The organism is Photorhabdus heterorhabditis (assembly GCF_018448905.1).
Classification (GTDB): Bacteria; Pseudomonadota; Gammaproteobacteria; order Enterobacterales; family Enterobacteriaceae; genus Photorhabdus; species Photorhabdus heterorhabditis.
On the sequence record NZ_RCWA01000004.1, the window covers coordinates 113569 to 170438 of the forward strand.

Here is a 56870-nt window from a genome sequence, read left to right on the forward strand (position 1 = left end):
CTGCTCACTATTGTGTTGGTCACTTGCAGGTCAATGTCGTCGATTTCATCCAACAATGTACTAATTTGTGCTGGTTGCCAGCTATTCCCTGATAATCCAGTATCTGTACAAGTAGCTGTGACATTAACGAACCGTGTGCCGGCTTTCAGAACAGCATCTGTATTAGTAGCAAAAATAATACTGTCCGATGCATTAACACGAGTTCCAACTGGAATGAGTACATCTTGCTCTAATGCTTCATCAACACTAAATTGCAATATTGTATGCGCCGGTTGGGCGGATAGCCGATATACTCCGACCAATTCCCCTAAGTAGTCCAAAATGGGCGCACGGGCAAACTCGACCAAATTCTGCTTGGCGGCTTCCTGAACTTGCATTCTGGTTAGTGCTTCACGATATGCAAATAAATTTATCAGCAGGCGTTCTGCCTGTGCTGGGTACAAAGTCTTACCTACATCAGCTTCATATTTTGCGATCATTTCGGTTGTGATTTTTTCTACATCACGCTCGATAAAATCAGGTTCTGTCAGCGCCATAGCAACTCCGTAGATTGTGTAATGCCATCAACTGCTGTCCAATTCACACGCAGAGTTAGATGCTCTCCATTGACAGTTGGTTTCACGGAGAGCAACTGGCAACGAGGTTCCCAACGTGTAATAGCATCAACAGATTCCCTGACAACGTGGGGAATCGCGCGGTCTATTGGGTAATCCATATAAAGGTGCAAGTTACTGCCGAATTCTGGTCGATGTGGATCACTGCCACGTGGTGTACGTAGAATAATGAATATTGCTTGGGCGATATCATCCAGCCCACAGGCAATTTTGCCAGAGTGTTGGAGAGCCGGTTGCCAAAAAACAGAGTGTGAGTTCGTATTCATGGGGACAGTATCGTCCTCGGCAGGAATATCTAATATTAAAGACGTTTAAAGAAACCCATGAGAATGATGATTCGAGTTACCGCCTTCATCCATGATGCTACCTGTTGCATGGATGTTGCCATCGACGCTGACATTACCCTGAATGTTCGTAGTACCATTACCACCAGAACCCGACAGCCCATTTTGGTAAGTTAATTGGCCTTTCACTAACATATTTCCGGTTATGATTGTTTCCGGCGCATCAATAGTTGCCTGCTGTGTCTGAATAACAACATTGGCTCCCGCTGCGATCTTAATGTGCTGAATGCCACCATTAATAGTCAGGGTGTGTGAGGTACGATCATAGTAAAAAGCGGCATCATCTGCATAAGTTACACCACGGATATTTTTATTATTAGCAGGCGGTTGATCAACACTGGAATAGATAGCACCTAAAATAACACCATCTTCACCATTCGCATCCAATAGCACTTCAACCTGTTCCCCAACATCGGGCAACCAATAGTCTTTGTTATTCTGGGTATTGCGCTGCAACACATTCAGCCAGTTAGTACGCATATTATCGCATTCAGGCAATCGCACGCGGGCACGAACAGTAGCAGGATCTACGGCGCTAATCGTACCAACTTGACGAGTTACACTGCTCATTTGGATTCCTCCTCGATGATCGTGTCGGAAGAACCATCGGGCTTATATACAACCAATTTCTGAGTCTTATCTTTTTTATCTTTCTTGGATTTGCTTGATGTAACAGGGCCACGAGCAACTTCAAGTTCGGTTATATATCCGCTGTTGCGATCAAAAGAGTGGTGAGCTGAAGTAATTAACCATTGTCCAGATAACTTGCCAAATTCAATCAACTCAATTTTATTTCCGGCGGTTAACTGAGGGGCTCCCATCAATGAAAGTGAGCCGTTCTGCTGGTACTCATTATATGAATCCAATGCTGACGTGGCCTTTATTTCAGCGCTATCCTTGTTAGCAGCCCGGCTGTTTACTTTTAAGGTATCTGCACTGGTTTCTTTACCGCTACTTTTGCTTCTTGAATTAGACTGACTACTTGTACTGGTCGCACCATCAGCTTCATAGACAATCAACTTTTTATCATCAGCCTTTTGGTGCTTCACTTTGGCTTTTTTATAGACTTTATTAATCGTGTCCCGTAGTGAAAATTGGGCAACATCACGAGGGTGTAATTTTTTTATGGGTTCTTGGCTGCGCAAACTGGCTAAGTGGGAGAAAATTAGCTGTTCACTGACAACTTTAACGGCATAACCATATTCACTGGCCAGTCGTTTCAGGAACGCCACATCGGTTTCAGAATATTGCGTCACCCTGTCAATCTTGATGATTTCGATACTGCCGATCAGCTTTAACTGATGTTTCTTAGCGATGCGGTTAGCAATAGCGGACAGAGTTGTATTTTCAAATCCACGGTTAGATTTGGTCCGCAATGCCGTATTGATAGACGTTGCTATACCTCGGACAGATACAATAGAAGGAGGGATGTTGACTTCAATTTCATCAATATAGAATGAGCCACAATTCAGTAACCGTTCGCCGAAATAGCCCAACTTCAATGTCAACGTATCACCTTTGCCCGGATACCATTTATCTAGCCAGCGACCATCAGTATCATCCAACTCTACCTCTATTTCATCAGATTCGCTTTTGATGTTGTCGGTATAGCTGACACGAGTGACATAAGGAGTGATGTCATTTGTGATATCTTTTTGCAAATATCGTAACGTGAATGTCGGACTTAAAACCTCAGAGACACCCGTTATAGATGGTGTTTGCCTGGTATCAATTATCTTAGCCACGGTGGTGTATCCTCTGCAATTACTACATCGTCAGCGTCAATGATGGGGATCAACAATACGATCCCAGATGGCAATACAGGTGTAACTGCAACGTGCGGATTAGCAGCGATTATGCGAGCGTAACCTAAAGGTTCACCATAATAATGGTGAGCCAATAAATCCCACCTATCGCCATCTTTTGTAATGTATTCAAGAAACATGATCAAAGCGCCCTTGTGGTAATTTGCGCGGCCATCTTACTGAGCGCGGGTGATATTGATGTAAATGTTGAACTTGCCGATTCAAGTTGAGCTGATACAGAATCTAATGCAGCTGAGATATTACTGTTATCTGCACGGCTTAATGACGATTGAGCATTGTTAACAAATGTTACTGCTTGCCCCGTTGCTCTGGTCAATTGAATTGCATCTGGCAATGAGTCACCGAGTGATTGAAAAGCCGGATAGCTTTTCCCTAATGGCCCAACAATATTGTTAAGTCCGGTAAGAAGACCTGGTACGCGGGTTAACGCTACAGTCGGGTTGTCTTTCATCTTCTGTGTAATACGTACCGCACTGATCGTCGTTTGCAGTGCTGATTGTGCTTGTTTGGCATAATTCACTCCATCCCTGACTTTTTTAGCCATACCTGATGGTTTCGGTATTGCATTAGACAACGCTTTTGTATTCGGGACATGAGATTTAATGGCAGGCGGTTTCAGTGGTTTTTTAGGATCACCGATATATTCACGTAATGTCACCGAGGCATTGAGGGCAAATATATTACCTACTGAATCCGTTTGTTCACTGGAGGCTGTTACATCAGTAATAACAAACCAGCCCCGGTAATCACCATTTCCGAATATTAGCGCAAGTGCTTGATGTTTCCGCATTGCTTCACGCAGCCGATTCAATTCAATATCCGGCGCACAATAATGTTGATGAAAGACCAAGCTAATTTGAATTTCATCCAGTTTCTCACCTACAAACTGCAAGCCGGGCTTACCCTGAATTCGGGCATGTTCGGCATAATCAACACCAAACGTTACATCAAAACCATCCCAATATGTGATTAGCTCAAATTCAATATCACCTAATACAGCAAACATTATCCGTACCTCCGGCGTTCTCTCTGAATAACAATACGCTCCAGCAGTTTTTCTAATTCACGCATACTCAGGTTTAAGGCTTGACTAATATCGGGTATAGCCGTTTGTTGTTTATCACCAATGTATATTTGCGGGGCGAAAGAGATAGAAAAACCATTATTGCTGTTGCTGGCATCTTTATAACCTGTTCGTTTAATTGGATTGCCCGACATCATCTCAGGAGGTGAGATTTGTGGGACATCGGGGGTCATTCCCTCAGTCAGACGCTGAGTGGCACGAGCAGCCAACGGCATAGTACGATCAATACCAACAACCGTACCTTGCACAATATTATCGCCAAATCCCATAAATACCCGACTGGGAGATTGAATACCTAATGCTTCTTTAAACCAGCTAGAAACTTTACCACCAAAGTTTTTAATGGTGTCCTTAGCCGTGGTCAGCATATTAGAAATACCATTAACCAACCCATTAACGATATTTTTACCAAAATCAGTAAAATTATCGGGCATATCCATGCCAAACCATTTCATAACGTCAGCGAATGTTTTATAGAACAATCCCAATGGCGACCAGTTTAAAATTAATTTACTGACCTCAAATATTCCGCCATCAAACGCATTAGTAATGTCATTCCATCGAGCTGTAAACCAACCTTTGACGTTAGACCAAATATTTTTGATTCCCTGCCATCCCATTTGGAAAGCGAATTTTACTAAGACCCAAAGCCGTTTAAAGAAATTACTGATGGGCTTCCAATAGCGATAGATAAGATAAGCGGCCACTGCAATACCAGTGATGATCAATCCGATAGGATTCATTAATAATGCGCGTCCAATCCACAAAATAGCTCTGCCAGCTACCATTAAGCCCTTATAGAGAGCACTACCAAGGATTCTACCCAACCAGAGAGCTGCTCCGGCTATTTTTCCCAAGATGTTTGCAGCGACACCAAATCTGCCGCCACTGCCGATAGCCATTCGAAACAGTAACCACCGTGTGCGCATTAACATTGCGCCTTTCCAGATATCAGTTATAGGGGAAAGCAAAAGATTAAGACCTAATCTGACACCGATTGAAGCTGCTTTGAATGCCAAGAACCCGCCGACCAGCGTGACAACATTGCTGATAAGTTCAGGATTAGCGGCCAGCCATTTTCCGGTCTTGTCCATCAATGGAATAAAGGTTTCGGCTAACTGTATTAATGCTGGACGCAGCGACTGACCAATGCTAATAGCCGAATCATTAAACTCAATTTGAGTACGCCGCCACTGTGCTTCTAAGGTATCGTTTTGTTTATCAAAGTCGGTATCAACAGATTTTTGTGCCGAATCAGTCCCCATGCCTGTTTTGATACGCTGATAATCGCCCCAACGTTGCCGCATGGCCAAGAGATGGTTGACTGTCTGTACGTCGGTGAAAATAGAGGATAACCCGAAGGATTCCATGAGCATACGCTGTGCATCTTCATCACCTCTGGCTCCCGCTTTTTTCCACTCTTTCATGAGATCAGCGCCTTTACTCTTGATAAATCGGTCTGCGATCATGATTGAGGCTTCATATTGTGAGTACCCCGAAGAAACATATCTGCTCATTGAGGTTTGATAATCGACGTCAGCTTCAGCGTATCTTTTGGCAATATCACCACGTCCCATTGAAGCTAGCCAGTTCCTCATATTGGTAGCTGCTTCACCTTCCGTTCCTGCGCCTTCACGGCCAACTTCCAAGCTGGCAATAATCTGTGAAACTGCCTCCTGACCATATATTCCCTTACCAGCAAATTGCTGCGCCATTTCTGGAAAGTATTGGGCGAGATCTTTTAATTCAAAACGACCCGATTTAGCACCGAAAACGGCTCGGTTAAAGGCTTCCTTGAGCGCTTGATCACCTTCAATTTTCAGGGACTCAAAGGACAGAGCCATTTTGGCTAAGTCATTAATATTAGCTTTGGACGCCGTGGCGACGCGGCCCAATAATCCACTCATATCGGTCGATTTCATGGGAGATTTTCCGGCGGCAACCAATGTGCCAACACCTTCCAGCAGGGTTTCTTGTAATTGGTTTGTTTGCTTGGCGTTCTGGCGCAAGATGATTCCGATTTTTTGCTCTTCTTTCGGAGACAGATTGCCAGTGACAGCTATGTCCCTTAATCCTGATTCAAAAGAGGCATACTTTGTGACGGACTGAATAACGGGAGAGGATATCGTGTGAGTTAATGCATAGGTTTCGGCTCCCTGTGCATATAGCGCCATACGATTCGCTTTGGCTGCATCACTCATGCTAGCCGCAGACTGTAAGCGCTGTTGCTGGCGGTTCAACTGTTCCAGCGTTCGACTGATGCGTTGTAGATCCGCATTCAAACGCTGGGCACTACGGGAACCAAGTTGACCGTAACGTTCAACAGCACGGTTCAGTGCCTGCTGTCGGTTCTCCAGTTGGCGAGTCGTTTCTCCCAGTGTTCCTAGAGTACGGCGTGTACCAGACATGGCAGAACTGAACGCACTACTAATGGCCCCACCAATAATGACACCAATGGAAAATTCTGTTGACACGAATTAACCGCCTCCATTCTCGCGTTTGATTTGGGTGTTGGCCTCATTCAACCAACATTCAAATTCATCCAGCGCCAGATTATCAATCTCGCTCGGCTGGAACCGGAACCATCGTGCCAACATCGCCGATGCTTGCCACACTGTTTTTATTTCCCTGATCCAATCCGATAACTTGCTGAAATCGTTTCTGTAATGCCAGATAATCAGCGACATCCATCTGTTCGATATCTTCTGGTAACAATCCTGTCGAACGTGCTATCAAAATATCATCCCAGTCAGTAGGATTTTCGCTGGCTCGCCGGGCAGCCTTGATATCTTTAACTTTCAAACGTGATAACTGAAGCTCTTCAATGCGAACACCAGCAGCCGTGGTATAGGGAAATTGAAGATGGTAAGTCGTGGTTGACATGATGATACTCCTCTGTAAGTTTCATTCAGTATCATCCATGTATGGAAACGGAAATATTAAAGGGGATTAAAGAAGAAAGGGGCTGATGCCCCTGTCATTAGTGAGTGCGAAAGCCTCTACAGTTACGGAAAAAGTCTATCAGATATTCTTTCCCTTTCGCTGCACTGATATCGGAAAACCAACCTTCCGGAGGAGTCCACTTATCAATCAAGTCGGCAAGCTTTCTGGCTTTGGAGCGAGTGCAGTCATGATTTAGTTTAACCTCCAATATTGATGCGATAATCGGTCAGTTGATCAATGCCGCCAACACGGAAGATATTGGCCAGATAATCCAGTTCTAACAGCTCCTCACCATCCAGTACCTGCTTAATATAGGTACTGGTAAAGCTACTGGAAAAATCAGCATTTTCATGTTGCTTAAATGTGCCCAGCGGATTCTTCTTAAATAAAATGGTCAGATATGTCACCAATGGCACTTCATCAATGCGCCCCTGTGAACTGAATTTCTGGACGCTGGAACGGCACTGCAATGCCAGAGACTTATAGGGATTGGCAGCAGATAACATGGCGTCACGGTAGAAACTGTTCCACTTGATCTCGCCTTCCAGCTTATCGAAGCCTGCTGGTAGTTCCACCTTACCGACCATCCCCAGCGCCTTATGCTCCTGCATGGTCATGGAAACGTCTGGCAGTTTCACTTCTTCAGCCCGTCCCAACAGGTTATTGCCGTCAATATAAATATTGGCGTTGGTGATGCGGTTAATCTCTATTTTTCCGGCCATTAATTATTTCCCTTTAAATTCAGCAAATACTCAGAGGTAATTTCGGTCTCAAATGTCAGCCGTTCCAGTGGTGGTGGCGGTGTGTACTTATAACTGAGTAACAGATGACCTGATGCCAGCTCCGTTTCTTCGTTATGGGTCGGATCAAACCAGCATTTGAATCCCAACAAAGCGCCATCAGCAATCAATTTACGACCATAGGCATTCACAGATTCTGTCAGGGCATCTATCAGCGCTGGCGTGATCGGCATATCGATATATTGCTGACTGAAGTAACGCAGGGATTCATTAATCACGTCGCCCGTTCTGCGCACGTTCTCGAAGTTACGCATGTGTGTCACAGTTGGCCATGCGGCGGTACGGTTGCCCCATAAGCGCAAACCAGAGCCATAATTATTGAACACTGTAGTAATCCCTTGTTCATTGAGCTGGTTCACTTCACTTTGTGGATCGTCAATTATGGCGGATAGCTGGCGCTCAATACCTGTGATCCCCATAATTTCTTGATTGGAGGATGACCACCAAAAACCTTTGTCTGCATCAATCTTGGCACGCAGCCCTGCTGCACGAGATGACAAGGGTTCCAGGCGCTCGCTATTGCTTTCCGCATCATAGACTTTGACGTGTGGGTAACACAGCCGGGCACGATCAGAACTGGTATTAAAATTGATTGTGCCAGACGGGCCGCGGCCACTGATAGCCTGAACAAAAGTGGTGCCTATCGGGGCATCAATATAGGTCATGGCACCCAATTTAGTTGCAAGGGCAATCAGTTCTGTTGTCACACTTAGCTGGGTACAGTAGACAGGAGCCAGCAAAATCTTGGCAAAGAACCCATACAGGTTATAAGTATCATTCAGTAACTTCATACCTGTACGGTTACCCGCTGCACTGATGCTGCCAATAATGTCAGCAGGCGTCACTAATGTAGGATCGGCAAAGTCATAGCTGGCAATTACGGTTGCACCCGCAGCAATGTTTTTACCGATATTCTTGAGGCTGCCTGTTTGAGCATCCAAAGAATAATCTTGCCCTTCTACATAAGGGGCACTACCAGAGGTGGATTTTAGTAAGACATTACTGACCACGGGATTAGCCAGTTTCGCTGTTCCTGTGGTTTTATCAAAGCTAATGTTTTCACTGGCAACATTAGCTTTATGCACTTCAGGATCAAGAACGTTAATGACCAGCACAGTTCCCGCCCCATGATCATAAATAGCATCCAGTGCTTGTGGGATGGTAAAACCATTCATTTGAGTACCAAATTGAGCGGCATCTTTTTCTGACAGACAAAGTGTCACTGCATTTACTGGCCCTATCGGTGCAGTACCAATTAAGCCGATCACGGCGGATTTCACTGTCTTGACGGGACGTGAGCCTTTTTCGACTTCGATAGTTTCGACGCCATGCAAATAATTAGCGGCCATCAGTGGCCTCCTCAGACTTTTCTTTTTTCTTCAGGAGATTTTTTTGCTGTTCTGACAGTGGATGAAGATATCGCAGCGCGATCAATGTCTTCACATAATCATGCTGCTCCGGTAAATCAACAGTTTTTTCTGACCAGAGCAAAACTTCAGTGCCATCAGCTAAAGTGATGCCGCTTGCTGGGCCTGTATAGAGGTATTTCATTGTTCAGTTCCCTCATAATTGATTTGGGCTAACGGCGAACCATTCGGTAACTCACAGTCTTCGATAAATACACTTTCAGTCGCAAAATCCAGCGTGTATTGCCACAAACCAGCTATCTCACCGAGAAATGTATCCCGTACCAGCCAACATTTTCGTTGGCAGTTCGGTGGTTGGAATCCGCCGAGAACCCGGCGTACATCATCTAATGTGGCAACGGCACCGTGACGTCCATTAAGCTGACGAAAAACTATGGTGGCATTGAGCATGACAGTTTGTGTCTGCAATACCGCCCCAACATCTTCAGGCTTGTCGAAGCGAGAACCGGGATAGCTGATTAAAATGGCTCCCACCGGATGGTTCAGCCTGAATTCAGTTGGCCTTTCAGGGAAATACTCCACCTGTAAGCCAGGTAGTTTTTCTCTTAGCCTCATGATAATGGCATCAATGATCGGCGAAACATCCATCAGTATTTCTCCAACATTCCTTTACTCCCTCCAAAGGTGGGACGACGCGCCCGAACACGAAACTCCCCCGGTTCAGGGGCATCTTTTCCTGTGGAAAGCAGGCCCAGTGTTAGTTTGGCATCTCGGATGTCAGCCAGTTGGCGCAAAACAATTTTGTAATCATCTATCACGGCTTCAGGAATAGAACCTTCTGGACGGCGGGCATACAGCCGATAGCGTGTTAACGTAATGGCGGCATCACGTAATACCGTGGGAACTTCCGCCAGAGGCAGGATATAACGTCCACGTAAATGGGCATCGATGAGTTCATCGGCATAGCGGATGGCACTGTTAACCACAGGCTCATTGATCGTCTGAGCATTAGGTTCTTCGTTAGACAGCCATATCAATGATTGCGTTGGTATCTGCTCTTGCAAGTCTTTCAGTGAGCAATACATGTCATATGCCACGTAAGATGCGAATGATATTACCTGCCGCTGTGGCATCATCCAGCGCAAACCCGACAGATGTTCCGGCAGCATTTTCAGCCGAACTCAGTGGTACTGCACAGGCATCCTTATCCGACTGTACGACTTGCCCACGGGTTATTGGCCCACCAGCTTCAACAGCAATAATGCCCAATACATTAACAGGAACGACATCTCCAGCCTTCGCATCCACCTCTGCTATACCAAGTGCAACGGCTCCAACCTGACACGGTGCATTATCAGTACTAACTAAACGATGCTGGATGATGTTCGCACTGGCGATAATTGTTGTCGTCAATACGGATTGTTGTGTTACTGCCATGATGGTGTCTCCCTTACTTCACAATATTGGTAATCAGATAGCCGGCATCACCGCCAACAACCGCAACTTTATAAATATCGGTATAACGACAGTAATTGACCTTACCGCCCACACCTTCATATTTATCCGCTACAGGCATCCCTTTGCGGCGAAATGTATAGCCAAAGGAGGGTTCATATTCATCAGCGCTTTCTGCTCCTGCCTGCGGAGGTGATACGTAATGCAACATCAAATTATCAGCCCAGATATCAACAGGATTTTCTTTAATGCTTGGGGTAGAAACAGGTTCACCAACGACAACGTTTTGGATTTGGAAAAGGTCTTTGAGTATTTCTATTGTGATACGTTTACGTTCGTTGGCTCCAATAGCTGCCTGAATTTCAGGATGAAATTTTAACAGTGACATCACGCTAGCCCCCATTGTCATGAGGTTTGGACGTACACCAATGGCAGTACGAACAGCATCAATTCCAGCTTCAATGACTTTGATTGGATTACCTTTGCCACCAGCCCAACGTTCATTAGCTGTCAGACTCTTCACCGAGTCACTAAGATAAACTTCAGGGTCTTGTGCCAATCGAGCTGCATACAGTTCACGCTTGAGATTCACGCCATTGGTGGAACGACGGATTGCCTTTGCTTCTTCATTAAATAAAGATTCTGATTTCTCACGATAATCAACAGGTGCAGCTAGATCATGTTCGTTGAGCACGATATCTAACGAAGAGCCTTTCTCACGGATCAAAACGTTACTGTTGGCACCAACGGCACGCGTGGTGTCATATTCCACAAAAGCACTTTTGCCAAATGTCGGCACACTAGCACCTTCTTTCTCCATTTCGACAATGGGAAAAATATGTTCACCAATAAACACCGCATTTTTATAGCCACGCGCCACGCTGGTTAGCACAGGGTCAACAATACGTTTGCCTTTCAAATAATCAGACATTTATTTCTCCTCAATAGCTACGTCCGTAGTGTTACAGGCAGCGGGTAACGGCTACGTCGTAACTGATACCTTCTTTCTTCGCCAGAGAGATGGCTTTTTGATGCAACGCCAGACGTTCAGGATCTGCATCAGAAAACTCAGCAATATCTGATGATGTGTTTTGGTCAACCCGGTCTTTATGTTGCATGTTCACCAAAATCAATAATAGGTTGGGTAGAACTCAGCAGATCTTTAAACGCAGTAGCCAATGGTTTTTTCACACCACCTTCAGCAAACTCGACAGGGGAATCACCTTGGGTTACAGCGTCCAGCAAGGCGATCACGACAGATTGAGCAGTTGGCACCAATTTGCCGTCTGCGATCAGCCTTTCGGCAAATGCCATGTTTCCAGCATGTTGCTCAGTTTGTTTGCGCTTTGCGTCGGCAGCATCACGGGCAACAAGCTGTTCTTTCAGGCGAGTGTTTTCATCTTTGAGCGCCTTTTTTTCTTCATTTGTCACGATGTTTTCCTCATGTTGATGTGTGTTATTGGGTTCATGAAAGGCAGGAGCAGGCTGAGTCGTGCTATAAGCTTCTTCACGTAATGAATCCACCTGCCAAGAAGGAAGCGCTTTGTCTGCTTCGTCCATACCGAATTTACTAATCAAAAATTCTCGCAAACGCCCCCAAAGTGAAGCGGTGGTGATATCACTCCAATCAGAGAACTCGACGACACCATATTCTTGTTCACTGAATTCAACCTGTCTCAATCCTTTAATGGAGGGTGGCTTCGCCCCCAAAAAGCCGACATGACGCAAATAGAGCACGCCGGGTTTAGGGTTGTTTGGGGAATCAGGTAAATAGAAAGAAGCAGAAATTTTTTTATAGCGGCCTGCATCGACCAATTCAGCGAACTGAACATCAACCTGTTGAGGCTCCGCAATCAAGTCATCACCGGAAGATGTCAGCGATTTAACCCAACCATAGGCGGGCAAATTGTCTTTTGGATGCCCAATCACAATCGGTGCTTCATGCAATGATGAGTCATAAGCCTTTGCACAAGCTTGCAAATCTGCGGGGCTGAACGGCAATTGTTTGCCATTCATATCGGTATGTGTACCGGATTTGAAAATGTGAAGTGATTTCATTTCACTGCCTCTATTACGTTAATAGAGGCAGTTTCTCCATAATCAGAAAAAACGACTTTTAATCTGCTTTAGAAAAGACTTCGGAAGGAAATAAAAAAGTGGAGAACTGCATGCAATTAGATACCGAAAATTTGAGTCTGTAAACGCTTTATAAAGTTTTTTGCGGATGACAATGATAAATCACCCGCATAGCGAGGCAACGTTTAACGGTGTGCCGCTGATTCAAGATGTCGTTGAATGGTACTTAATACGGCTCTTTCTGCTTCTGGTGATAATTCGCCTTGTTCTGTTACGGGCAGATAAGGCCGGGCTGGTAACAATACAGATTGATCGCGGCCAGCTTTACCTCCCAATTGATGAATACGCCCGTAGACTAAGTTTGTACCGACAACTGCCGTGTGAGCATCATATCGGGTACTGACTGAACGCATCAAACGAGCAGTTTTTTGCAGTGTCTGACCACCACGTTCCTTTGCCGCCACAGAGGGTATCCATGCCGGGCGTCCTCCAGTTTCAAAGTTAAAATCGGTTTCTGCTGACAATGTTCCAGCAATTTTACGCATGGCAAGTGTCAGATCATTAGTAGCCAATTCTAATGCCCGCAGTCCACGTCTTAGGTCTCCATCATTAATGGTGATAGTGATATTACTCATTCTGTCCTCTCAGTTCGCGGCGGGCCAGTCCAGATAGCTCCCCCTGATATCTGGCCAAATCGGGACGATATGCTGCCCCCGGCGAATATGACCAACCTACATCAGTCGCCACTTTTGTTATGCCGGTGTTGAATGTAACAACGGGCTGTATCTCACCTGTTTTTTGTGAAACCAATTTCAACTCCCAGCCCATTGCTTTACCTGAATGCATAACTTTTATCCCTCTGGCACGAACATCATCATGACTGAGGGCAATCACACTGCAACGGCAACGCCAGCCATTAGGAGGATAGAAGGCTTGCCAAAATGGGTCGTCAGAGCGAAATACCAAACCATGCAATGCGAGATGGCTCTTGCGTGTATGGTTATCGTTGATCCCTGTATACATCCAGTACGGTCGGTCATCAATATTTTCCATTTGTTCGGCCCAACGGCCTGCACTGTACAGCACCGACATGTTGGTACGAAAGATAGTATCAAGGCGCCACGGACTACCTTGCTGAACAGTGACACGCTCCCCTGTAACGGGGTCATCGGTCTCTTTCGTTCCCCACCACCCCTTACGTTTTAATGTTGGCTCCAGCTCCTGACGAAACCAACGATCAGTCTTGCCTTCATCCAGTGCCTGTTGTAGCGCCTGGCGAATATCTTCCAGAATATCCAGACGCGTGACTTTCGCCACCGTGAATGCACGGGCATGAGTCTCTTGCCAAAGTTCTTCCCAATCCCACGTTATCTTGTAACCCTTAGATTGCAGATAACCAATGGCTCGCTTGGGAGGTAATGTCATGCAATACGCCAGTTCAGGCGTGGTTATGCTCATGCAAGCGCCCCCAGATGTTAGACACAAACAAAACCCGTGCTAGCCGCTCTTGCAAACCCTCTGCGTCCATGTGTGGATAAAGCTCGGCTAACTCCCCTATTAGATCGCTGGGATTAACACCGTTTTGAACACGATGGAACAAAGGAAGCAGCAGAGACTCCAATGATTCATTCAATGATCCTTCATTCATCAAAATATCCAGTGCTTCATCTAAGGTGTCTTGTGCTGCTAAATCTGCGTGAACAGCTTCAGAGAACGCCAGTGGGAGGGATGGAATAGTCGTGGTTGACAAGGTTGTTTCATCAATATCCCCATCCTGCAATTGATATTCGCGTTTCCAGTATTGCGGAGTAAATCTGACACCAGCCTGACTCAACTTAACATCACGATTAGCCTGTGTTTCATCAACCGATTGCTGCTCCCAAAGACGATAGACCGGACATTCAACGTTACCGAAGTTCAGTTCTACAACCCAGCGTATAGCCTGATTGATGGCACTGGTGATAACGTCAGCATCAGCATCACGAATATCATCCGTTACCTCTAATCCCGCTTGTGCAGAGGCTTTATTGCTGTTTGCTTCGGTTGTTTGGTTTTGTCCCAGTAACGCAATAGAGATCTCACTGCGAGCAACGGTAATTAAGTTCTGGTAAATATCACTGCTGTCTGATTTACCTGCTGCCTCTTTAATCTCGACGGAGGAATCATCAGGAATGGCGGCGACTGCATCATCAATCATCGCTTCCATCGAATCCAATAACAGATCAATTTCACTTTGTGGCGTACCTCGTGGATGCTTTCCAATCACCCACGGTGAACCATACTTCTCAGCAAAGCGCACCCAAAACTTCATGCCGCCTTTCTTAAAGGTGACGGGCCAGAAGCACATGGATAAATCTGGAAATCCATAAGGGTTGTCATAAGTAGCATCTTGACGTGGTGTTACAAATTTATAAAGAGGAACCCGTTCTCCTTCAACGCCTGCATCACGGGCACGAAAACGCAGTTGGTTATCACGGTCATAATGGAACCAGTCAGGCGGTTTGCTAACAATATCCGTCACTGACCATGATTGATTCTGGTTCCAAATCAATTCACAAGGCTGATAGCCGTACAGAACCGCGTCATGCATTTCGCCAATGATACGTGACATATCCAAGTCCGCGAGCATGTCGCGGATAAAGTTAAAGACTCGCACAGGGGCATTACTACGTTCTACACCACGCTCCAGTGCTTTCACTCCGGCCTTGCGGCGGCGAATACATCCACCAACTAAAGGATCAGTACGTAATTCACGATAGATACGAATATCCCGCCCTTGGGCTTTGAGAATAGCATCAGGGTTAGGTAGATATGTGCCCAGACTGTAGAAGTCAATGGAACGGCTACGCGATGCAATTTGTTCAGTGAACGACTGCTTTGATTCGGAAAAGTTAATAAATTCTGTTGGTGAAACCCAGATACCACGAGCCATTAGTATCCCTCCAGCATACGTGCAGACTGACGTCGTCGGCGGGAACTTGCCTTCACCGGACCTTTGTTAATTTCACGGCTGGCGAAGTACGCTAGGGCAAGGGCTATCGCTGCATCACCGTGGCGCTTGCCGCCGTCCGCTTTTGCTTTTGAGCGCTGCTCAGGTACACGGGGAACACCGTTAATGACCTGTACTGCTCTCAGGTCATCCAAAGTGTCTTCATCCTTTGGCAGTGCCTCCAGATCGCCGTCTTCCAGCGCAGCCTTCACCGGGGGCATATTGTCACGATACCAACCTTCGGTGAGCATGACTTGCTGAACACGGCTGATGCCATATTTTTGCACGGCATATTCGGCCAGATAAGCACCGTTACCACGGGCATCAAAGGCTGCACCCAGCAGATTAGGAAGTCCATCCATTAGATACCAAGTGATTTGCTCCTGTTGTTTAAATGGCACGTTGCGCAGCTCCAGAACAAACGGCACTCTGCGTACCAGATTTTTTTGTTGCAGCAATGGATAATCCACGGACAAATCACCACTGCGGCCAAAATCGCGTCCCAGAAACGAACGAGCATCAGAAGGCAATGCATCCAACAACGGTTTCAGGTTGGCTTTTAGCCACTCTTCGGTATCTGTGCGGCGTATTTCATCGGATTTAAGCTCATATCCTTTCGGACAAGTCAGTCGCAGCAGTGGCGTATCGGGAGACATCCGAGATTCAATCAGAGCGCGGGACAACCATGCTCCACCACCATTAGCAGGAATACAGTCCAATTCTTCTGATGCTCCAGCTCCGTAGAACTTGTACACCGACATCATCCACTGTTGTTCAGCCTCTTGTGACCATTCACGTCCGGTACGTAAGCAGACACGGTGAAATAGTCCTTCAGCCACAGCTTCCTTAAAGGTCATACGGTGGATAACGCCGTCCCTGCGTCCTGCCCGGATATCGTTCAGCAACTCATTAAACAAGTTGCTATCCCCGTTATGGGTGGAGATCACTCGCACTTTACCGCCCCAGATAAGCATGGCTAGTGCCGCTTTCAGTAATTCATCGAGCTGTTCGTGGAAAGCAGCTTCATCAATGACAATGATCCCCTGACGGCCACGCAAGTTAGACGGACGGCTAGAAAGCGCCACTACACGGAATCCAGAATCTGGAAATTTGATAGTGAAAGTTTTGATGTGCTTATCATCTTCGTCTTCTTCCCAGAACCCTTCTTCAATTTCACTAGCCGCATAGTTGAAAGCACGAGCCCACATTGCACAGGCTTGAATATATTCAATGGTCATATCTTGGTTATAGGCGATGTAATACACATTCATACCACCCGCCGCGGCAGAAGATGCGGCGATGAGTACATTATCTGACGCTTCAGCCCAAGTAATTCCCGTTCGACGACTCTTCTCATTGACTTTAAAAGAAGACGAGTCGGCCACCCATCGTTGCTGGTATGGCAATAAGACGACAGGTGCTGCTATTGAGGAAGTATCTGGTAGAACAGGTGCAAGCTGACTCATGTAGCAATTCCCAATATTTCCCGACGTAATGCAGCAACTGCTTCGGCAGATAATCCACCTTTGCGTGCAATTTTCTCTGCATTACTTGCAGCAGCTTCAGTCCGTGCCCGGACTTCAGATTGGAATTTTTTCAGATTCACGCTAGCACGAGAAAGTGTAGCTACGTTTTTTGCCACCGTTGAAAGCAGTGTGACGCGCTCTTTTGGCGCAATCTCTCCGTTTTCAGCTTCCTGAAGTTGAATAATACTTTCAAAAAGTTCAGTCTGAATTAAAGCAATCACAGCCTCAGAACGTGCATCTTGATCATCCACGGCACCTTCTGTGAGCATCCGTGCTGCTTCTGTTGCTGCCCGTATTGCACCGTATCGCTTTTCTATTTTTTGACCATAACGGTGAATAGCAGACTTACTGATTACATAACCTTGATCACGCAGCAAGATTTCGAGTTCCTGGTATCCACTAAATCCTGATTCAGTCAAAGCCCGCTCCAACCAGCGCCGGACATCTTCAGGGAGTTTATCGATTGTGCTTCGACGCGCCATTATTCACTCCAGTACTTTTCAGGGCGAGCAATACCAAGGCCGCATTCAACCGTATATTCAACAACATCAACACCAATACGAGTTAAGTCAGCAAACCAGCTACCCGATGGCTGTTTATTGAGGTCAATTAATTTACGGTCTGCCAGATAATCCAATTCCTTCCGTAATTCCAATGCAGTGACGTCAGGATAAATCGCGCGAGATATATCCAATAACAGTGTTTCACTGGCGGTATATGGGCGGGTTTTATTCAGTGCGACCAATAGACTCCAACGCAATGATTCACGACGAACACGAGCAACATCAATCATTTTTACCTCCGGCAATTCGGTGCTGCTGCACCATCTCTAATTTGCTGTAAAGCGCATCCAGCTTGGCTTCAATTACTGTTTGACCACGAATATAATCTTCACGGCGCACGTAATTCAGCGGCAAGTCAGCCTTAAACTGCATAAACTCACGTTCGAGCTGAGACCAATTGTCTACGGAATTTTTAAGCGCCTGCTCTAACGAGGCGTGTCTTTCCTCCTGTCGCTCTTCGGCTTTGCTGAATAACCACTTTGCGATACCAAAAACGAAACCAAGGAAAGAGAGCAGAAAACCTACGGCAGCCCAAAATTCAATCTGTAGTGTCATTGTTGTAATCCTTCGATGTAATCCAGCAGGCCATTGACCTGCGCTTTCAATGCAAGACACTGTTCTCCGTTATCGATGATATTGGCAAGGATATCTCGTTGTGTGATACCGGATGGCCGTAGTTGGGCATCAGAGCTTTCATTTCCACGGGACGCTTCATCAGCGCCGGAGGTAACGGAGGCAGAGCGAGTTTGTTCACCGGATAGGCCGAGGGCGGCGTTGTATTGCTGCATGAAGCCACGAGTAAACACACAATTAACAGGATGAAACTGTTGTTTTTCATCCATCCAACTCTGGGTAACATGGTCAATTTTCCTCTTCAGTTGTTGGTTCTGAGTGCGAAGTTGTTCAATATCGTTGAGATAATTGGCTTCTGCCTGATGCGCTGAGTTGACCTGCATTTGGTAACGTTGCTGCAAGGCATTGAGTGCTGCCAGTTCCTGTTCTGTCCGTCGCTTTTCCAGCAGAAGAAATTCGGTTTTCTGCTGTGCTAATGCGGTGTTTCCTGTCTCCGTTGCTTTCTGAAAGCCTATGGTATGGCCTCTCCAGTGAGCCAAAGCGAACATACCAATTAGCAACAAAATCAATACAACAGGTTTAGCCCATAATTTAATTGGCACAGCTGGTACCTCCCCAAGCCAAATAACGGGGCGCGAGTTCCAGTAATATGCGTTTAGAATAATGTCGATTTTCTTTCCATGCTGGCGCTCTACGTCCAGCATTCTGAGATTCAACATGGCCGAACCAGACCCACGGATTGAGACCAACTGCCTCGGTTTTCTTCTTATCCCGTAGTAACCAGCCTAAGCCCCCGTTATAGGAAGACAGCACCATCGCCATTCTTTGGCACTTATCGACAGCTTTAATGCGTTGCCATAGCCAATGATCATAGTGAACCATCGCCCGTATAGACCAGACTGGGTTGAAGGGATCTTTATTGGATAATTCAGGAATGCGTTGACTAATCCAATCCGCTGTTGCGGGCATAAACTGGGCCATACCCTGAGCACCAATAGGCGAAATAGCTCGTGATTTCCAGTCACTCTCCTGATGCAACTGAGCGGCAAAATCAGCTACAGGCGCATTCAATCCCCAGATCACACGAGAAGCACGTATTAAGTCATTGCGGTATTGCCGCGAACGGTGTGGCAGTTCGTCAGCCAATGCTAGGCTGACCATACCGCTACACCACAACAGAACAATTCCGATAATCTGCCGCCAATTCATAATCACAACCCTGTAGCTACACTCAGACAGGTAGCGGCAACAATCAATGCACGGCGTATCAGAACGGCTGCAAATACCATATGGTAGCCAGTCTGAACGGGATATTTTCCTTTTTTCATGAGTATTTCATCATATTTCAGATACTGACCGGGCCTTGCTTTCGGGAATAAACTACGATCAAGCCAGTACCCCAAGACAACAGCCAGAGCAATAAGCGACAATTTGTAGATCACAACAGGGACTTGTTGAGGGGAAACTAAACCGATAGTGATCAGCAATAGAACAGCTGTTAACAACCAGCCACCGAGGCGTAATTTTTTGATAAGTGATACAAACGATTTGAAAGTTTTCACTGAACTGTCTCCGTAGTCGTTGATGGAAACAGTTTTGCCAATTTATCGGAAAAAGGATTTTAAAGGGCGTTAAGAGCGCATCAGAAAAGTAAAAGACAGGATAAGAGCGACCTGCCTAACACTCGAATACTGGGTAGGCTATCAACTCACAGGTATGTACTGTGAGTCAACCGAGGCTCTTTCCGCTATTGATTATTGATGACCGGGAAAGCCTAACTCATTTTCAGCTAATGGAAAAGGCTTACGGATAATGAAAGAACAATCTTTACCTATCGTTCCGTGGATTGGTGGTAAACGCCGATTAGCAAAACATATTTTACCGTTATTTCCTGAACATACCTGTTATGTCGAACCGTTCTGTGGTGCTGCCGCGCTGTATTTCCTAAAAGTACCGAGCAAATGTGAAGTGATTAATGATCTTAATGGTGAGTTGGTGAATCTTTATCGCGTAATAAAACATCACTTGGAAGAGTTTGTCCGGCAATTTAAATGGGCATTGGTCAGCCGCCAAATATATAAATGGTTACAGATTACCCCCGAAGAAACGCTAACCGATATTCAGAGAGCAGCACGTTTCTACTATCTCCAAAAGCAGGCGTTTAGCGGTAAGGTTGCTGAACATACTTTCGGTACTTCCACCACCAGCCCACCGCGATTTAATTTACTCAGAATAGAAGAAGAGCTATCAATGGCTCACCTACGACTAGCAAGAACGATCATTGAAAATATGAACTGGGCACAATGCGTCCAACGGTACGACAGGCCACATACGCTGTTTTACTGTGATCCGCCGTATTGGGGTACAGAGGGATATGGCATAGATTTCGGACTTGAGAACTATGATTTATTAGCAGAACTAGCACATACCATCCGAGGGGAAATGGTAATTTCGGTGAACGATATTCCAGAAATGCGTAAGGCATTCAAAGGATTGAAAATGCAAGTAGTCAATATCGGTTACAACTTGAAAGTCACGGGGAAAGCTAAACAGAGTAAAGAGCTGATTATTTGTAATTTCTAATAACCGAGAATGGCAAGGCAATATATTTGCTTTGCCATTTTTTACCTTTAACCTAAGCCAATAGAACGGGATACAAACTGTAAGCCTATTCCGAGAGTTTGGCTCACTAAAGACCTTAACGCTTCTTTACTTTCAGTCTTCAATGTTTCCTTAATGCGATCACCTAATGGGGTTTCTAAGCTGTCAGGGATTACTTTAAGAACTTCTAAACCTTCAGCCGTTAATACGGCTCTATGACAACCTTCAGAGCTCATAGTCCCTGCCAAGTAACCATTTGTCATGAGCCAATCCACTGTATCCAGAAAAAATCTATGATCTTCTACTGTAGTACAAAGTTCGTCAGAGTATGTTCCATCAGAATATTGAAGGGATTCACCGATTACCTCTATAGATAAAAGATCTATCTTTAAAGGAAATGACTCATATAGTTTCCCAAATATAATACCTACAATTTCATTAAACTTTTCTATGTTTGTAGTAGACATAAATATCCTATTTGTTTCTAAAGTTTCAATTTCAATGTTCCACCAGGTACATTCTGTTGATCTAAACAAACAGATTGGCAAACTGATTTAGATATGGATAAAATTGTTTCGTTATCCCCTATATCAAGAAAACAATTATTCCCATTGGCTATATAATCATTGGGAAGTTTGGCATTTGTGGGAATTAATAAGTTACGCACAGTCCATACCCTTATATGAAATAAAAAATAACTATATTTTTAAGAATTTCTACGTTGTAAGATGACATCTATGGTATCAATAACATCCTGATTTTCATCTATTATCCTATTTTCTATCTTCCTGTGCTTGTCCATTTTTTTTCCGCAAAGCGCTATCAACACGACCCAAGAAATAAAGATTATCAATGTTTTATCATTAAGTACCAATACATTAGTAAATCCTTCACCGAAAAATATCATATAAGCGTTCCATAGGGCAAACGTGAATGCTATAAGCACGAGGCTAAGTAATAGCAGGCAAGGTGTATTGATGTAATAACGCCATTTAGCATCTTTATTTTCTATAAGTAATTCTCGTTTTATAGCAAGTAATTCCCGACTATTCCTTTCATGAAGCTCACGCGGGCGAGATGGCATGGGGTTAATATTGACGACTGAACCTACATGAATAGAGCCATGATTATTGCCACCAACGCTGATGGTTATTTGTCGTTCCTGCCCATCTTGGGGAAGTTGTTTAAGGCTATCAAAAACTTGTCCTGCTAATGTTTGTAATTCTTCATCTCTTCTGTCCATGCAAATCCTTTATTTTTTAATGATTAACAACCAGTTTTAATACTCTGTCAATTCTACTGTCATCGACAACCGACTCTTTAATTAAAAAGTTATATATTTTTGATGATTGCAGGACGAGTTCATCGGGCGTCCAGCGGCGATTAGCCTGTTGTGCCATCGAATCTAGTTTATGAACAATTTTTCCCAGTAATTCTGTATCTATCTCACTGTTTTTGTAAGCGGTAGAGGCTGACTGTTGAACTTGCCCTGTTATTAGGTACAACACATCAAGACCCGCTTTTGCCCAAAGGCTTATAGCATCAGCCCCTGGTGCAGATTCGTCTTTTTCCCACCTTATCTGTGATTTTCTTGATGCGCCAACCATCTCCGCGAAATCGGACTGACTAAACCCCAATCGCTCACGCTCTTTTTTTAATCTCTCACCAAGAGACATTTTTGTCACCAAAACCCTTTACAAGTCCCATTAATGGGACAATAATGTCATGTATTGTACAAACATCATTGCATTACCGGAGGCCATAGCATGACACCCGAGAAAATTAAAAGCCGCTTTCATCAACACGGCATCACTATTACCCAATGGGCACAGGAGAACGGGTATTCCCGCGAAGCTGTATACCGAGTTCTTAATGGACAATCCAAAGCTAATTACGGAAAGGCCCATGAAATAGCTGTAAAGCTAGGTCTGAAAACGCCAAGTTTAGGCATTTAAATTTAGCCTAACTATTTTATCACTTTATGTAACAGATTATCACATATTGAAAAGGGAGAATGTGACATGCGCAAAATTAACGTTTCCAGTTCTGGTACGCGCATATTACGAGTTCTTAAGGCTCTACGTGGTCATTCCTTGTCTGGGATGAGTAATGGTGAATTAGCGGAATTACTGGAGGAATCTCCTACAAATATTAATCGTGCACTAAATACATTAATAGAAGAAGGGCTGGCGCAAAAACTGGGTAGCGGCAGATATGCACCCGGTATGCAATTACTGCAAATAGCACAATCGTTCTCAAATGAAATGGCTAACACCCAAGCCAAAATTACAGAAATGAATCAGCGCGTTTTGGCTGGTAGCAGAAATTAATTAACAAGAGATTCATACAATGGCACGCTCAAAAAATACAACATCAGTAAAACTAGCCGAAGATGTTCAACTTGCTGACGATCTGCAGGTCAATCTCAACGCTATGACAACACACCGCCTGCAAATCATGGAACAGTTTGGAGATGGTCTGCCGTATGAACGTGAACGTATCGTTCACGAAACCCGTTTCTATATGGCTCAGAGTGCTGAAGCGATGTTGGAAGCTGGGAAGCGCCTCATTATTCTTAAAGAGAATGAACCTCATGGTGAATTTGTTGACATCGTTAAGGATCAACTTGGCTTGGAACCCCGAATTGCTCAAAAAATGGCACAAGCTGCACTCAAATTTCTTTCACCTGGATTAGAAACAAAAGCGAAAACGTTTTCGCTTTTGGGACGTTCCAAACTGTATGAGTTGATGCTTGAAGATGATGATGAACTGTCAGAATTGGCTGAAGGTGGCACTGTAGCAGGTTTGACATTAGATGATATTGATCGCATGTCTGTCCGCGAACTACGTAAGACCCTGCGTGATACACGCGCTGATCTGGAAATCTCACGCCAGACGGTGCAGGAAAAAAAGGAACTTGTTAGTAATTTGATTGAGGAGAAATCTCAAATCCAGCACAAACTTCAGCGCCGAATCAATCATGAAAAACCTGAAGAAGAAGGTGCAGCTTTGACACAAGAGGTTAATTCATTGTCTTTTGCTATTGATGCCGCTATCACCAATCTTTTCAATGGATTTGAAACGCTTAATGACCATACCAGACGCACCGATATTAGCCATGTTGGGTTTATGGCAGGCGTACTCGATGACCTTGAAGTCAAAATTCGTAACCTGCGTAATCACTTTAATCTGCCTGAGTACAGAGAACACAGCATTGTTCCTGATTGGGCTAAAGAAGGTGCGAAAGCAGAAGAGGAAAGATTCGAACGACCAGAATGGATGGATAAGGAAGAGGCACATGAATAAATCTGAATTGAAAAAAATGCTTGAAAAGAAACTGAAGAAATAAGGGCAATAACATGAATACCACAATGACCGAACGATTAGTTTCTATTGCACAGGCAGCACATAAAGCCGGACATGGCAGTAAAGAAGCAATATATCGGGCGGCTTGTGAAGAGCTGTGTATGTCACGTTCAACATTGATTAAAAAACTTGGTGAAGTTTCTGGCAAAAAGCCACGCAAGAAACGTTCTGATGCAGGTAATAGCGCGCTGACACGTGAAGAAGCAACTTTGATCTCAGGGGTATTGATGGAGGCCACTCGTAATACAGGGAAACGGTTATATAGCCTCGAACAGGCCGTTAATGATCTGCGTTCAAATAGCCTGATTAATGCAGGCCATATTGATACCAAAACAGGCGAATTTTCTCCGTTATCCATTGACGCGATTAGTCGTGCATTGCGCCAGTACAAACTTCATCCTGAACAGTTGAAAGTGCCTGCGACTAGCCTACAATTGGCTAGCCTGCATCCCAATCATGTCTGGGAATTAGACGCCTCAATTTGTGTGCTATATTACCTAAAAAACCCTAATAAAAACAATGGGATTGACAGTGGATTACGCATGATGCCTGTGGCTGAATTTAATAAAAATAAGCCGAAAAATCTGGCTCGTATCATTAATGATCGCGTTTGGTCGTTTGAATTAACAGATCACACAAGTGGCTGGATATATGTTGAATACTTATTTGGCGGTGAAACCAGTCAGAATTTTACTTCTGTGTTGATTAACGCAATGCAAGATCGTGGTGACGCAGATGTATTACACGGTGTACCCCAAATTTTATTTACTGACCCCGGTTCTGCTTTGACAGCACCTACACTACGTAACTTGTGTAAGGCCCTAGGCATTCAAATGATACAACACAAGGCCCGTAACGCCCGTGCTACGGGCTCTGTTGAAAAAGCACGTGACATCATCGAACGCAATTTCGAATCCGGTTTACGCTTTCGACAGGTTGATAATATTGATGAACTTAACCGTCTGGCACGGCTATGGCGTATGAAGTTTAACCGCAGTGCAATACATAGCCGACATGGACAAACCCGTACAGATTGCTGGCTAAAAATCACAGCAGAACAGTTAGTAAAAGCACCTGCCATTAATGTTTGTCGTGAATTGGCAATTGGCACCCCAGAAAGCCGTAAAGTACAGTCAACCTTGCGAGTATCTTTCAGGGGACGTGAGTATGACGTCAGTACCGTTCCTAGTGTGAGTGTTGGTGATTCTATCATGATCATCCGCAATCCGTGGCGTGACGAAGAGGCACAGGTAGTCATTACTGGTGAAGATGGCTTTGATGTTTTCCATCTTGTTAATGAAGTCACTAAAGATGAGTACGGCTTTGCCATCGGAGCACCTGTAATTGGTAGTGAATTCCAAGCCATTCCTCAAACAATTGCACAACGTAATTTAGCCGAAGTTGAACAGAAAATCATGGGGACAAACAACACAACTGAAACTGAAATAGCACGTAAATTGAAAACACTTCCCCTCAATGGTCGGTTTGATCCATATTTGGATATTGAACGTAATGATGCACCAACGTATATGCCAAAACGTGGACAAGCCTCTACGGTACATAGCCCACGAATTGAACAGCTTATGAACCCCGTTGATGTTGTCAAAATTTTACGTGAACGGTTTCAATTACATGGTAAGACATGGCGTGGTGAATTTTATCAGCAAATAGTTAAACGCTTTCCTAATGGTGTTCCAACAGATCAAATTGATGAATTGGTTGATGAATTCATAGGGAAATCAACAACTGTTGTATGCAATATTGTTAACGGTAATTAATTTTTCATGGTGTATATTAAGGAAAAGAAAAATGGCAATTAAAATTCATGATCCACTGCTTTCACTGACCACTTAAAATACAACTGAGGTTTATTTATAAAAGTGACCCAGTTTGTTTTCGTGGAACTCATTATAACGTAAGAAGTATACAGGATATTTTGCCAGGGAATGATGTTGCTATCTCTTATTATCAATAGCATATGCAGAAATAAAGATAGCCGCTTAACGGGGGATTATTATGCTGGTGTTTAAACAGCAGTTACAAGAACATCAGTTAACGCAAAGTGCAGCAGCAAGTGCGGCAGGAATTTCAGCGGCGGCGTTGGCTCAAATTGTTAATCACAATATATGGCCACGACAGAACGCAGATGCAATTCGTCAGCGTATTACTGATTTCTTGGCAAAAAGAGGTATCGATACCGCAAAAAGTTTTGAGGTGGTACAAACAACCAATAAATCAGATATCTATACCGATAATAAAAATACAACCCTCATTTCTGAGGAGGAAAACATGTTACTAAAAAAACAAGTGTTATTTCCAGCTACGAAAAAGCACTTTGGTTTATTTCGTGATCCATTTGAAGATAGTGCAATTCAAAGTGCTGAAGATGTTTTTGTGACTCCAGATAGCCGTTATGTACGGGAAACCATGTATCAAACAGCCCGCTATGGTGGTTTTCTGGCAGTATCAGGGGAATCAGGTTCAGGTAAAACGACACTGCGTCGTGATCTTATTGACCGTATTAACAGGGAAAATACCCCCGTTATTGTTATTGAACCCTATGTATTAGCAATGGAAGACAATGATATAAAAGGTAAAACCTTGAAAGCATCAAACATTGTTGAAGCTATTGTGAATACCTTAGCGCCATTGGAAAACTTGAAACGATCGCCTGAAGCACGCTTCCGCCAGTTGCACAAGATATTGAAAGACAGTTCACGGGCTGGCTATCAACATGTGTTAATAATAGAAGAAGCACACTCGTTGCCTTTACCAACATTAAAACACCTTAAACGATTCTTTGAACTGGAAGATGGATTTAAAAAACTGTTATCGATCATTTTGATTGGTCAGTCTGAGCTGGAATTGAAGCTATCTGAACGTAATCAAGAGGTTCGTGAAGTAGTGCAACGTTGTGAAGTTGTTAATTTGTTTCCTCTTAATGATTATCTGGAAACATTTCTGGATTTTAAATTTAGTCGCGTAGGCATGAAGACTAACAAGATTTTAGATAATAGCGTTATTGGTGCTATCCGTGACCGTTTATGTCTTAGTCGGCATAGTGGTAAAGAAACTGTTAGTTTATTATATCCATTAGCTATCGGAAACTTGATTATTGCAGCTATGAACATGGCTGCAATTAATGAGATACCTATGGTTGATGCCAATATTATTCGCAGTGTTAGCTAAAGATATCATTATGATAAAAAGTTCTATTTAGCAATTAATATTGAAAATATTCATATTAAAGCTGCCTCATCACAAGTTAAATATTCAAGGCGGATTTGACTAATTTCTGATTTTATTAATTTCAAGTTGGTTACAACAAGGGCGGAACATACCATAACCAAAGAAATGGAAGTCTTGTAAATATTAAGTTCGGAATTTCATTGTCGATCTACTTGAAAAAATTTCTTTGTTGAGGAAAAGAAGAAAATATATTGGTATTAATAAAAACATTCATTAAGTAACAGGTAATTAAATATCAATTAATTCATGTAAAGAAAATTTTTCAATTATCCATTTGAACAGAAAATTAAGTAAGGAGCACATTTATGAAAATAACATGTAATCACTGCAAACAACCTGTTGAAAAAATGAATCTAAAACAAGCCAATGTTATCCAAACTCCTGAATTTGGTGAGTGGGTTGTCGATTTAATCTTAGTTTGTCCACATTGTAGTCAGCAATACGGTGTATCTGTGGCAACATGGGATTTACAGCCATTGGAGACCACTCATGGATAAAACGGCCTTATACCGAAAAGCCAAGCTCAGTAGTATCAAGTTAATGCTGGCTATTTTAGTTTACTTAATTCAAGAGTACATAGCAGAGGATGAATAAGATGGCAAAACAGAAACTTATTCAGCTTACTTTCATATTGCACGTAGTGATCTAAAACTAGACGAGGATACGTATCGCCAGATGTTACTTGCAGAAACCGGAAAAGCCTCTACGCGGGAAATGGATATCCCGCAGTTAACTCGCGTTTTGGAAGCTATGAAAAAGCGCGGTTTTAAAATTCAATCTTTTAGGAAATCCAAAAAATCACGTCCATTAGATAGACATCCCCAATCAAAGAAGATACGTGCATTGTGGCTGGAAATGGCATCTATAGGTATTGTTCGTAATAGTTCTGAACAAGCCTTAGCTCACTGGGTTAAGCGTGAAACGAATATTGATGGTTTTCAGTGGTTAGATTCAGACCAAGTCAGCAGCATTATTGAAAAACTGAAGAAGTGGCAGAACCGCGTCACGAGGAAAAAGTATGAATGATGTGAATAACTTTCGTAGCAAAGGTCCTGAGTTGCTAGTCGAACTGGCACAGCATACAGCTTGCACGGTCAGTGAAATAATCCATGTTGAGCCTGCGTTAGCCGAACAAATTGGTGAAGCTGTTGCGAACCATATGATGCAGGTTTGGGGCGGTCAGAATGTCTATTTTCCTATGGGCATGGTTTGGAAAGTCAGCCTCCGTGATCGTGAGATTTTCAACGAATTTAACGGTAAAAATCATCATGACCTGGCTCGTAAGTTTGGTGTTTCTATTCAATGGATTTACAGCGTAGTGAAACGTATTCGAAAGGAGGAACTGGATCGCCTGCAAGGTAAGTTATTCGATAACGAGTCTGAATAGGCAGGTCAAACTAATTGAGCTTAGTAAAATCAGATGGCAGACTAAACATGATTCTCGTTCGGTCTGCCTTTCAAATACTGAAAAGGATTTACAATTGAATCTCCATAACTTCCCATTTAGTCCAAGTTTTTCCCATAATTATCTTTCAGTTTCTTTTCAAATATCTTACTTATGATCATTAGTATGGGTGAATTCAATAGTGCCAAGTGGAGTGTAATAAACACCTTTCCTGCCTGTTGTCATCACGGTGAGTCTGTCGATAGGGATCTGTGAAATGATCCCATATTCACTTAATGCGGATTCAAGGCTAACGTAGTTGTACTCACCGCGTCGTAGTGCTTTGGCAATATGTTCAATGGTGTAACTATCGCGGCTGTGCGCAAAGTTAAATAGATAAACTCCGCGTACAGGCCGCGAGAGCACCGATTCTTTAACTAGGCGATTTAAGCCTGCCTGAAGTGTTTTAGTGCCATCTTCAGGAAAGATTTTTCTGAGATCGGCAAGGGTGAAGATATATCGTCCTTTTTTGTCCCAGTCAGTTAATCGATTAAGTGCAGTGGATCTATCCATTAGTAGACAAGTAGCTCTATGTATTCGTGGGTATATACCTGTTATCTTTCAAGTTGCCTCTTGGTTGGCTGCACTCGCTCACCCCGGTCACAGAGTTACCTATGCTCCCGGGGATTCACTCTCTTGCCGTCGCGATCCATCTTGAAATCTATTGGGTATAATGTTTACTTAATTAACGATAGTTTTATTTTAAGTAGACATTAAAACTACATTATTATGGTGTTAATGCCCACTTAATGCGCTTGATCAAAAATAGTGAAGGAGATTCTTATTTCACTAGCGTAGTTAAATTATTCCAATAACTAATTGATATTTAAGCAAGTGTTATAAAGGGGTTTTCTTTGTTAACTAAACTTAAATGCAACGTGAAATCAGTGATATTAATCAGCAAAAATTCGCTTAAACCCCTCGGCTAAATCATCAATCAAATCCTGAACATTCTCCAGCCCGATATGCAGGCGGAATAAGGTGCCTGTTTTTTGTGGGATAGGGTATTGCCGCATCATTTTTATCTCTTCCGGTTGATAACCCAGAATCAGGGATTCAAAACCGCCCCATGAGAATGCCATTTTAAAATGGTGAAAATTATCCAGATAATCGGTGAACTGTTGAGAGGTTAATCTCTCTTTTAACCGGAAGGAAAACAGGCCATTACAACCACTAAAATCGCGGATAAAATTATCGTGACCGGGGCAGGAGGGGAAAGCAGGATGATAGACTTCTGCAACTTCGGTTCTTTGTTGCAACCAGCGTGCTATTTCTATACTGCTTTTTTCATGCTGTTTCAGGCGAATTGCTAAAGTACGTAGACCGCGACTTGCCATATAAACCGTATCGGCATCGGCTATTTGTCCCATCAAATAGGAATTTTCCCGCAGTTGCGCCCAACAGCGTTCGTTAGCTACGGCAATACCTAACATAGCATCTGAATGACCAATAATATATTTGGTGCCGGACTGAATAGAAATATCGATACCAAACTCCAGTGCTTTAAACAGCACACCCGCAGCCCAGGTATTATCTATCATGATGATAATATCTGGATTGACTCGCCGTACAGCGCGGACAATAGCCGGAACATCTTGTACTTCCATGGTGATTGAACCAGGGGATTCAAGAAACACCACTTTGGTATTGGGCTTAATGAGTTTAGCAATCTCCTCACCGATCATAGGATCGAAATAATCGGCAGTAATATTCATTCGTGACAATATTTTGTTACAAAAGGCTTGTGTTGGGTCGTAAGTCGAACCGGTTAACAGAATATGATCACCGGTAGCAGCAAAAGAGAGAATGGCATTACTGATCGCGGCAACACCAGAAGGATAAAGCATACAGCCTGCACCACCTTCCAGTTCAGTCATTGCTTTCTGAAAGGAGAAATGGGTTTGTGTACCACGACGGCCATAAAATAGCTCGCCATTGGCGCAATTCTTTGTCGCCTGCTTTTTGGATTCCACAGAATCGAAAATTACAGATGATGTTCGCTGAATGATTGGGTTTACTGCACCTTGAGTAAATTTATGGATTCTGCCCGCGCTGACTAATGAAGTCTCCAGTTTTTTTTCTGTCATGATACATTGCCACCTTAATTTCGATTTTTGAAAAGGTGTAAAAAATAGGGTTAACACGTTAAAAGATTTAGTTCTTTTTGTACAAAGGGATTAGCGCAACTTGACGAAAATTCATCTGATAACCTGCGAGTGGGGCCTCTTTAACTTTATTTTGTGAAGGGGTAACACTTTTTTATTAAACAATAATGATAATTACTATCAAATCACTTAATGTTTGATATTATCAGCCTGCATTTTTACTCATCTGGTGAAAGATGAGAGGAGACTCAGGGTAAATTAAGGTTAGCGAGATGACGAAAGGCAATTCACAGCTAAATAACAAGGTTTATAAGAAAGGGAGCAAAGGCCAACTGATGCGTAATTTGACTGCTTCAATAATATTGGCGTTCGGACTGACAGGCACAGCACTGGCTGATACAGCACCAGCATCCGTAACAGACAACAATCCTACGGCAAAAACCACACAGGTTGCCGCGCCTGCTCTGACAGCTACCGCCGTAGCTTCAGATACGACTGCATTGCAAGCAAATCAGGCCGCTCCACAAACTGCGCTTGCTACAGAGTCTACCCAAGTGGCTCCGGTTGTCACTGATGCTGGTTTATCTGACGTTCCAGAGGATCAAGCCAACCTCTCTAGTGGCTTTGCAACCGATCTATCTATTTGGGGCATGTATCAGAACGCTGATGTTGTTGTGAAAACCGTTATGATTGGTCTGGTGATTGCTTCTGTTATTACTTGGGCACTGTTCTTCTCAAAAGGTGCTGAATTGCTGGTGGCGGGTCGTCGTTTACGTAAAGAGCAATGGGCGCTGGCGGAAGTCAAGAGTCTTGATCAGGCGGCTGAAATTGCAGAAGGTTTCAGTAAACTTAGTATCAGTCGTTTGCTGTTGAGTGAAGTACAGACAGAACGCCAGTTATCTTCTGAGAGCATTGATTTGAATAGCACTAAAGAACGTGCTTCTTTCCGTCTGGAGCGCTCAGTTGCGGCTATCAGCCGTTATATGGGGCGTGGTAATGGTTATCTGGCGACTATTGGTGCGATTTCTCCTTTCGTTGGTCTGTTTGGGACGGTGTGGGGCATCATGAACAGCTTTATCGGTATTGCTCACTCACAGACAACTAACCTTGCAGTTGTTGCTCCGGGTATCGCAGAAGCTCTGTTAGCGACTGCTCTCGGTTTAGTGGCGGCAATTCCAGCTGTTGTGATCTATAACATTTTCGCTCGTATGATAGCTTCTTACCGTGGTCAGGTTGGTGATATGGCGGCCCAGTCATTATTACTACTTGGCCGTGATCTGGATTTGGCAAATAGCAAGACAAGGTGATTTATGGCAATGCGTCTTAATGAAGATTTGGACGATAGTGGCGAATTGCACGAAATCAACGTCACACCGTTTATTGACGTGATGTTGGTGCTGTTAATTATCTTCATGGTAGCAGCACCACTGGCAACCGTTGATATTAAAGTGGATTTACCTGCTTCGTCGGCAAAACCGCAACCACGTCCTGAAAAACCGGTATTCCTGACGGTTAAGGCTGATCGTCAGCTTTATGTCGGTGATCAGCCGGTAGATCATGATACTTTAGCGGCGGTATTGGATCAGACAACCCAATCTAATAAAGAGACAACCATCTTCTTTCAGGCTGATAAAACCGTGGATTATGAAACACTGATGAGTGTAATGGATTCTCTGCGTAAATCGGGTTATTTGAAAGTGGGATTGGTAGGGATGGAAGCGGTTCCATCGGGTTAATTTCCCACTAAGTAACCGCGCTGAGAAGCGCGGTTCAGATAAAACGAATAGGTAGCTGGTGTAGTAAATTACCTGACAGAGTGAAGCGCTGATGTATGATCTAGCAGCCGTTCCAGTGGATATACAGCTCGAATCACAACCTCATCATGCATTTGTGCGCTGTGATCTAATAGCTGTTTCGCGTGTTGCCGTTGCTGTATCGTTAAATATCGCGTCAGGCATTTCATCACTGGTGATTTCAATTTTCAGCGTGTTATCAATATCCAGACGTCCTTTTTGCACCGAAATATTTTGTGGCCACGGCATAAGAGGAAGGCTATCTAAAGAAATAGCGATTGACGGAAAGCTACAGCTTAAAGCAGTGGCTAATAAGAAACAGCGAAAAGGAAATTTCATCAGTTTCCTCCGTGTAGTATTAGGTGGAATGCTAGATGGTGTTTGTTAATTAACCTGAATTCTGGTTAAGCCGTTACTTCCCGTCGTGAGTATCGTTAAGATTTGAGACTCAAGCTAAGATGCTGCTTGCTGGATGTAAAAATCTTTCTGGTACATAAAGATCATAATTATTAAAGCGACAGTATTCTTCCAATTGCTGAGCAGACTTAACATCAACCTTTCTGTATATTTGTGCCGTATATATCCGTCATCTTTCAAGTTGCTTCTTTGTTGGCTGCACTCACTCACCCCGGTCACATAGTTATCTATGCTCCCGGGGATTCGCTCCCTTGCCGCCGCGATGCATCTTGAAATCTATTGGGTATAGTGTTCAACGGTACGGTAAGAAATGTTTAATATTCTGCCAATTTGTTTACTGGTATATTTATGTAAAGAGAGAAAAATGACATCCCATTCCCGTTGGGTAAATAAATTAGTCGGTGGTTGAAACATAATAGAAGCGGGGAGTTTTCCATAAAATAGACGGGTTAATGAGAAATCCTGAGCTTCCCATCCGTGGAAAATGACTCCGACACATTCGTTTTCATCATTATATAGTGGGTATTTTTCACAAAAATGAGATGATAAGAATTTATTGTTCCCGTACATATGTGTTTCAAGCGAACATACTGTTGTTTCACTCTTCATTACACTTTGATCATGAAGAACGAATTCTTTTGCAAACTCAGCTCCATCCCAAGGAAGCTCATAATCATATCGTCCTTCATAATTAAATGAATCTGGGAGATTTTCAAGATGTTTAAGTGCCTTATTGCCATAAATAAAGCATGAGTTTTTATCTTTTATTCCCCAAGGGTCGTTACTGGCTTCCAATGTATTAATTATTTGAGGTGAAATGATTACTTTATTATTCATATCATCGTTCCTTATCATGTTTTAATGACATTAATCAGCTTAGTTCTCTACTCCCAATAGTGATAAATCTTTCAGGGATATAGAGATCAAGTTTATGTTCTTTACAGAAATCCTTTAATTCTGCATGTAATGGCAAATTGAATTTTTGGTAAATAGATTGAATATGATTAACCACATCTTCGGGACTTATCATTAACTCTTCACTGATTTTCTCATCATCCCATGAACGCAGAGTTAGAAAGAGAACTTCCCATTCAAGTTGCGTCAGTGTGTCATTAGGAGGGATGAATTCCAGCGTTGCTGGAGAGCTTTTTTCATAGTAGTAAGCAGTAGAAAAGTTTTGCGTTTTGTGCATATGAAAGGTGATCCCAATACAATTGCCATCTTCATCACAAAGTGGATATTTATCACAGAGATAAACTTGTTTAATTTTACGTTCTCCAAATGAGTGAGTTTCCATTGAAGTGACTCGTTGCATAGTCTGAATAACTTTTTGATCCTGACGGCAAGATTCCTCTTCATATTCTGCAATAGGTGAGGGTAATTCACCTGTAGTAAGCCCTGCAACGTCGAAATTTTCAGGTAAGTCAAGCAGTTGGTAAAAAGCAGGATTGGCATAGATAAATCTTGATTGAAGATCTTTTACCCCCCAAGGGTCAATACTTTTTTCCCACATGTAAATTAATTGTGGAGTGATATTACTCGGTTTATTCTTCATATTTGACATAGTAACTCCTTAATTATGATTAAATCATTATCTGAATGAATTGTTTTCTGATTATATAAAAGAACTCAAGAATATAGTATAACAATTATCCAGCCAAAGACTGCATGTTGATTAATTTTATAATGTTATTATAAATAGCAAATAATATAATCAAAGATATCGTTTTTATTGAAATTTATTTAAGTGGTTTATTTTGTCAGTTAAAAATTTCACGGACATAACATCGTAATTTGTTAAGATGGATGGTCTTATAAAGATATGAGATATTATTACGACAGGCAGCCTATCTCCACTTTTAAGCCATGTAACATTGACATTGAGACATTCACTGATTGTGTCTATGTACTTTTGTCGATTTGCCCTGAAAGAAGTTTCGGAATATAACCACCTTCACCTTGCACACCGATTCGATGAACTAACTGAGTGGGTGTCATTCCTCGCAACTGAAGAGTTTCTTTAAGACATTCATTAAAGTATTTCATACCCTTCCATCATTCTCAAAAATAACTAAAATCTTTGAACATTCTGGTATTCTAAAAAGAACATTTAAAGTTCAAATTTGAATAATTAGCGTTAATTTGTAACCTTTTTGTCGTTAGACATAACATTTTCCTATTCGGAGAATATTTGGCTGTACTTGGCGGGGTTTAATATCTTAGTACAGCTATTTTTTAGCATTCCGCGCCAGTGCGGACTCAGGGAAAAAGCTGTAGAAATAAATATATACCCAATGGATTTCAAGATGGATCGCGACGGCAAGGGAGTGCAGCCAACAAAGAGGCAACTTGAAAGATAACGGGTATAAAAATATCAATTTGAAGAGAGTGTGAATATAGCACCTTGAATAATAAAACTGAGGAGAAAGGAATGATTGTAAAAAACGACTGGCACCCAGCGGATATTATTGCGGGACTTAAAAAACGGGGAACGTCGTTATCTGCTGTTTCAAGAGAAGCGGGGCTTGCATCATCCACGTTAAGTAATGCACTGCATCGACCATGGCCTAAAGGTGAACAGCTCATTGCTACCGCTTTGAATTGTGAGCCTTGCGAAATATGGCCAAGCAGATATTTTAAATGAATTGCTATTTTTAAAATTAACATGAAATTCTCATATAAAAATTAATGAGAGGAAACTCATTACCTGATTACCTGATTACCTGATTACCTGAAAATTTTCTTGTGGAAAGCTTCAGGTATGATAATAGAATTAAAACAGGGCTATTAACGCCCTGCTTTGTTATTATGCTCTGATTAAAATTTTTTATTTTATAGCGTCAATTGAACTAAACCGTCGATTGCCTTTTCAAGATAGGCACGAGGACAACCTAAGTTTATTCTGATAAACCCTTTTCCCTTATCGCCAAAACTTAATCCCATTGAAACGGCTATTTTGGCTTTTTGTAATAAAGCCCGTTGCAAAATATCATCATCTAAGCCTAAATCGCGACAATCCAGCCAGGCCAAATATGTACCTTCCGCTTTGGTCATTCGGCACCAGGGAACGGCAGACGTTAAAGCCTGCTCGAACCAGCAACGGTTTTCCGCTAGGTAATGTTGTAATTCATCAAGCCATACATCCCCATGTTGATATGCTGCTGTAGCCGCAGCCATAGATAGCGCGTTGAATACGTCTAGCCCATGAGCATTCAATCGATCGATAAAAGCACGTCGAAGTTTAGGATTTGGAATGAGAAAATTTGATATACGGAGTGATGAAAGTCCAAATGCCTTACTTGTTGAGGTGGCGGCAATGACATTATCATGCCATTCACTCCCCAGATGCAGGATCGATGTGAATGTTTCTCCAGGTAAAACTAAATCAGCCCAAATTTCGTCGGAAATAACTGTTGTCCCGTGCTGTTTGCAGAGTATTAATAGCCGAGTCAGCTCGTTACGATCCCAGCATCTGCCAGTAGGATTATGTGGATTACATAACAATAGCAAAGGTGGCCTGTGTTGCTCTAACACTTGCTCTAAATGAGCATAGTCAATTTTATAACCTGCCGGGCTTTCAAGTAGAGGATTTTCAACAACTATCCTGTCGTTCATGGTGATAATTTTGGCGAACGAACTATAATAAGGCCCCTGCACAACGACGCCTTGCCCCGGTTTACTCAGCATTTGTATCAGTAAAGCCATATAGGTATGGTTCCGCTGAACATCCAGGTTCCAATTAACCCACCTACGCAAATCAGTATCATCATTACCGGCATAGCTTTGGCTAGCTTTGCGATAATCGCATCAATGATGTCATTCCAACGATAACCTTGCCAATATGCCAAGGCTGCTGTTATTCCTGCTGATATGAGCAATAAAGATTCAATGCGTAAATTCAGTTGACCATATCCAATAACTAATAGTAAGAGCATTGCTGCGATTGGCAGTATAGCGAGTCCCAGATTAAGCTTTTTCTTATCATCCATATAAAAACTCCAGTTTCAGATAGGTTGTTGAAATAGAATAATGAATTTATTTCGAATGAGATGTGACAGAGATTACTTGTTCATGTAATTGGTTTCATGAGATGTGAAAATGTGATTTATATATCAACTTTTGATCTTGCTTATAATTGAGTAGCTGTAATAACCACTGGCTTTGTGTCGGTATATTTCAATGGATATTCTTAATATCACATTTGGCTCAAATATCCCGTAAGAGTCTATATATTTCCATTTCAAACTGGAAAAAATGGGCCTCCAAATAGTGAATTAAAGAGTGTAGGGTAATCTCATTGAAAAAAGATGAATAACCAATATGAATTGGGCTATTTAGCTGTGCATATTGTGGTAGGGCTTGAACGAAATTACAACACGGGTTATACCCGATATCCTCAGGTTCTGATTGTGACGGATGCGGGTAATTCAACAATTCGTATGATTGAATCGAATATTATTCGTGAATTTCATCAACTTAAATTGCGGAACATTATTGCATTATGTGAGTATCAACAACTGGAATCCGTTGATGAAAATTTTATTATTACCACAGTTAGGTTGACAGAAAAAAATAAACCCATTGTTAAAATTGCACCATTCCCAACACCTTACCAATTAGAACAAATCGGGTGGTTAGCCATGATCGACCGGACTAAACCCTATATTCTTGAACGTTTCTTTGACGAAAAATACTTTATGATCCTCAAAAGAAAAATAACGCAGAAAGCCTTATTTAAATATGTTTGTAAAAAATTGGAAACAGACGGTTATGTGACTAAAAACTTTTATTCTTCACTGATTGAACGAGAGGCTATTGTATCAACTCTATTGGGAGAGGGAATTGCATTACTACATGCATTGGGATTAGTAGCGCATAAGACTGTGGTAGTAACAATATTGTCCCCGGACGGCATTGAGTGGGACAAAGAGAAAAAAGAGATGGCGAACGTTATTTTTCTGCTGGCGATCAGTAAAGCGGAATATGAAGAAGCAATGATAATTTATGATCTATTTGTGACTTTCTTACGCGAAAAAGCAACGAAAAGATTATTGAATAGCCAAAGCTTTTATGATTTTCAGGTTATCGCCAAAGATAGTTTGGGGTGTAGTGTGTAAGATCATATTTTCTTGCTGTTATTTGAGCTAAACAGAACCTTCAGAGCGGCTAATAATGCGCATCCACCACCGCTGAAAGCAACACCATACCAAGAAAAATGCCAGGCTGCGACAGCACCCAAAGAGGAACCTATTGCGCCACCGGCGAAATAACAGGTCATAAATACGGTATTTAGCCGGTTGCGAGCATCAGGTAATAATGTATACAACCGTGTTTGATTTGCCACTAAACCCGCTCTGCTGCCAAGATCTAACAGAATAATACCCGCGAATAAAAATAGAATACTGTGGCTCGTGCCGCTAATTAGACATAAGGCCAATGTCACTAATAAAGCGCCTGTGGCAACAATGGCTTTTCCACCGAAGCGATCTGTCAATGAACCTATTATTGGTGAGGCGAGCATTCCTACAATGCCCGTCAAACCAAAAAGACCTGCGATATCACTTCCCCATCCGTAAGGTGGTTGGGAAAGTAATAAGGCCAACGATCCCCACAGCGTATTAAAAGCGGCGAACAGTAAAAAACCGGATAATGCGGCTTCACGCAAAAGGGATTGTTGCTTTACTAATTTACCGAGTGAAATAAGAAGTTGGCCGTAAGTCATCGTGTGTGGTGGTTCTATTTCTGGCAACACAAACCAGATCAGAAAAAATAGGCATATATCGATTAAAGCAGCCAATATAAACATTTCACGCCAGCCGAAATGTTCTCCGATTGCACCACTTAATGTTCTGGCAAGCAGTGCTCCCGCGAAAAGGCCACTCATCAGATTTCCTACAGCTCGTCCCCGTTTTTCTGGTATTACCCAACCAGATACGGCGGGAATGATGATTTGTGCTGAAATAGAAGTTAGTCCCACAATCAGACTACTTGCCAGAAGACACGTAAAATTTGGTGCAGTGGCACATAGGATAAGGCTGATTATATTGCCGATTAACAGGCAGAAAATCAGTTTGCGACGGCTTAACGTATCTCCAAGCGGTCCAAAAAAGAGAAGTCCCGCCGCATAACCGATCTGCGTTAGTGTCGCGATCCAGCCGGATATTGAACCATTAGCGTTAAAACTTGTCCCAATTATTGGCAATAATGATTGGTTATAATAAATATTCGCTACAGCAAAACCACAAGCAATAGATAACAAGATGAGAGAGATAGAAGAAATAGGATTTGGTTTGGTTGCTGTATTTGACATGGGAACTCTCAGCATTTGGTCGGAATTATGATGAAATGATTCTGGCACTATCTTGAGATCGTGGGAATAAAAAGAGCGAGCGAAATTGTTTTGCATAGAATGCAAAAATGATAGCGCTAATAGGCGTTATTTATTATTTGTAATATATGAAGTGTTTGAATATTTATAGGTAAAAATTGCGATGAAAGATTTATTACGTACCGATATGCTAACAACATTCATTCATGTTGCCCGCTCACAGAGTTTTTCTGCCGTTGCGCGTTTACAAGGTATGGCTGCATCTTCTATCACTCGTCAAATAGACAACCTTGAACAGACGCTAGAGACAAAACTATTCTTTCGCTCTACCCGTGGTTTATCACTGACTGATGCAGGGGAGATTTTGTTTTCAAGGGCGCAAGATATTGTAAATAACCTTGTCGATGTTCAGGCTGAGTTAGCGGCGTTGAATGGCGAGCCGCAAGGGACATTACGCATAGCTTGCCTGCCAACGTTTGGGCGTCAGCATATTATTCCGATGCTGGCAGAACTATTTACGCGATATCCTAAAATTCAGGTTGAACTTGATCAAACAGAACGTATGACTGATCCTGTTAGGGATCGTCTCGACGCCGTTATTCGTGTTGGAGAATTAAAAGACAGCACGCTTTATTCAAAACGCATCTCTATACAAACTTGGATTATTTGTGCTAGCCCAAGTTATATTCAAAGGCATGGAATGCCGACAACACTTACTGAACTGGGTGAACATTATTTACTTGATAAACATCATGACCCTGCTGGTATTTGCTGGTCACGCTATCGCAGTGCTATTAATTTCAGTGATAATAATAGGATCTTTCGTAGTGACGACTTTGAAACATTGAGAATGGCCGCAGTGAGTGGATTTGGAATAGCGCTTCTGCCTAATTGGGTGGTATCCACAGATATTCGTTCTGAAAAACTTATCCCTCTATTTGATGATCCCGATGGACGTAAAGAAGATATTTATTTACTGCGGGCACTTGCTCACCCGCCAGCAAAATTAACCGTATTTATATCGTTATTGCAGGAGTGGCTTACTAGGATTGTTTAGTTATGATGGATAGATTTATATTACTACTATAATTTTTACTTATGTGTTAGGTTACATACTTAACTGACTTAGAATTTATTAGGTTAAATTATAAAAAATTAGGATGGTAATTTTATGTCATACATGATTTATTTGTCTTTGAATGGTAAAAAACAAGGGCTGATCTCTGCTGGGTGTTCAACCCTAGATTCAATAGGAAACAGGTATCAAAATGGTCACGAAAACCAAATACAAGTACTGAGTTTAAACCACACAATAACGCGCCAGCAGAATGTCAGCCATCAACCAATACAATTCATTAAACCCATAGATAAATCATCACCATTATTAGCTATGGCAATAGATTCAAACGAATCTCTAAATGGTACTTTTGTTTTTTACAGAACAGGTCAAGCAGGACAATTGGAATTATTCTATGAAGTAAAAATCACTGAAGCCACTATCACGGATGTTTCTTGTATATACCCGCATTCTATAAATGATTTTGAAGCCATGCCATATGAAAGAGTTACACTCAACTATAAATCTATCTCATGGAATCATATAACAGCCGGCACATCTGCTTATAGCATATGGGAAGATAGAAATTATTAATAAACATAAAACCCTAGTTGTGTCGAGTCGGCTACTCGACACAATTAAGCATAAAGAGCATATGCTTAGTAACAAAGTGAAATATCCTTAACATACTTATTTGGAGCCATCCATGATGATTTACTACAGATTAAATATCCTTCAGATTTTAATTCATCATCAACATATAAAGACATAAATAGAGTAAGGATAAAACCGGCTATTGATACATATGAAATATAATCGCCTATTTTGCCATTAAGATTCTTTGTCCTATTTAACGCGATCATTAATAATGCATAAGCAAGATTAATAAGCAAAGGACTAAACCAAATAAAACCCGCACTCTTCCATGAGAATGTAATGACGCTATCACGTCTAAAGAAACCTATATAATCACTCAATGAGAAAAATATAAATAACAAGGCCATAAAAATAAGCAACGACATGCCTAAATATAGTTTTGTTTTGCTTGTATTATCCACGACTAAATCTACCCCACATATTAAAAAGTTGATCCGGATGGTATGGTGTCGGATTTACCTTTCTATTCTTTATGTTTTTAATTATAGTTTCACTGATTTTAAAATGATCATCTAACCAATATAAAGCAAGAGAAGTTAAAAACCCAATAGCAAAAACGCCAAGAGCTACAAGCATAAGACTTCCTCCTACAGCTAAGAGTGGAGAAACCAATAGAGTATTAGCAGCCGTAGCAATACCTACTGAGATAGCTAATTTTGCGGCATCCGTTGTTAAGTTAACAAACAAATCGACCAATCCATATTGATCTTTAAATATTAACTCAACTAGTCTATACCTTTCATCTTTCAAGCTGCTGCTTTGTTGGCTGCGTTCACTTACCCCAGTCACATCGTTATCTATGCTCCTGGGGATGCGTTCACTTGCCGCCGCACTGCAACTTGAAATCTATTGGGTATATATGCAGCTGAGAATACTATACCGAATCTAGCACCTTGGGCAATTCCAGCTTCAATACCTAGTGTACCTACCCCAAAAGACACTATCTGGGGATTATTAGCAAGATATCTTGTGGTGTTTAAATAATTTCTTACACCCGGGTAACCTGACAACTTTATATATTTTCTTCCATCAATCCATCTCATGGAATTATATAACAGCCGGCACATCTGCTTATAGCATATGGGAAGATAGAAATTATTAATAAACATAAAACCCTAGTTGTGTCGAGTCGGCTACTCGACACAATTAAGCATAAAGAGCATATGCTTAGTAACAAAGTGAAATATCCTTAACATACTTATTTGGAGCCATCCATGATGATTTACTACAGATTAAATATCCTTCAGATTTTAATTCATCATCAACATATAAAGACATAAATAGAGTAAGGATAAAACCGGCTATTGACATATATGAAATATAATCGCCTATTTTGCCATTAAGACGTTTCACCTTACCCAATGAGATTCTATATAAAATATAGGCAATATAAATCAACACAGGAGTAAACCAAATAGCTCCAGCGCTTTTCCATGAGAATGTAATAACACCATCACGCTTAAAAAAACCAACATAATCATTCAATGAAAAAAATATAGATAACCCTGCCATAAAAAGAAGCAATAAAATTCCTAAGTATAATTTAGTTTTATTTTCATTTGTATTATCCACGACTTAATCTACCCCACATATTAAAAAGTTGATCCGGATGGTATGGTGTCGGATTTACCTTTCTATTCTTTATGTTTTTAATTATAGTTTCACTGATTTTAAAGTGATCATCTAACCAATATAAAGCAAGAGAAGTTAAAAACCCAATAGCAAAAACGCCAAGAGCTACAAGCATAAGACTTCCTCCTACAGCTAAGAGTGGAGAAACCAATAGAGTATTAGCAGCCGTAGCAATACCTATTGAGATAGCTAATTTTGCACCATCGATTGTTAAGTTAACAAACAAATCAACCAATCCATATTTATCTTTAAATATTAATTCAATTAGTCTATATGCAGCTGAGAATACTATACCGAATCTAGCACCTTGGGCAATTCCAGCTTCAATACCTAGTGTACCTACCCCAAAAGACACTATCTGGGGATTATTAGCAAGATATCTTGTGGCGTTTAAATAATTTCTTACACCCGGGTAACCTGACAACTTTATATATCTTTTTCCATCCTTACCAAAATACTCTGTTGCTTCCACACTGAAGCTTCTTAAATCATTTACTATTCTTGCCACTCCAAAGGAATCGTAGATATTACCAGCAAAAGATGAAACTGGATCAGTATATGAATAGATAGTTTTGATATTATTCTTCCATGAGTTATAGAAATTATGATCTAGTGTTTTCATATAATCTATAGCTTCATCCTCTGTCAATAAAGCGATAACTTCTTGGTTTAGTTTAAATTGATTTTCCAATTCCAATAGCATGCGGTTATGTTTTTGATCTTCTATTTGTTTCTTAAAGTTAAGATGGTCTTCATATCTATAATCATCTTCAACAAATGTTTTTAACCGTGGATCATATTTCATCTTGTAACTCCACATATATTTATAGTTAATTGATATTGCATATCTTATCGGACTTGACTATTTTTTCTTTAGTTTTTCTGAACTTTTGTGAACTGGCTCAAGTTTCCCTATTGAGGCTGGCAGAACTATTTACGCGATATCCTAAAATTCAGGTTGAACTTGATCAAGCAGAACGTTTGACTGATCCCGTTAGGGATCGTTTAACTTCAATAATGATAACAGGATCTTTCGTAGTGATGACTTTGAAACATTGAGAATGGCCGCAGTCAGTGGATTTGGGGTAGGGCTTTTGCCTGATTGGGTGGTATCGACGGATATTCATTCTGGAAAACTTATGCCTTTATTCAATGATCCCGATGGACGTAAAGAAGATATTTATTTATTGTGAGTACTTGCTCACCCGCCAGAAAAATTAATAGCATTTATGTCGTTATTGCAGGAATGTCTTGCTAAGGTTGTTTAGTTATTATTTATACATTTGCGATCTTTTAATGTTGATTTTTAAATAAATTATAGTGTCGATTTTATTTGTTGAAATAATCATATCTATGTAATTTTTGGGTTAATGCAATAAATTAAAAGTAATAATTTAGAGTTATAAGATGTAGTTAAAATTGATATTTAACTATTCTCTATGTATTCGATTCATTTATTGTTGTTGAGCTTTCAGAGAAATATATTTATTCTTCTATATTGTTTTTTATTTATAGCAATATCATTATTAATGAATATAGAGGTTTATTATGACTAAAGTTTTTTCATTTAATAAAAATCACCGAGATTTATTAGCAGGGCATCAATCATTGCTTAAAGAGGTTAATGGTTTGAATGGTGTTCCTAAATCTTTGATGCCGGGTTTCCCTGATTTAGATGATCAATTTAATCAGATGGGCATTACACATATCCGGCTTCATGATGGTTTTGGCATTGGCGATATGGATAATTATGTCCATGCGGATCGAGTCAATGATAACAATCAAATTATTGTTAATGTTCCAGAAGAAAATAAACCTGAGGCTAAAAAACTGTTCGCTGATATTTCAAATATCAGAACTATCTTTCCCTATGCTGCTGTCGGTATGAGAAATAATGATATTAGTCTTGCATTAAAAGAGGCTAATTATAAAATGACGGATGCTTATCTGCGTGACATTATGAATAATAACGCTGAACTGAACCCAGATAATATTCAGCGACAGATAATGTTTCGTATTGGGCGTTCCGTTGATGGTGGATATGAAATACCAGAGGATTTTGATATTTATGCAATATTAGTCAGCACGTTGGTGAATCGCTATGCTTTAAACTATGCCAGGATCGGTTTACCAAGAAAAATAACTTATTGGCAGGTTTGGAATGAACCTGATTTATATTTTTTCTGGAATAATGATGATCCTAAAAAGTATTATGAGTTATATGCAAAAATTGCAAGAATAATTAAAGCTGTTGATCCTTCGGTTAAAGTAGGTGGTGCTGGTATTGCGTTTGTTGATAGATCAAAAGTAGATTATTTTGAAGGGTTTTTACGATATTGTAGAGATAATCATGTACCGTTAGATTTCTTTTCCTGGCATGGATATGTTGAAACTGGAGACCCGCAAAACATTATTGATGTGGGGAATACAGTTCAAGAGGGGTTGAATACTTATGGTTTTACCGATGCCGAGAGTTTTTGTACTGAATGGAATTCCTGCCCTATTGCGACAAAAAATACATATACAAAGATACAGAGCATTAAAAATGCGGCATATATTGCTTCCACCTTTATTTATATGCAGTATATAAAAGCCGACAGAGCTTATTATTATCGGGGAGATGGCTCATCTTTTGGTTTGTTTAATAATCAGCCTAATCCTAAAAAACCAAATGTTAAAAATTTTTGTACCTATTCGGCTCAATCCTTTTACTTGTTTGCCAGAATGTTCGAAACACCTTATATCTTAAGTAGTAATAGGGATTTCTCAACAGGATTAACGGTTTTAGCAACTGAGAATACGGAAGGTAATAAGATTAATATCCTGGCTGCAAATTATAAAGTTGATAAGGATTTTGCTGATGGTAATGTAGCTCCTGATTATTTATATCAACAATACTATCTGGATACTGGGCGATTACTGGATCAATTAACGGATAATTGGAGTAAGGATAAATGGTTTGGTGGAGTTGATCCGACAACCATCCGTGTTGATAATGCGGTAGTGCAACATGATCCTGTTAAGCCATTTCCGAGTAATCTGTTGAAAGCTAAAAGTCGTGATTATACTGATAGCGACCATGGCGTTACCGTAGTCATTAACCATATCAATTATAAAAAATTTAACGTTAAAGCCTATCGTATTCAAGAAGGTGGATCGCTGGAACAAATGACACCACCAGAAGTCACTAACCAAATTAATATGTCTATTGCTGATAATAAATTAACATTAGTAGATAGAGGTGCCAAACCTTCAACGGTAACATTATATTCATTAGAGCTAGAGAATAATTAATTTTATATTTAATGGAAATGTTATAGTAAATTTTTCATCTGGATTAATTAATTGGAAATAAAATCATTTTAATTAAACAGGCTCTTAAGAGAGTTTGTTTGATAATGATAATTAATTTGATAAGATGGATTTTATTTATAATAATCATGATGCTTATTATGTAAATCCACTATGAATAATTTATTGAAATAAGGTTAATTAGGAAGGAGGTAAGTGTTTGTTATTAATGATTGAATGGGGAATTGTCTTTCTATTTAATTATATGGTTTTTGAAAATAATGTTTTATTTTAATGGTGATATCCTGTTTATAAAGTGATGGGTTTTTTATGTTTATTATTATTTTATTGCGTTAAACTATATAATAAATATTGCCAAAATTGAGATTTATTTATTAACGCTGGTTTTACTCAGCGTTAATAATTCGTATATTCAATTAATTTGTAAGATTATTCTGGATAAAAATCTTGGGATAAAATCTGATCCATATTCCAGAGACAGGATGCAGGGAAAACATCCAATCCAGTTTCATCAGCAGCGCTTGCAACTGCATCAGGCCATGCATCGTCCAACCACTCTTTATCGGCCAAACATCCCTTAAGGCTTGGGGTTTTATCAATGCGTCGTAACAAAGATTTTCGTTGCTCTTTGATGGTTCTTTGCCAGCTGGAGCCGCGACGACCTGGTTGAAATTACCACTTTAGAAGGGGAGCCAGTAGAACTGCCAGCCTGCTTGCCAATTTGCGCTTTTCACTTTTGCCCACGTCTTCTATTTTCATGGTGAGTTAATTTATTGTTGTTTTAAATTTAATCCTTTTTCTGTCAGACGATAGCGCTGTAATGGACTGCTCGGTTTTTCTGGATGGCTCATTTCAATTAATCCTGCTTCCAGTGCAGGTTGCAGATAGCGCAAACGGAATGAGCTGCGATCTTTTAATCCAAGTGCTGATTGCAGTTGTTCACGATTCATCTCTCTTTCCAATATCATGATTAATTGCTTAACTTGATGGGTAGCCTGATGGGTAGCCTGATGGGTAGCCTGATGGGTGGATGCCTGAATTGCATCACGGATCATGTGCAGCATAAATTCAATGAATGGCGCACAATCAACGAGTTGGCTACTGAGATTAATTGCCTGGTAGTAATGAGTTTGATGTTCGTAAATCAGGCTTTCAACGGGAATAAATTCAAATAATGGGTTCCAGTGGTTTAAAATCAATGTCTGCCATAATCTGCCCATTCTACCGTTTCCATCTGCGAACGGATGAATGAATTCAAATTCATAATGGAAAATACAGCTGGTAATAAGTGGATGAATATCAGTAGAGTCTAACCAGTGAAAAAGGTCGCCCATAAGTTTTGGAACCCGGTTTGCCTGTGGCGCCATATGAATGACTTTTTCTCCGTCCATCACACCAACGCCGCTGTGTCGGTAATTGCCAGCATTATCTAGTAATCCCTTCATCAGAATATAGTGGGCTTCCAGTAAGTTTTGCTCTGATGTGAAATGCCAATGATTGAGCTTTTCATAAACTAAGATAGCATTTCGTGCTTCTTGTATTTCACTGCTGGGGGCAATGACTCGTTTTCCTTCAATGATGGCTGTGATTTGGGTTTCATCAAGTAAGTTACCTTCAATTGCCAGTGAACCGTGAATAGTTCGTATCCGATTGATACGTCTCAATCGCAAGGCTTTTATTTGTTCCTGTTCTGTGCTTAACCGCCCGATATTTTCACTGATTTCAGCAACTAATTGGATCATTTTAGCTGTAATTGAGAAAGGGGGGTGATAGCCTTTTCTAGCTGAATTCATTGGATACCTTGATTGGATTGAGCGGGTTACCGTAAATAGCTTTAACGTTATTATTGGTTCTTAAACAGGCAGATATTATCGCCAGTAAGGGGAGAACGAGCAATAGACTGGCGATTATTGTGTGAGTTGTCTGGTTATTTTCCTGCCAGCACGCTATACATCAGTGGCATACGGGGCATGCCTTCCGGTTGGACCATTCTGCCGCCGCCAATATGACGCATGCCTGCAAATTCCCCCCATCCGTTGGAATAAGGGTATTCATTGAATTGTTCAATGTGTAATCCTGCCTGTATCAACGCGTTTAGGACTTCGTGAATTCCCCAATAAAACTCATAACTATGATGAGGATTTTGGAAATCGGTAATGCCTTCTACAATTTCGTTCAAACAGAGTGTTTCAGCACATTCAGTAACATAATCGTGGATACCGCTTTCTTCAATTATTGCACCTTCTCGGAAATAGTCGTAATGGGGTTGCCATTGTGCATTAAAATAGAGAGCAAAAGGATGAAATTCAACTAGTATAAATTTCCCTTCTGGTGTTAATAATTGTGAGATAAGTTCGGCCCAATGTTTCAGATCAGAAAGCCAAACTAATACACCATAAGAGCAAAAAACTCGGTCAAATTTTAGATTTTTTGTAATAGCTTGCTCCATCCAATCGAAAATATCGGCTCGATGAAATTGTGCTGGAATGCCACTGTCGGCCGACAATTGACGGGCGAAATTAATAGCTTCATCAGAAATATCGACCCCGGTTACATTGGCGCCATATTGGGCTAAACTCAATGTATCCTGACCAGAATTACATTGCAGATGTAAGATGTTGAGACCTTTTATATCACCTAATAATGATAATTCCTCTGGGTAGAGTGTATTACCTCCTTGCTTGAAAAAAGCAGCTTGATCACCTTTATGGCTGTTATGGGCAATAGTGGCAGCATTCCATGATAAACGGTTGGCTTCGTGAAATTCTTTATTCATCTGTTTTTCTACCTTTTACTATTTTCTACCTTTTACTAAATTGAGTAATATTGTTTACTACGATTTTTACGGTTTTGTTTTAAATTACAGAGTTGTATTCTTTAGGCGAAAGATCAATTGTAGCGGGTAATCTGCTGAATGCCATTATTCAGTTGGGTTATTTTGTGACAAGATGATAGCGAATAAAATTAATTTTCTATAATTTATACCCTTCATCCTTCAAGTTGCTGCTTTGTTGGCTGCGTTCATTTACCCCAGTCACATCGTTATCTATGCTCTTGGGGATGCGTTCACTTGCTGCCGCGCTGCAATTTGAAATCTATTGGGTATATGACTATTCACTTACTATTATCTGTCAGTTAAATGCCGCTTTGAAAAATAATTCAAAGCGGCAAAGAGTATTAAAGGTTGCAGTTATTTTTCTGCTTCGCCGCCTAGTGCTTCAATGGTGCTTTTAATCAGTGCACTTAATTCACCTGTCATTAAAATAAAATCAGCATCAAATCGTTGGGCAAAATCTTCCCGGTCAATGTCATCATTTTGCTCACGCAATGTATCACTGAATTTTATGCGTTTGAAAGCACCATCATCTGACAACATCAACTGAATACGTTCTTCCCAATCAAGAGCCAATTGAGTGACACATTTTCCTGCTTCTATATGGGTGGCAATTTCGTCAGAGATCAAATCTTGTTTTTTACAACGAATTACGCCACCTTCTTCCAAAATGGCTTTTAGTTCGGCTTCATCCATTAAAGCAAAGCCCGTCGGTAAATCGCCGGAACGTACCCATTCTGTTAGTGTTAATTCTATCGGGTCTTTAAATGTCAGAGGAACGACGGGTAAAGAACCAAGACTTTTTCTCAGTAATGCCAGATTATCTTCAGCCCGTTTGGCACTGGCAGCATCAACAATAATCAAATTATTGGCGATATCGATCCAAATATAAGTTTGGCTGAATCGGCTAAACGCCCGTGGTAACAGAGTATGCAATATTTCATCTTTCAGAGAATCTTTCTCTGTTTTTTTAAGTTTGCGATGCTGCTCTCCTTCCAGTTTTTCAATTTTTGCCTGTAGTGCCTGTTTGATAACCGGTGAAGGTAACATCTTTTCTTCTTTGCGGGCACAAATCAGGATTTGATTATTCGCAACATGAGTGAAAGCGTCACTGTTCGACCCCATTGGCGGCACCCAGCCTGTTTTCGCCATATCCTGACTACCGCATGGGGTGAATGCTAACGGACTCAATTGTTTTTCCAGTTCATCCGCAGAAAGTGAAATTTCCCGGTTTAAACGGTAAATCATTAAATTTTTGAACCACAACATGAAGTTACCCCATATTTTTGCTCATTTAATCGGGTGAGCATCTCAAACATAAGGCAGCATGATAGCGAATCACAGAGTTAAGCCCTAGTATCTTGTGTCAATTTATCCTGAATGAGTGTCGGCTTTAGTGTGGGTATGCAGTCGGCTCTTTGTGTAATGGAAATGCGGATACTTTTAATTATAAAAAAACAAGCTTACCCTGTTGGTTTAGATAAACGTTTTTCAGTTTCTCAGTACAATAGCCTGCGTTTTTTCGTTGTAACGGAATATGATGATGCGTGCAGTGACAATCCAGTTTATAAGGTAAAAACAGACTATTTTGGCAACAGAAGCGTGTCTGTACTTCTAAGTTGAAAGTTGTAAGGAAAGTCATCAAGGCTTTCCTGCATTAATCTAAAAAGAGGTGTGAAATGGTTAAGAATGTGTCGAAAGTCTCAACATTAGCCTTATTGGTCGCATTCAATGTAAATGCTGCAACAGTTGATTTGCGGGTAATGGAAACATCTGATGTTCATAGTAATTTGATTGATTTCGATTATTTCAAAGATAAACCCACTGAACAATTTGGTTTGATACGTACAGCGAATTTAATTAAAGCAGCCAAAGCAGAAGCCACCAACACCATTCTGGTCGATAACGGTGACCTGATTCAAGGCAGTCCGCTAGCGGATTACATGGCAGCCAAGGGCATTAAAAAAGGAGAAGTTCATCCGGCGTATCAGTTAATGAATACGATGGGCTATACCGTGGGTAACTTTGGTAACCATGAGTTTAATTTTGGCTTGGATTATTTGAAGAAGGTTATTGCTGGGGCGAAATTCCCGTATATCAATGCCAATATCTTGGATGCTAAAACCGGTAAGCACTATTTTACTCCTTATATTATCGTTGATACACCGGTTAAAGATCGGGATGGTAAAACTCATACCATTAAGATCGGTTATATCGGCTTTGTACCGCCACAGATTTCTATTTGGGATAAGGCCAATCTGGACGGAAAAGTCGTGGTTAACGATATTACTGAAACCGCGAAAAAATTTGTTCCTCAAATGAAAAAAGAGGGCGCAGATTTGATTGTTGCGATTCCTCACTCTGGTTTTTCCAAAGATCCATATAAAGCAATGGCTGAAAACTCGGTTTATTACTTGAGTGAAGTCACTGGCATTGATGCGATTATGTTTGGTCACGCGCATGGTGTGTTTCCAAGTAAAGAATTTGCAGACATTAAAGGTGTTGATATTGCCAGCGGAACTGTTAACGGTATTCCGGCAGTCATGCCAGGTCAGTGGGGGGATCATTTAGGTGTTGTTGATCTGGTTATCAACAATGATGGCGGGTCATGGCAGGTGACGGAAGCAAAAGCTGAAGCCCGTCCGATTTATGACAAAATAAATAAAAAGGCATTGGTTGAACGCGATAGTGAATTAGTCAAAATTATCGATGAAGCCCATCGGGGAACTCAGAGTTTTGTTGGCAAATTTATTGGTAAAGCCTCTGCCAATATGTACAGCTATTTGGCTTTGATCCAAAGCGATCCAACAGTGCAGATCGTGAATGATGCGCAGGCAGATTACACACGGCATTTCATTCAGGGTGATCCTGATTTAGCCGATATTCCTGTTTTGGCCGCAGCGGCTCCATTCAAGGTCGGTGGTCGTAAGAATGCGCCAGCAGACTTTGTTGAAGTTGAAAAAGGCGATCTGACGTTCCGTAACGCAGCGGATCTGTATCTGTACCCAAACACGTTGGTTGTTGTGAAGGCAACCGGTGCAGATGTGATTGAATGGTTGGAATGTTCTGCCGGCATGTATAACCAAATCGATCCAAATTCCACTCAACCCCAGTATCTGTTGAATTGGAGCGGTTTCCGTACTTATAACTTCGATACGATTAGTGGTGTGAATTATAAAATTGACATAACTCAGCCAGCTAAATATGACGTGGATTGTCAGGTCATCAATCAAGGGGCTAACCGTATCAAGGATGTGACTTATCAAGGTAAACCAATCGATCCTAACGCTAATTTCCTGATTGCTACCAATAATTACCGTGCATATGGCGGTAAATTTGCTGGTACAGGCGAAAACAATATTGCATTTGCATCACCAGATGAGAATCGTACTATCCTGGCTTCTTACATTGTCAAAGTGTCTAAAGAAAAAGGGATGGTAGTGACCAAGGCGAATAATAATTGGGTAATCATGCCGATCAAAACTGACAAGAAACTGGATATCCGTTTCGAAACGTCTCCCGGAGAGAAAGCCACGAAATTCATCAAAGAGTTTTCCCAATATCCAGTGAAATATCTGGAAAATGATGAAGTTGGTTTTGCAGTGTATCAAATTGATCTAACTGAAAAAAAATAATTTTAATAACCACCTGCCCTCTGTTTGGGCAGGTTTTTGCTTTTTTACCCACAGCAGGGAAATGATTTCCCGTCAGGAATATGATGCGTTTCTTTAACTTATTGTCGGTAGCATTCGTTTTGTTGGTTGCTGGTTGTGCGACAACCAGAAGTGATTGAACCTTTAGAATCACTTCTGGAGGAAGAGGTTTTTTGTTTACTGCCAGCTCAGGGCAGGGATATAAGGCGCGGTTTTCAGACTAACTGGGTGTTTGCTGTTGCTCAATGTATTGGCGAATGATTGATATTGGCGCACCGCCACAATTGCCCACAAAATAACTCGGTGTCCAAAGAACACCTTTGTAGTAATAGCGCTGTGCAATATCAGGATGATCTCGGCGAAGCAATCGACTTGATACCCCTTTGAGGCTGTTAACCCGATTAGATACCGCCAATTTAGGGGGTAATTAATTAGCCGGTGAACATGATCTTGTCCGCCCTCCATTTCAACCAGTTCAACATCAAAATTGGCACATACACGGGCAAAATAGCCTCTTATTTTGTCAGGCCATTTTGTTAATGATACCTGCTGAGATAGTCCTTGAATGAAAACGATAATATAGGAGTAACGTATTGAGCAAACAGGATTTCATCGTTCCTCTGTTTGCTCATTTGAGTACCTTGTTCTTTTTTTACTCACTGTCTGGTATAGCGAAACTCAGGTGCGAGTTTGCTTATCCCAAGTCCGTTAATTTTTTTCACTTTGATCTGTACAGGGATACGTTCTTTCATGGCTTCGACGTGGCTTATGACGCCGATCGTTTTCCCGGAAGCATTCAGATTATCCAAAGCATCAAGAGCAATATCCAGGGTTTCTGGATCAAGTGTGCCAAAGCCCTCATCCAGAAATAGCGAATCAATACAGGTTTTATTGCTGACTAAATCAGATAAAGCTAAAGCTAGCGCGAGGCTGACCAGAAAACTTTCTCCACCGGAAAGTGTTTTGGTATCACGGATGGCATCGGCTTGCCAGGTATCAACGACTTGTAGTTCAAGTCCGTCACTATTTTTGCGTTGCAAATAGTAGCGTCCGTGGAGTTTGTTCAGTCGTTGATTGGCAAGATGAATCAGGTGATCTAGCGTCAGACCTTGGGCAAAACGGCGGAATTTAGCGCCATCTGCCGAGCCTATCAGGTTATTAAGATAGCTCCAGTCATCATAATTTTGTCGGCAATGGTTGATTTCTTCCAACAAGGATTTTTGTTGTTGACGGCGGGCTGCATCATGACTAATCAGGTTTTTCAATTCTCCTTGTTGTAGTGTGTTTCTTTTCAATTCTCCAATAATATTTTCCAACTGTTCAATGAGTTGTGGTTTTGTATATTGATCAAACAACTTAGGACGATTTTTCAGGTGTTGTTGTAAGGTTTCTGCGGCTTTCTGACATAAGATTTTGGCTTGCACCTGTTGTTGTTCAAGCTGTCCTTTGAGTTGTTGTAATTCCTTACGTTGTTCTGGTGATAACAGTGCTGTTTCAAAGGTACTTTGATCGACAAAGATGCTTTCGGTTAATGCAGAAGTGAAATTTTGTTCTGCCAGCTGTTTTTGGTGCTCAGCTTGGTTACAGTTTTTTTCTGTCTCATCAATTGCACCGGTGAGTTGGTTAATATGAGATTGTGCTTGTTGCAAATGTGATAATGCCTGTTTGCACTCTTCTTCTAGCTTCTGAGAATGTTGCTGTAGTGCTTGAGTTATTTTCGCAACAGATTGTTCACCAAATAGCTCTTGGCGTTGTTGTTGCATCTTTTCGAGTTGCTGTTTTTGTTGTTGCTCTTTTTGATGAAACCCGTTTAAACGGGATGTGTATTCTTCTTTCTGTTTATTCAATGATTCAATCTGACTTTGAACGACAGCTTGTTCTTTTTGGAGCTGTTGCCAGTTTTCCCGGCAGTTTTGATATATCTGCCACTCATTTCTACGTTGTTGTAGCCAGTTCTCAGCATCATTTAGAATTGGCAGTGGTAAATTATATTCTTGTAATTCCGAGTTTATTTTTTCGATAACATCAGTTAGCTTGCGCTGCTGCTGCTGTATCTCTGGTTGCAGTTCAGACAGAGATATTTTCCGGGCATCATATTGTTGTTTATCTAGTCCAACTCTGTGCTCAATTTCTTTAATGTGCTCTTGATGAGCTGTCAGTGTTTTTTCTGTTTTTTGATACTCTTTTTCTGCTAGTTCAAATTCGGTTAATTGAGTTTGGTAAAGCTGATAAGCAGATTGGTTCTGTTGCACAAATGCTTCAAGTGCTGGTTTATCTAACGGAGAAATTTCAGTTTGTAATATTTCACAAGTTTGTTGCCATTGTTGAGTCAATGAATTCAGTTGTAGTTCAGCATCTGCAATTTCTTGCAAAATATGGTTGTATTGTTGTTGTTGAAATTCTTTTTTATTGACCAACGATATTTTGGTTGTTTGCAATTCTTCAGATTGCTGACGTAAATCTTTTAGCCGTTGTTCTGATTTTGGCAATTCAATATTTTGATAAGCTTGAATAGCTGGATGATGTTCAGAGCCGCAAAGAGGGCAAGGGTCGCCTTCCTTAAGTTGTACTCGTTCTTTTTCCAGACTGACAATCTTTTGTTCTAATTGAATACGTTGAGAAAGATCTTCCAGATGTTGCTGTTTTTCTGAAAGTTGTTTATCAGCAACTTCCATTTGTATAGGAAGTTCTTTTAATAATTTTTCTGGTTGTTGTAAGCGAATATTGTTACTGGCAATAGTTGTTTGTAATTGCAGGATCTGAGGGGACAATACCTCCAATTTGTGTTGTAGAGTCAGCTGTTGCTGATATTCAATGAATTGTTTTTTTAATTTTTCCTGTGAATATTGCTTTTGCAGATTAAAGAATTGCTGCTCTGCTTGTTCAAATGCCAGTTTCAGCGGTTGGCTATTTTCAATCTGTTGTTTTAAATCTTTTTGTTGCTTATTCAGACTATCATTGAATTGTGTTAGCTCAGTCGTGAGTTTATCTGTCTTTTGGGTCCGCTGATTAATCTGTTGTTGCTGGTCTTGCCACCAGGAGAATTGGTGTTGCCAAAAAGTAATTTTTTCACCGAAATATTGATGATGAGGTTGCTGCTCAAAATAATTTTCCAATTGTTTTCTTTGGCTGGTTAATGACTGAGCATGTTGGTTTGCCACGTTGTATTGCTGATTAGTATTTTCAAACTCTGCTTTTTGTTCATTGATGTGTTGTTGAGTAAGATTAAGATCTTTAATCTGAATATCAATTTGATGATCCAATGGAATCACTTGCTCTGATATCAGTTTTTCTTGCTGTTGCCGGTATTGTTGATGTGTTCTTTGGGCCGACTCTGAATCAGTTACTTTGTGCTGTATTGGTGTGAGAGTTTGCTGTTGTTGATGAAGTTGCTGATGCATATCTGCCAACTGTTTACTGATTCTCTGGTATTCAGATTGAGTTCGATTCTTGCCCTCCAGTAATGGGCGAAGTATTTCTGCTGGTTCACTGCTAGCCAGTTTTTGTAGTTGTGGTTCTGCGTGGGTAAGTGCTTTTTCTGCTTGTTGTAAAGCCGCATGATTTTCAGTAGCAAATTGCTGGAGTTCTTCTTCACGAATCAGCCATTGTTGCGAATGTTGCAGTGTTTTTATCTGCTGATTCAGCTGTGATTCAGAATGTATGAGTTGTTGCTGTTGTTCCAGATATTGTTGATATTGTTCTTCTGTTAGTAAATCAATGGCAGATGCTTTGGCTTGCAAAATCCCTAGCTCTGATTGTGCTTCTTTGTATTGCTGGTAAATTTGCTGAGATAAAATACTGTAAATTTCAGTACCGGTTAATTCTTCCAATAAATCAGCCCGTTCATTCGCTTTAGCATTGAGGAATGCGGCAAAGTCGCCTTGGGATAACAACATGGATTTGGTGAAACGGCCATAATCCAATCCGGTAATTTCAGTGACTTTCTCTTCCTTATCCTGAACTTTATCAGCCAAGATTTTGCCGTCCTCTTTGCATGCGAGTTCGACTTTGGGCGTTTGCAGGTTGCCGTCGGGTTGATTACGCGCTCGCCGTTGGCTCCAGAAAGCGCGATAGGCGACGCCTTTCACTTCAAATTCAACCTCAGCCAATGATTCTGCTGTGTGGCGGGTCATCAGTTCATTTTGTGAGGTAGAAATCGTCGTCAGGCGTGGTGTTTTGTGATAAAGCGCAAGACAGATAGCATCCAGTAAGGTGGTTTTACCTGCCCCGGTAGGGCCGGTTATTGCGAATAGACCATTACTG

General features: G+C 41.4%; 62 protein-coding genes and 8 pseudogenes (2 of these 70 only partly in view). 19 read left to right on the forward strand and 51 right to left on the reverse strand.

Features of this window, described 5'->3' with window-relative positions; translation table 11 throughout:
- The 28 genes and pseudogenes from EAE89_RS03960 to EAE89_RS04090 all read right to left on the reverse strand — a co-directional run.
- On the reverse strand, positions 1-536 hold the 5' portion of the coding sequence (locus tag EAE89_RS03960; RefSeq protein WP_214085391.1) for a baseplate assembly protein. It extends 568 nt beyond the left edge of the window; 536 of the gene's 1104 nt are visible here — the first part of the coding sequence; the start codon lies at positions 534-536; its stop codon lies beyond the left edge, outside the window.
- Entirely contained in the window at positions 527-880 is a 354-nt protein-coding gene (locus EAE89_RS03965) for a GPW/gp25 family protein (RefSeq protein ID WP_214085392.1), read from the reverse strand. Before EAE89_RS03965 ends, EAE89_RS03960 begins: the two co-directional genes overlap by 10 nt.
- A gap of 45 nt (positions 881-925) precedes the next feature.
- Positions 926-1528 (reverse strand): phage baseplate assembly protein V, encoded by a 603-nt coding sequence (locus tag EAE89_RS03970; protein WP_214085393.1) that lies wholly within the window; start codon positions 1526-1528, stop codon positions 926-928.
- The gene (locus EAE89_RS03975) at positions 1525-2703 is read right to left on the reverse strand and encodes a phage late control D family protein (protein ID WP_214085394.1); all 1179 of its coding nucleotides are present in this window, start codon (positions 2701-2703) and stop codon (positions 1525-1527) included. Before EAE89_RS03975 ends, EAE89_RS03970 begins: the two co-directional genes overlap by 4 nt.
- Complete coding sequence (locus EAE89_RS03980) at positions 2691-2903, reverse strand: tail protein X (RefSeq protein WP_214085395.1); 213 nt, start codon at positions 2901-2903, stop codon at positions 2691-2693. Before EAE89_RS03980 ends, EAE89_RS03975 begins: the two co-directional genes overlap by 13 nt.
- 2 nt (positions 2904-2905) lie before the next feature.
- Positions 2906-3790, reverse strand: coding sequence for a phage tail protein (locus tag EAE89_RS03985; RefSeq protein WP_214085396.1), 885 nt, complete (start codon positions 3788-3790; stop codon positions 2906-2908).
- On the reverse strand, positions 3790-6342 hold the full coding sequence (locus tag EAE89_RS03990) for a phage tail tape measure protein (protein ID WP_214085397.1): 2553 nt from the start codon (positions 6340-6342) through the stop codon (positions 3790-3792). Before EAE89_RS03990 ends, EAE89_RS03985 begins: the two co-directional genes overlap by 1 nt.
- 3 nt (positions 6343-6345) lie before the next feature.
- Positions 6346-6465 (reverse strand): GpE family phage tail protein, encoded by a 120-nt coding sequence (locus EAE89_RS24140; protein ID WP_088776128.1) that lies wholly within the window; start codon positions 6463-6465, stop codon positions 6346-6348.
- Positions 6425-6751 (reverse strand): phage tail assembly protein, encoded by a 327-nt coding sequence (locus EAE89_RS04000; protein ID WP_011147612.1) that lies wholly within the window; start codon positions 6749-6751, stop codon positions 6425-6427. Before EAE89_RS04000 ends, EAE89_RS24140 begins: the two co-directional genes overlap by 41 nt.
- 257 nt (positions 6752-7008) lie before the next feature.
- Positions 7009-7533 (reverse strand): phage major tail tube protein, encoded by a 525-nt coding sequence (locus tag EAE89_RS04005; protein ID WP_011147613.1) that lies wholly within the window; start codon positions 7531-7533, stop codon positions 7009-7011.
- Complete coding sequence (locus EAE89_RS04010) at positions 7533-8960, reverse strand: phage tail sheath subtilisin-like domain-containing protein (RefSeq protein ID WP_214085398.1); 1428 nt, start codon at positions 8958-8960, stop codon at positions 7533-7535. Before EAE89_RS04010 ends, EAE89_RS04005 begins: the two co-directional genes overlap by 1 nt.
- Positions 8950-9162 (reverse strand): hypothetical protein, encoded by a 213-nt coding sequence (locus EAE89_RS04015; protein ID WP_214085399.1) that lies wholly within the window; start codon positions 9160-9162, stop codon positions 8950-8952. Before EAE89_RS04015 ends, EAE89_RS04010 begins: the two co-directional genes overlap by 11 nt.
- The gene (locus EAE89_RS04020; RefSeq protein WP_011147616.1) at positions 9159-9626 is read right to left on the reverse strand and encodes a Gp37 family protein; all 468 of its coding nucleotides are present in this window, start codon (positions 9624-9626) and stop codon (positions 9159-9161) included. The genes EAE89_RS04015 and EAE89_RS04020 overlap by 4 nt, the downstream gene beginning before the upstream one ends.
- On the reverse strand, positions 9626-10063 hold the full coding sequence (locus EAE89_RS04025) for a gp436 family protein (protein WP_041380252.1): 438 nt from the start codon (positions 10061-10063) through the stop codon (positions 9626-9628). Before EAE89_RS04025 ends, EAE89_RS04020 begins: the two co-directional genes overlap by 1 nt.
- A 1-nt stretch (position 10064) precedes the next feature.
- Positions 10065-10415, reverse strand: coding sequence for a DUF2190 family protein (locus EAE89_RS04030; protein ID WP_214085400.1), 351 nt, complete (start codon positions 10413-10415; stop codon positions 10065-10067).
- Positions 10416-10428: 13 nt separating this feature from the next.
- On the reverse strand, positions 10429-11364 hold the full coding sequence (locus tag EAE89_RS04035) for a major capsid protein (RefSeq protein ID WP_214085401.1): 936 nt from the start codon (positions 11362-11364) through the stop codon (positions 10429-10431).
- Between the two features lie 31 nt (positions 11365-11395).
- Positions 11396-11551 (reverse strand): hypothetical protein, encoded by a 156-nt coding sequence (locus tag EAE89_RS24285; protein WP_422615501.1) that lies wholly within the window; start codon positions 11549-11551, stop codon positions 11396-11398.
- Positions 11552-11920: 369 nt separating this feature from the next.
- Positions 11921-12491: pseudogene (locus EAE89_RS24290) on the reverse strand (peptidase); the annotation flags it as partial.
- A gap of 203 nt (positions 12492-12694) precedes the next feature.
- Positions 12695-13144 (reverse strand): phage virion morphogenesis protein, encoded by a 450-nt coding sequence (locus EAE89_RS04045; RefSeq protein WP_214085402.1) that lies wholly within the window; start codon positions 13142-13144, stop codon positions 12695-12697.
- Positions 13137-13967 carry a phage head morphogenesis protein gene (locus EAE89_RS04050; protein WP_214085403.1) on the reverse strand — a complete coding sequence of 277 codons (831 nt, stop codon included), beginning with the start codon at positions 13965-13967 and terminating at the stop codon, positions 13137-13139. The genes EAE89_RS04045 and EAE89_RS04050 overlap by 8 nt, the downstream gene beginning before the upstream one ends.
- Positions 13948-15441: a DUF935 domain-containing protein gene (locus EAE89_RS04055; RefSeq protein WP_214085404.1), complete on the reverse strand. Its 1494-nt coding sequence runs from the start codon at positions 15439-15441 to the stop codon at positions 13948-13950. Before EAE89_RS04055 ends, EAE89_RS04050 begins: the two co-directional genes overlap by 20 nt.
- A complete protein-coding gene (locus tag EAE89_RS04060) occupies positions 15441-16964 on the reverse strand; it encodes a hypothetical protein (protein WP_214085405.1) in 1524 nt (507 codons plus the stop codon). Before EAE89_RS04060 ends, EAE89_RS04055 begins: the two co-directional genes overlap by 1 nt.
- On the reverse strand, positions 16961-17506 hold the full coding sequence (locus EAE89_RS04065) for a DUF3486 family protein (RefSeq protein ID WP_214085406.1): 546 nt from the start codon (positions 17504-17506) through the stop codon (positions 16961-16963). The genes EAE89_RS04060 and EAE89_RS04065 overlap by 4 nt, the downstream gene beginning before the upstream one ends.
- Positions 17506-17817, reverse strand: coding sequence for a hypothetical protein (locus EAE89_RS04070; RefSeq protein ID WP_112896738.1), 312 nt, complete (start codon positions 17815-17817; stop codon positions 17506-17508). Before EAE89_RS04070 ends, EAE89_RS04065 begins: the two co-directional genes overlap by 1 nt.
- Entirely contained in the window at positions 17810-18142 is a 333-nt protein-coding gene (locus EAE89_RS04075; RefSeq protein ID WP_011147627.1) for a hypothetical protein, read from the reverse strand. The genes EAE89_RS04070 and EAE89_RS04075 overlap by 8 nt, the downstream gene beginning before the upstream one ends.
- Positions 18139-18762, reverse strand: coding sequence for a hypothetical protein (locus tag EAE89_RS04080; RefSeq protein ID WP_214085407.1), 624 nt, complete (start codon positions 18760-18762; stop codon positions 18139-18141). The genes EAE89_RS04075 and EAE89_RS04080 overlap by 4 nt, the downstream gene beginning before the upstream one ends.
- Positions 18752-19369: a transglycosylase SLT domain-containing protein gene (locus tag EAE89_RS04085; protein WP_214085408.1), complete on the reverse strand. Its 618-nt coding sequence runs from the start codon at positions 19367-19369 to the stop codon at positions 18752-18754. The genes EAE89_RS04080 and EAE89_RS04085 overlap by 11 nt, the downstream gene beginning before the upstream one ends.
- Before the next feature lie 2 nt (positions 19370-19371).
- Positions 19372-19722 carry a putative holin gene (locus EAE89_RS04090; protein WP_046975925.1) on the reverse strand — a complete coding sequence of 117 codons (351 nt, stop codon included), beginning with the start codon at positions 19720-19722 and terminating at the stop codon, positions 19372-19374.
- Positions 19723-19972: 250 nt separating this feature from the next.
- Between EAE89_RS04090 and EAE89_RS04095 the strand changes: the two genes are divergently transcribed.
- On the forward strand, positions 19973-20743 hold the full coding sequence (locus tag EAE89_RS04095) for a DNA adenine methylase (RefSeq protein WP_214085409.1): 771 nt from the start codon (positions 19973-19975) through the stop codon (positions 20741-20743).
- A gap of 47 nt (positions 20744-20790) precedes the next feature.
- Here the strand turns inward: EAE89_RS04095 and EAE89_RS04100 are convergent, their stop codons facing one another.
- The 3 genes from EAE89_RS04100 to EAE89_RS04110 form a co-directional block, all read right to left on the reverse strand.
- Positions 20791-21228 (reverse strand): hypothetical protein, encoded by a 438-nt coding sequence (locus EAE89_RS04100; protein ID WP_214085410.1) that lies wholly within the window; start codon positions 21226-21228, stop codon positions 20791-20793.
- A gap of 239 nt (positions 21229-21467) precedes the next feature.
- A complete protein-coding gene (locus EAE89_RS04105) occupies positions 21468-22004 on the reverse strand; it encodes a hypothetical protein (RefSeq protein ID WP_214085411.1) in 537 nt (178 codons plus the stop codon).
- Between the two features lie 16 nt (positions 22005-22020).
- On the reverse strand, positions 22021-22437 hold the full coding sequence (locus EAE89_RS04110; protein ID WP_082303644.1) for a helix-turn-helix domain-containing protein: 417 nt from the start codon (positions 22435-22437) through the stop codon (positions 22021-22023).
- A gap of 90 nt (positions 22438-22527) precedes the next feature.
- On the opposite strand from EAE89_RS04110, the gene EAE89_RS04115 reads away from it, so the two are divergent.
- The 8 genes and pseudogenes from EAE89_RS04115 to EAE89_RS04150 all read left to right on the forward strand — a co-directional run bounded on the left by EAE89_RS04115 (position 22528) and on the right by EAE89_RS04150 (position 28763).
- Positions 22528-22716, forward strand: a complete 189-nt coding sequence (locus EAE89_RS04115) for a DNA-binding protein (protein WP_036777229.1) — start codon at positions 22528-22530, stop codon at positions 22714-22716.
- Positions 22717-22782: 66 nt separating this feature from the next.
- Entirely contained in the window at positions 22783-23091 is a 309-nt protein-coding gene (locus tag EAE89_RS04120) for a helix-turn-helix domain-containing protein (protein ID WP_011147637.1), read from the forward strand.
- 19 nt (positions 23092-23110) lie between these two features.
- Positions 23111-24067 carry a DUF3102 domain-containing protein gene (locus EAE89_RS04125; RefSeq protein ID WP_214085412.1) on the forward strand — a complete coding sequence of 319 codons (957 nt, stop codon included), beginning with the start codon at positions 23111-23113 and terminating at the stop codon, positions 24065-24067.
- Between the two features lie 53 nt (positions 24068-24120).
- A complete protein-coding gene (locus EAE89_RS04130; RefSeq protein WP_214085413.1) occupies positions 24121-25905 on the forward strand; it encodes a DDE-type integrase/transposase/recombinase in 1785 nt (594 codons plus the stop codon).
- A gap of 238 nt (positions 25906-26143) precedes the next feature.
- Complete coding sequence (locus EAE89_RS04135; RefSeq protein WP_214085414.1) at positions 26144-27316, forward strand: ExeA family protein; 1173 nt, start codon at positions 26144-26146, stop codon at positions 27314-27316.
- Positions 27317-27681: 365 nt separating this feature from the next.
- Positions 27682-27873, forward strand: coding sequence for a hypothetical protein (locus EAE89_RS04140; protein WP_011147641.1), 192 nt, complete (start codon positions 27682-27684; stop codon positions 27871-27873).
- A gap of 98 nt (positions 27874-27971) precedes the next feature.
- A pseudogene (locus EAE89_RS04145) lies at positions 27972-28402 on the forward strand (gp16 family protein).
- A complete protein-coding gene (locus EAE89_RS04150) occupies positions 28395-28763 on the forward strand; it encodes a Mor transcription activator family protein (RefSeq protein ID WP_036843675.1) in 369 nt (122 codons plus the stop codon). Before EAE89_RS04145 ends, EAE89_RS04150 begins: the two are co-directional and overlap by 8 nt.
- Positions 28764-28928: 165 nt before the next feature.
- On the opposite strand, the gene abiEi is transcribed toward EAE89_RS04150, so the two are convergent.
- On the reverse strand, positions 28929-29333 hold the full coding sequence (abiEi, locus tag EAE89_RS04155) for a type IV toxin-antitoxin system AbiEi family antitoxin (RefSeq protein ID WP_214085415.1): 405 nt from the start codon (positions 29331-29333) through the stop codon (positions 28929-28931).
- 380 nt (positions 29334-29713) lie between these two features.
- Complete coding sequence (gene metC / locus EAE89_RS04160) at positions 29714-30907, reverse strand: cystathionine beta-lyase (RefSeq protein WP_214085416.1); 1194 nt, start codon at positions 30905-30907, stop codon at positions 29714-29716.
- 353 nt (positions 30908-31260) lie between these two features.
- Here metC and exbB point away from each other — a divergent pair, with 353 nt between their 5' ends.
- Both exbB and exbD read left to right on the forward strand, forming a co-directional pair.
- The gene (gene exbB / locus EAE89_RS04165) at positions 31261-32232 is read left to right on the forward strand and encodes a tonB-system energizer ExbB (protein ID WP_054477157.1); all 972 of its coding nucleotides are present in this window, start codon (positions 31261-31263) and stop codon (positions 32230-32232) included.
- 3 nt (positions 32233-32235) lie between these two features.
- Positions 32236-32661: a TonB system transport protein ExbD gene (gene exbD, locus EAE89_RS04170; RefSeq protein ID WP_054476995.1), complete on the forward strand. Its 426-nt coding sequence runs from the start codon at positions 32236-32238 to the stop codon at positions 32659-32661.
- A gap of 144 nt (positions 32662-32805) precedes the next feature.
- Here the strand turns inward: exbD and EAE89_RS04175 are convergent, their stop codons facing one another.
- From EAE89_RS04175 to EAE89_RS04185, 4 genes and pseudogenes are all read right to left on the reverse strand, one after another.
- Positions 32806-33057 (reverse strand): hypothetical protein, encoded by a 252-nt coding sequence (locus EAE89_RS04175; protein ID WP_214085417.1) that lies wholly within the window; start codon positions 33055-33057, stop codon positions 32806-32808.
- A 109-nt stretch (positions 33058-33166) separates the two neighbouring features.
- Positions 33167-33262, reverse strand: a pseudogene (locus EAE89_RS24295) (helix-turn-helix transcriptional regulator); the annotation flags it as partial.
- A 164-nt stretch (positions 33263-33426) separates the two neighbouring features.
- Positions 33427-33972 (reverse strand): annotated as a pseudogene (locus EAE89_RS04180) (helix-turn-helix transcriptional regulator); the annotation flags it as partial.
- Positions 33973-34006: 34 nt separating this feature from the next.
- On the reverse strand, positions 34007-34699 hold the full coding sequence (locus tag EAE89_RS04185; RefSeq protein ID WP_054476988.1) for a PAS domain-containing protein: 693 nt from the start codon (positions 34697-34699) through the stop codon (positions 34007-34009).
- 867 nt (positions 34700-35566) lie between these two features.
- Here EAE89_RS04185 and EAE89_RS04190 point away from each other — a divergent pair.
- The gene (locus tag EAE89_RS04190) at positions 35567-35779 is read left to right on the forward strand and encodes a helix-turn-helix domain-containing protein (protein ID WP_054476987.1); all 213 of its coding nucleotides are present in this window, start codon (positions 35567-35569) and stop codon (positions 35777-35779) included.
- Positions 35780-35967: 188 nt separating this feature from the next.
- On the opposite strand, the pseudogene EAE89_RS04195 reads toward EAE89_RS04190, so the two are convergent.
- Positions 35968-36840, reverse strand: a pseudogene (locus tag EAE89_RS04195) (MalY/PatB family protein); the annotation flags it as partial.
- Positions 36831-37124: pseudogene (locus tag EAE89_RS04200) on the reverse strand (Na+/H+ antiporter NhaC); the annotation flags it as partial. The pseudogenes EAE89_RS04200 and EAE89_RS04195, both read right to left, overlap by 10 nt.
- A gap of 318 nt (positions 37125-37442) precedes the next feature.
- Between EAE89_RS04200 and EAE89_RS04205 the strand changes: the two are divergent.
- The gene (locus EAE89_RS04205; protein ID WP_214085418.1) at positions 37443-38252 is read left to right on the forward strand and encodes a PTS sugar transporter subunit IIA; all 810 of its coding nucleotides are present in this window, start codon (positions 37443-37445) and stop codon (positions 38250-38252) included.
- A gap of 2 nt (positions 38253-38254) precedes the next feature.
- On the opposite strand, the gene EAE89_RS04210 is transcribed toward EAE89_RS04205, so the two are convergent.
- Positions 38255-39445 (reverse strand): MFS transporter, encoded by a 1191-nt coding sequence (locus EAE89_RS04210; RefSeq protein WP_244866134.1) that lies wholly within the window; start codon positions 39443-39445, stop codon positions 38255-38257.
- Between the two features lie 181 nt (positions 39446-39626).
- On the opposite strand from EAE89_RS04210, the gene EAE89_RS04215 reads away from it, so the two are divergent.
- Together EAE89_RS04215 and EAE89_RS04220 are read left to right on the forward strand one after the other, a co-directional pair.
- The gene (locus EAE89_RS04215; RefSeq protein WP_214085420.1) at positions 39627-40520 is read left to right on the forward strand and encodes a LysR family transcriptional regulator; all 894 of its coding nucleotides are present in this window, start codon (positions 39627-39629) and stop codon (positions 40518-40520) included.
- Between the two features lie 114 nt (positions 40521-40634).
- A complete protein-coding gene (locus EAE89_RS04220) occupies positions 40635-41114 on the forward strand; it encodes an Hcp family type VI secretion system effector (protein WP_054476980.1) in 480 nt (159 codons plus the stop codon).
- A 65-nt stretch (positions 41115-41179) separates the two neighbouring features.
- On the opposite strand, the gene EAE89_RS04225 is transcribed toward EAE89_RS04220, so the two are convergent.
- The 4 genes from EAE89_RS04225 to EAE89_RS04240 all read right to left on the reverse strand — a co-directional run bounded on the left by EAE89_RS04225 (position 41180) and on the right by EAE89_RS04240 (position 43614).
- On the reverse strand, positions 41180-41578 hold the full coding sequence (locus EAE89_RS04225) for a DUF1240 domain-containing protein (protein WP_339423029.1): 399 nt from the start codon (positions 41576-41578) through the stop codon (positions 41180-41182).
- On the reverse strand, positions 41571-41966 hold the full coding sequence (locus tag EAE89_RS04230) for a hypothetical protein (RefSeq protein WP_214085421.1): 396 nt from the start codon (positions 41964-41966) through the stop codon (positions 41571-41573). Before EAE89_RS04230 ends, EAE89_RS04225 begins: the two co-directional genes overlap by 8 nt.
- Before the next feature lie 378 nt (positions 41967-42344).
- Positions 42345-42749: a DUF1240 domain-containing protein gene (locus tag EAE89_RS04235; RefSeq protein WP_339423030.1), complete on the reverse strand. Its 405-nt coding sequence runs from the start codon at positions 42747-42749 to the stop codon at positions 42345-42347.
- Positions 42742-43614 (reverse strand): hypothetical protein, encoded by an 873-nt coding sequence (locus tag EAE89_RS04240; protein WP_214085422.1) that lies wholly within the window; start codon positions 43612-43614, stop codon positions 42742-42744. The genes EAE89_RS04235 and EAE89_RS04240 overlap by 8 nt, the downstream gene beginning before the upstream one ends.
- 256 nt (positions 43615-43870) lie before the next feature.
- Between EAE89_RS04240 and EAE89_RS24300 the strand changes: the two genes are divergently transcribed.
- Together EAE89_RS24300 and EAE89_RS04250 are read left to right on the forward strand one after the other, a co-directional pair.
- A complete protein-coding gene (locus EAE89_RS24300; RefSeq protein ID WP_214085423.1) occupies positions 43871-44002 on the forward strand; it encodes a type 2 periplasmic-binding domain-containing protein in 132 nt (43 codons plus the stop codon).
- Between the two features lie 355 nt (positions 44003-44357).
- The gene (locus tag EAE89_RS04250) at positions 44358-46103 is read left to right on the forward strand and encodes a GH39 family glycosyl hydrolase (protein ID WP_214085424.1); all 1746 of its coding nucleotides are present in this window, start codon (positions 44358-44360) and stop codon (positions 46101-46103) included.
- Between the two features lie 447 nt (positions 46104-46550).
- Here the strand turns inward: EAE89_RS04250 and EAE89_RS04255 are convergent.
- The 4 genes and pseudogenes from EAE89_RS04255 to rdgC form a co-directional block, all read right to left on the reverse strand.
- Positions 46551-46877, reverse strand: a pseudogene (locus tag EAE89_RS04255) (DUF29 domain-containing protein); the annotation flags it as partial.
- Positions 46878-46891: 14 nt separating this feature from the next.
- A complete protein-coding gene (locus tag EAE89_RS04260) occupies positions 46892-47914 on the reverse strand; it encodes a Fic family protein (protein ID WP_149615850.1) in 1023 nt (340 codons plus the stop codon).
- Positions 47915-48048: 134 nt separating this feature from the next.
- Positions 48049-48897, reverse strand: coding sequence for a class I SAM-dependent methyltransferase (locus tag EAE89_RS04265; RefSeq protein WP_214085425.1), 849 nt, complete (start codon positions 48895-48897; stop codon positions 48049-48051).
- A gap of 414 nt (positions 48898-49311) precedes the next feature.
- Complete coding sequence (gene rdgC, locus EAE89_RS04270; RefSeq protein ID WP_054480443.1) at positions 49312-50223, reverse strand: recombination-associated protein RdgC; 912 nt, start codon at positions 50221-50223, stop codon at positions 49312-49314.
- A gap of 410 nt (positions 50224-50633) precedes the next feature.
- On the opposite strand from rdgC, the gene EAE89_RS04275 reads away from it, so the two are divergent.
- Both EAE89_RS04275 and EAE89_RS04280 read left to right on the forward strand, forming a co-directional pair.
- Positions 50634-52589, forward strand: a complete 1956-nt coding sequence (locus EAE89_RS04275) for a bifunctional 2',3'-cyclic-nucleotide 2'-phosphodiesterase/3'-nucleotidase (protein WP_054480442.1) — start codon at positions 50634-50636, stop codon at positions 52587-52589.
- A 135-nt stretch (positions 52590-52724) separates the two neighbouring features.
- Entirely contained in the window at positions 52725-52868 is a 144-nt protein-coding gene (locus tag EAE89_RS04280) for a hypothetical protein (protein WP_167338264.1), read from the forward strand.
- On the opposite strand, the gene EAE89_RS24305 is transcribed toward EAE89_RS04280, so the two are convergent.
- The 3 genes and pseudogenes from EAE89_RS24305 to EAE89_RS04290 form a co-directional block, all read right to left on the reverse strand.
- Positions 52828-53022 (reverse strand): transposase, encoded by a 195-nt coding sequence (locus EAE89_RS24305; RefSeq protein WP_422615502.1) that lies wholly within the window; start codon positions 53020-53022, stop codon positions 52828-52830. The two genes, EAE89_RS04280 and EAE89_RS24305, sit on opposite strands and share 41 nt — an antisense overlap.
- Positions 52983-53201, reverse strand: a pseudogene (locus tag EAE89_RS24310) (transposase); the annotation flags it as partial. The gene EAE89_RS24305 and the pseudogene EAE89_RS24310, both read right to left, overlap by 40 nt.
- Before the next feature lie 62 nt (positions 53202-53263).
- Positions 53264-56870, reverse strand: partial view of an AAA family ATPase gene (locus EAE89_RS04290; protein WP_214085426.1) — the 3' portion only. 83 nt of this gene lie beyond the right edge of the window; only the last 3607 of its 3690 coding nucleotides appear in the window; its start codon lies off the right edge, out of view; the stop codon is at positions 53264-53266.

Bases quoted from the DNA above. Each gene is read 5' to 3' on its own strand.
- EAE89_RS24300 (WP_214085423.1), top strand. From the start codon at position 43,871: ATGGCCGCAGTCAGTGGATTTGGGGTAGGGCTTTTGCCTGATTGGGTG.
- EAE89_RS04175 (WP_214085417.1), bottom strand. From the start codon at position 33,057: ATGAAATTTCCTTTTCGCTGTTTCTTATTAGCCACTGCTTTAAGCTGT.
- EAE89_RS04005 (WP_011147613.1), bottom strand. From the start codon at position 7,533: ATGGCCGGAAAAATAGAGATTAACCGCATCACCAACGCCAATATTTAT.
- EAE89_RS04045 (WP_214085402.1), bottom strand. From the start codon at position 13,144: ATGAGTAATATCACTATCACCATTAATGATGGAGACCTAAGACGTGGA.
- EAE89_RS04055 (WP_214085404.1), bottom strand. From the start codon at position 15,441: ATGGCTCGTGGTATCTGGGTTTCACCAACAGAATTTATTAACTTTTCC.
- EAE89_RS03985 (WP_214085396.1), bottom strand. From the start codon at position 3,790: ATGTTTGCTGTATTAGGTGATATTGAATTTGAGCTAATCACATATTGG.
- EAE89_RS04210 (WP_244866134.1), bottom strand. From the start codon at position 39,445: ATGTCAAATACAGCAACCAAACCAAATCCTATTTCTTCTATCTCTCTC.
- EAE89_RS04020 (WP_011147616.1), bottom strand. From the start codon at position 9,626: ATGGATGTTTCGCCGATCATTGATGCCATTATCATGAGGCTAAGAGAA.
- EAE89_RS04120 (WP_011147637.1), top strand. From the start codon at position 22,783: ATGCGCAAAATTAACGTTTCCAGTTCTGGTACGCGCATATTACGAGTT.
- EAE89_RS04050 (WP_214085403.1), bottom strand. From the start codon at position 13,967: ATGAGCATAACCACGCCTGAACTGGCGTATTGCATGACATTACCTCCC.
- EAE89_RS04065 (WP_214085406.1), bottom strand. From the start codon at position 17,506: ATGGCGCGTCGAAGCACAATCGATAAACTCCCTGAAGATGTCCGGCGC.
- abiEi (WP_214085415.1), bottom strand. From the start codon at position 29,333: ATGGATAGATCCACTGCACTTAATCGATTAACTGACTGGGACAAAAAA.
- EAE89_RS04205 (WP_214085418.1), top strand. From the start codon at position 37,443: ATGAATAACCAATATGAATTGGGCTATTTAGCTGTGCATATTGTGGTA.
- EAE89_RS04275 (WP_054480442.1), top strand. From the start codon at position 50,634: ATGGTTAAGAATGTGTCGAAAGTCTCAACATTAGCCTTATTGGTCGCA.
- EAE89_RS04010 (WP_214085398.1), bottom strand. From the start codon at position 8,960: ATGGCCGCTAATTATTTGCATGGCGTCGAAACTATCGAAGTCGAAAAA.
- EAE89_RS04025 (WP_041380252.1), bottom strand. From the start codon at position 10,063: ATGTATTGCTCACTGAAAGACTTGCAAGAGCAGATACCAACGCAATCA.
- EAE89_RS04110 (WP_082303644.1), bottom strand. From the start codon at position 22,437: ATGTCTCTTGGTGAGAGATTAAAAAAAGAGCGTGAGCGATTGGGGTTT.
- EAE89_RS04220 (WP_054476980.1), top strand. From the start codon at position 40,635: ATGTCATACATGATTTATTTGTCTTTGAATGGTAAAAAACAAGGGCTG.
- EAE89_RS04250 (WP_214085424.1), top strand. From the start codon at position 44,358: ATGACTAAAGTTTTTTCATTTAATAAAAATCACCGAGATTTATTAGCA.
- EAE89_RS03980 (WP_214085395.1), bottom strand. From the start codon at position 2,903: ATGTTTCTTGAATACATTACAAAAGATGGCGATAGGTGGGATTTATTG.
- exbB (WP_054477157.1), top strand. From the start codon at position 31,261: ATGCGTAATTTGACTGCTTCAATAATATTGGCGTTCGGACTGACAGGC.
- EAE89_RS04130 (WP_214085413.1), top strand. From the start codon at position 24,121: ATGAATACCACAATGACCGAACGATTAGTTTCTATTGCACAGGCAGCA.
- EAE89_RS04085 (WP_214085408.1), bottom strand. From the start codon at position 19,369: ATGAATTGGCGGCAGATTATCGGAATTGTTCTGTTGTGGTGTAGCGGT.
- EAE89_RS04015 (WP_214085399.1), bottom strand. From the start codon at position 9,162: ATGAAATACCTCTATACAGGCCCAGCAAGCGGCATCACTTTAGCTGAT.
- EAE89_RS04030 (WP_214085400.1), bottom strand. From the start codon at position 10,415: ATGGCAGTAACACAACAATCCGTATTGACGACAACAATTATCGCCAGT.
- EAE89_RS04135 (WP_214085414.1), top strand. From the start codon at position 26,144: ATGCTGGTGTTTAAACAGCAGTTACAAGAACATCAGTTAACGCAAAGT.
- EAE89_RS04240 (WP_214085422.1), bottom strand. From the start codon at position 43,614: ATGAAATATGATCCACGGTTAAAAACATTTGTTGAAGATGATTATAGA.
- EAE89_RS04060 (WP_214085405.1), bottom strand. From the start codon at position 16,964: ATGAGTCAGCTTGCACCTGTTCTACCAGATACTTCCTCAATAGCAGCA.
- EAE89_RS04260 (WP_149615850.1), bottom strand. From the start codon at position 47,914: ATGAATTCAGCTAGAAAAGGCTATCACCCCCCTTTCTCAATTACAGCT.
- EAE89_RS04190 (WP_054476987.1), top strand. From the start codon at position 35,567: ATGATTGTAAAAAACGACTGGCACCCAGCGGATATTATTGCGGGACTT.
- EAE89_RS24140 (WP_088776128.1), bottom strand. From the start codon at position 6,465: ATGTTGGCACGATGGTTCCGGTTCCAGCCGAGCGAGATTGATAATCTG.
- rdgC (WP_054480443.1), bottom strand. From the start codon at position 50,223: ATGTTGTGGTTCAAAAATTTAATGATTTACCGTTTAAACCGGGAAATT.
- EAE89_RS24285 (WP_422615501.1), bottom strand. From the start codon at position 11,551: ATGCAACATAAAGACCGGGTTGACCAAAACACATCATCAGATATTGCT.
- EAE89_RS04000 (WP_011147612.1), bottom strand. From the start codon at position 6,751: ATGTCAACCACGACTTACCATCTTCAATTTCCCTATACCACGGCTGCT.
- EAE89_RS04150 (WP_036843675.1), top strand. From the start codon at position 28,395: ATGAATGATGTGAATAACTTTCGTAGCAAAGGTCCTGAGTTGCTAGTC.
- EAE89_RS04100 (WP_214085410.1), bottom strand. From the start codon at position 21,228: ATGTCTACTACAAACATAGAAAAGTTTAATGAAATTGTAGGTATTATA.
- EAE89_RS04115 (WP_036777229.1), top strand. From the start codon at position 22,528: ATGACACCCGAGAAAATTAAAAGCCGCTTTCATCAACACGGCATCACT.
- EAE89_RS04095 (WP_214085409.1), top strand. From the start codon at position 19,973: ATGAAAGAACAATCTTTACCTATCGTTCCGTGGATTGGTGGTAAACGC.
- EAE89_RS03970 (WP_214085393.1), bottom strand. From the start codon at position 1,528: ATGAGCAGTGTAACTCGTCAAGTTGGTACGATTAGCGCCGTAGATCCT.
- EAE89_RS04265 (WP_214085425.1), bottom strand. From the start codon at position 48,897: ATGAATAAAGAATTTCACGAAGCCAACCGTTTATCATGGAATGCTGCC.
- EAE89_RS04105 (WP_214085411.1), bottom strand. From the start codon at position 22,004: ATGGACAGAAGAGATGAAGAATTACAAACATTAGCAGGACAAGTTTTT.
- EAE89_RS03965 (WP_214085392.1), bottom strand. From the start codon at position 880: ATGAATACGAACTCACACTCTGTTTTTTGGCAACCGGCTCTCCAACAC.
- EAE89_RS04070 (WP_112896738.1), bottom strand. From the start codon at position 17,817: ATGATTGATGTTGCTCGTGTTCGTCGTGAATCATTGCGTTGGAGTCTA.
- EAE89_RS04140 (WP_011147641.1), top strand. From the start codon at position 27,682: ATGAAAATAACATGTAATCACTGCAAACAACCTGTTGAAAAAATGAAT.
- EAE89_RS04075 (WP_011147627.1), bottom strand. From the start codon at position 18,142: ATGACACTACAGATTGAATTTTGGGCTGCCGTAGGTTTTCTGCTCTCT.
- EAE89_RS04125 (WP_214085412.1), top strand. From the start codon at position 23,111: ATGGCACGCTCAAAAAATACAACATCAGTAAAACTAGCCGAAGATGTT.
- exbD (WP_054476995.1), top strand. From the start codon at position 32,236: ATGGCAATGCGTCTTAATGAAGATTTGGACGATAGTGGCGAATTGCAC.
- EAE89_RS04215 (WP_214085420.1), top strand. From the start codon at position 39,627: ATGAAAGATTTATTACGTACCGATATGCTAACAACATTCATTCATGTT.
- EAE89_RS04185 (WP_054476988.1), bottom strand. From the start codon at position 34,699: ATGTCAAATATGAAGAATAAACCGAGTAATATCACTCCACAATTAATT.
- EAE89_RS04035 (WP_214085401.1), bottom strand. From the start codon at position 11,364: ATGTCTGATTATTTGAAAGGCAAACGTATTGTTGACCCTGTGCTAACC.
- metC (WP_214085416.1), bottom strand. From the start codon at position 30,907: ATGACAGAAAAAAAACTGGAGACTTCATTAGTCAGCGCGGGCAGAATC.